Source organism: Halorubrum rutilum (assembly GCF_042665015.1).
GTDB classification, from domain to species: domain Archaea; phylum Halobacteriota; class Halobacteria; order Halobacteriales; family Haloferacaceae; genus Halorubrum; species Halorubrum rutilum.
Window position 1 is genome coordinate 1 of the sequence record NZ_JBHTBL010000008.1, and the last position, 54,152, is coordinate 54,152.

The following is a 54,152-nucleotide window of genomic DNA, read 5'->3' on the forward strand; positions in this document are numbered from 1 at the left end:
GCGGCGCGGCCGGCCCCGGCGGTGCGGCCGGCGGGCCCGGCGGCGACGGCGACGACGAGGAGTACGTCGACGCCGACTTCGAGGACGTCGACGACGACGATCAGGAGTAACCCGGACCCCCGCGCCGTCGGACGCGCCGCTTAACACGACGCAGCCACGAACGACCCAACAACGAACGTAACGCATGAGCGAAGATTTCTACGACGTCCTCGGCGTGTCGCGGGACGCCAGCGAGGAGGAGATCAAGAAGGCGTACCGCAAGAAGGCCGCCAAACACCACCCGGACGTCAGCGACGACGAGAACGCCGAGGAGCGGTTCAAGAAGATCCAGAAGGCCAAGGAGGTGCTCACCGACGAACAGAAGCGCAAGCAGTACGACCAGCTCGGCCACGACCGCTTCACCGAGGCCGACAAGCGCGGCGCGACGGGGGGCGGCGGCCCCGGCGGGGCGGGCGGTCCCGGCGGTCCCTTCGGCGGGGCCGGCGGCGCGGGCGGCGCCGGCGGCTTCGAGGACATCTTCAACCAGTTCTTCGGCGGCGGGGGCGGCCGCGGCGGCGGCAACCGACCGCGACAGGGACAGGACCTCCGGACCGGCCTCCAGATCGACCTCGAAGAGGCGTTCGAGGGCGCGACCAAGGAGGTCACGCTCACCCGACCCACGACCTGTTCGACCTGCGACGGCGCGGGCCACCCGCCGGACGCCGACGTGCGGACCTGTCCCCAGTGTAACGGCCGCGGGCAGGTCCAGCAGGTCCAGCAGACGCCGCTCGGCCGCGTCCAGCAGACCTCGACGTGCCCGCGCTGCGAGGGCGAGGGCGAGCTGTACAGCGAGGACTGTCCCGACTGCGGCGGCGAGGGCATCGTCCGCGAGGAGGCGACGCTCTCCGTGGAGATCCCGCCGGGGATCCGCTCCGGCCAGAGCCTCCGGATGGAGCGCGAGGGCGCCCCCGGCGAGAACGGGGGTCCCAACGGCGACCTGCTGATCGAGGTCGACGTCGATGTCGGCGACCGGTACGAGCGCGACGGCGACGACCTCCGCGTGAAGGAGGCGATCTCCTTCCCGCAGGCCGTCTTCGGCGACACGATCGAGGTCGAGACGGTCGACGGCACCGTGGAGATGGACGTTCCCTCCGGCACCCAGAGCGGCGAGACGTTCCGACTGAGCGGGAAGGGGATGCCCCGGCTGCGGCGGCGCGGCCGCGGCGACCTCTACGTGCAGGTCGGCGTCGTGATCCCCGACTCGCTCAACCAGGAGCAGCGCGAGGCGCTGGAGGCGTTCGCCGAGGCCGGCGGCGAGGACATCGACGTCGGCGGCGGCTTCTTCGAGCGGCTGAAGAGCTCCTTCTGAGCGACGCGGCCGCGGGGACGGGAATCGGGGTTCCCCGATCCGTAGCTTTTCCGGCACGCGCCGCGTACCGGAGCGCATGGGCTACGACACCACCGCCTACGACGACGTCGAACCGCGCGCGCCGGGGATGTACTTCCTCCGGGAGGCGCTCGACTGCGAGAACCTCGGCGTGACCGTCGTGGAGGCCGACGACGGCTGGGAGGGGATGGAACACGACCACGCCGACGCCGACCACGAGGAGGTGTACGTGCTGCTCCACGGCGCGGCGACGCTGACGGTCGACGGCGACCCCGTCGAGCTCGGTCCCGGCGACGCGGTCCGGGTCGACGCCGGCTCCACGCGCGACCTGACGTTCTCCGCCGACGGCTCGCGGATGGTCATCGCCGGCGCGCCCTGAGCGCCGGTTCCGTCGCCGGCTCGTCGGCCGCGTCGACGGGGACGACCCGCGGCGAGGGCGACGCGACCGCCGCGCCACGCTTCCTTTTAAGCCTCGCCCGCTCCGACCCCCGGACATGGACGTCGTCGGCGATCTCCTCGCACGCGACCGGCGGAGCAGCGACATCGCGCTCGTCACCCCGGACGGCCGAGAGCGGACGTACCGCGACCTGATCACCAACGCGTACAAGGCGGCGAACGTGCTCCGCTACCTCGGCGCGCGCGAGGGGTCGACGGTCGCCGTCGAGCCGGCGCCGGGCTTCCACACGACGCTCGCCGTCCTCGGGGCGGCGGGACTGGGCGCTCCGGTCCGGTTCGACCCCGCGACGGGGATCGAGCGCGGCGACCGCGTCGTCCTCGTCGACGCGGCCGACGAGCCGGCGACCGAACCGGCGCCAGGCACGAGTCTCGCCGTCTTCGGCGGGCCGCCGGAGCGCCCCGAGACGACCCACTGGGAGCAGGAGCTGTGGAGCGAGAACCCCGGCATGCCGCCGAGTTCGGTCGGGCCGGACGACCCGGTCCTCCGCGGGACGGCAGGCGGTGGACCGGACGGGGGCGACGGTGCGTCGGGGGGGACCGGCGACGTCTCCCACCGCGCGCTGCTCGGCGCCGCCGCGTCGGTCGCGGACGAGCGGGGGCTCGAACCGGGCGACGAGGTCGTTCTCCGCGGCGACCTCTCGGATCCGCGGGCGTTGGCCGCGGGCGTCGTCGCCCCGCTCGCGGCGGGCGCGACGGCGGTCCTCGCCGGCGAGGGGGCGGGCGCCGACGCCCCGACGGTGACCGTGGTGAGGAACGGGGACGACGGCGGCTCGCGGCCGGTGACGCTCCCGACGGTCCGCGACCGCTAGCGGTCGGGGTCGGCGGGGACCGCCGGCTCAGTCGTCGGCGCGGTCCGCCGCGACCGCGTGCTCCGACCGGTGCCGGAGGCACGACGACTCGTGGCCCTCGGAGTGAACGGTCCGCTCCGGGGCGGTCGCCGCGCACGGCGTGGTGAACCGCTCCGCGAGCAGCGTCGCCGCCCCCTCCTCGTCGCCGGCGAGGAGCCGATCGATCGCCTCCTGCAGGGCGTCCTCGACCTCGGGATCGTCGATCTCGTCCGCGATGTCGAACTCCGCGCGGAGCCGGTCCCGGACGTCGTCGTCGCTCGCGGTCCCGGCGGCGCCGACCCTGACGCTCTCGACGTCGATCCGGCCGTCGGCGACCCGGTCGCGGAAGTTCAGTATCCCCCGCCAGTCGGACTGGTCGATATCCGTCCCGTCGGGCTGGATGACCCGGTGACACCGCGTGTGGAACCGGCAGCCGCTCGGGGGGTCCGTCGGGCTCGGCACCGTGCCGGTGAGCTCGATTCCGCCGAGGCTCGACCGCGGGTCCGGCGTCGGGATCGACGACAGCAGCGCCTCCGTGTACGGGTGTCGCGGGTCGGCGAACACCTCGTCGGTGGGGCCCACCTCGACGATCTCGCCGAGGTACATCACCGCGACGCGGTCGCTGATCCGGCGGATCACCGACATGTCGTGGCTGATGAACAGCAGCGAGAGGCCGAACTCCGCTTGCAGGTCGTCGACGAGCGAGAGAATTTCGGCCTGGATCGAGACGTCCAGCGCCGAGACGGGCTCGTCGGCGATGATCAGGTCCGGGTTCAACACGAGCGCCCGGGCCAGCGCGATCCGCTGTTTCTGGCCGCCGGAGAACTCGTGGGGGTACCGGTCGTAATCCTCGGCGGAGAGGCCGACGCGCTCCAGTAGGTCCTCGACGATCGCTCGCCTGCGGCCGCGGTCGGACATCCCGTGGACCTCCAGCGGCTCCGCGACCGCGCCGCCGACCGTCATCCGCGGGTCGAAGCTCGACGACGGGTCCTGGAAGATCATCTGGACCCCGCGGCGGAACTCCTTGAGCTCCGCGTCGGAGAAGCGGGTCACGTCGTTCGGGTGGCTCCCGTCCGGGTCCCGGCTCGCCCCGCCGCGGCCGTTCCCGTTGAACACGACCTCGCCGGCGGTCGGCTCCTCCAGCCGGACGATCGAGTTCGCGGCGGTCGACTTCCCGCAGCCGGACTCGCCCACGAGACCGAGCGTCTCCCCGCGCCCGATGTCGAAGCCGATCCCGTCGACGGCGCGGGCGACGCCGACCTGCCGGTTGAAGATCCCCTTCCGGATCGGGTAGTGTTTCTTCAGGCCTCGCACCGAGAGGACCGGCTCGTCAGTCATCCCCGGAGGTCACCTCGTTCGAGTCCGGCTCCGCTCCCGGCGGATCCTCGTCGAGCACCGACGGATCGCGACCGTCCCGGTAGTGGACGCAGGAGACGCGCTGCCCGGGGCGCACGTCGATCTCCTCCGGCTGTCCGTCGGTCCGACACGCCCGTTCCGCGTGCGCGCACCGCGGCGCGAACCGGCAGCCGTCCGGCGGGTCGCGGGGGTCCGGGAGCGTGCCGGGGATCCCGCCCCCGTCGCCGCCGAGCTCCGGGACGCAGTCTAAGAGCCGTCGGGTGTACGGGTGCGCCGGGCGGTCGAAGACGTCGAGCACGCCGCCGCGCTCCATCACCTTCCCCGCGTACATGACCACGACCCGGTCGGCGATCTGAGCGACGACGCCGAGGTCGTGGGTCACGAACAGCACGCCCATGCCGAACTCCGCCTGCAGCTCGTCGAGCAGCCTGAGGATCTGCGCCTGGACCGTCACGTCGAGCGCGGTCGTCGGCTCGTCGGCGATCAGGAGGTCGGGGTCGCCGACGAGCGCCATCGCGATCATCGCGCGCTGTTTCTGTCCGCCGGAGAGCTCGTGCGGGTAGTCGTCGAAGCGCGCGCTCGCGTTCGCGATGCCGACCCTGTCGAGCAGGTCGACGGCCCGCGCTCGCGCCTCGTCGTCCGAGACGTCGCGGTGGATCCGGAGCGCCTCGGCGATCTGCCACCCGACCGTGTAACAGTGGTTCATCGACTCCTGCGGGTTCTGGAAGACGTGCGCGATATCGTCGCCGCGGACCTCGCGGAGCTCGTCGTCGGGCATCGCCAGCAGGTCGCGACCCTTGAATCGGACCGTCCCCGCCACGCGGCCCGGCGGCTCCCTGACGAGCCGCGTGATCGACTCGGTCGCGACGGTCTTGCCGGAGCCCGACTCGCCGACGATACAGACCGTCTCGCCCTCGTCGACCGAGAAGTCGATCCCGTCGACCGCGGTGAGCGTCCCGCCGTCGGTGTCGAACGTCGTCGTGAGGCCCTCGACCTCGAGGAGCGGGGGAGACATTACGCGTTCTCTGCCTCCGCTTCGGGGTTCAGGGCGTCGAGCAGCGCGTCGCCGAGGAAGTTGAACGCCAGGATGGTCAAGAACAGCACGATGCCGGGCGCTAAGACGATCCACGGCGCGAACGAGAGGTCGCTCCGACCGGCGGAGATCAGCTGTCCCCACGAGGGGACCGCGGAGTCGCCGAGCCCGAGGAACGCGAGCTGCGCCTCGGCGAGCAGGAAGCCGGGGACGAGCAGCGTGAGCTGGGTGATGATGCTGCTGGCCGCGTTCGGCGCGACGTGACGCCGCACGACGCGGTAGGTGCTCGCGCCGCTGATCCGGTTCGCCTTGATGAACTCCGCCTCGGCGATCGACAGCGACTTGCTCCGGACGTACCGGGCGGTGCCGCCCCACGCGAACGCCGAGAAGACGAGGATGAACATCCCGAGCCCGGCGCCGTAGATGTACAGCACGAGCAGGAACATCAGCAGCGTCGGGAACGAGAGGACGACGTCGACGAACCGCATCATGACCTCGTCGACCCAGCCGCCGGCGTACGCGCTCACCGTGCCGAAGGTGATGCCGATCGAGGCCACGATCGTCGTCGTGATGAAGCCGATCTGCATGCTGATCGTCATCCCGTGGACGATCCCCGCGAAGACGTCTTTCCCGCCCGCCGTCGTGCCGAGCGGGTGCTGCCAGGTCCCCTGACACCGACCGGCGACGACCTCGCCGACGCACGTCGAGACGTACGACTCGTCGATCGAGAGGAACACCGGCGGCTGGTAGCCGGTGAGGATGCTCTGTTCGGGCGCGCTGACGAAGAACGGGCCGATCACGCCGCCGACGAACACGACCCCGAGCCAGCCGAGGCTCACGACCGCGGGCCGGTTGCGTCTGAACTCCCGCCAGTAGTACCGCGTCCGGCGGGGGTTCTGGAACAGCGGGAGGACGATGTAGAACGCGAACAGGGACAGCGTGAAGAGGAACAGGTAGTCGACGGTCCCGACGTCCCATCCGAGGCCGACGGGGTCGAGGGTCGGCGTCCGCTCGTCGAGGACCAGCCAGTCGTACAGCGCGACCAGCAGGAGCGGGAGCGCGGTGGCGAGCACGCCGATCCCGTTGATCGACGGGTCGAACCACCGCGACCGCGAGATCTCGTCCCAGTCGACTCGGTCGAAGCGGTCGGGTTCCTGTGTTGCCATGTGTGTCTCCTCCGGTCACCTGTCGTCGTAGCTGATCCGCGGGTCCAACACCGTGAACACGATGTCCTCCAGGAGGTTGCCGACGACGGCGACGAACGTGAACGCCAGCGTCGAACCCAGCACGAGGTTCGTGTCCTGCGCGATGAGCGCGTCGTACGTCAGCCGGCCGATGCCGGGGATCCCGAACACGACCTCCACGAGCAGCGACGACCCGAGGAACAGCGCCAGCAGCTGTCCGACGAGGGTCGTCGACAGCGGCACCAGGGTCGGCCGCATCACGTGGTAGGCGTACGCGCGGAACGGCGAGACCCCCTTCGCCTTCGCCGTCTTCATGAAGTCCGCGTTCTGGAACTCCGCAGACTCGTTGCGCGAGACGCGCATGATCGCGCCGATCGACCCGGTGACCAGGACGAACACCGGCACCGCGAGCTGGACCGCGTTCCGGACGCTGAACACCGGCACGTCGGTGTTGTACACGATCGGGATGGCCTCAAGCCAGACGCCGAAGATCAGGAGCAGGATGATCCCGAAGAAGAAGTTCGGGATGGCGTAGCCGAAGAAGGCGAACCCGGTCGCGACGTGGTCCTTCCAGGAGTACATGTTCGCCGCGGAGTAGACGCCGACAAGGGGGCCGATCAGGACCGTCAGGATCGTCCACGGGACGGAGTACTGGGCGGTGTAGTAGAGCCCCTGTGCCAGCGCCTCGGTCACCGGCTGGCTCCGGCTCTCGGCCCACCCCCAGTCGAGCGTGTACACGCCCCGGACGAAGTCGGCGTACCGGACGTACAGCGGCTCGTCGAGCCCCCGGAGCTCGCGTGCGCGCTCCGCGGCCTCGGCCGGGTCGCCCCCCTGTAGCGCGGCCTGCGTCGCCGCCTCCTGGACCTGCGGGTTCGGGGCCGCGGCGAGCAGGAGGAACGTGATCGTCGTGATGATGAGCGACACCACCGCTGCCCACAGGGTTCGAGCGACGACGTATCTTCCAAATCCCATGAGTGAGAGGTCGACCCTCGGCGCTTACCCGTCGTCCGGGTAGAACTCGGACCACCGGGGCTGCCAGGTGAAGTGCGGGTCCGCGAGGTCGCGATAGACGCCGCTGATGAGTTCGTCCTTGCTGATCGCCGCCGCGAGCGCCTGTCGGAAGGGGACGTGACGGAAGGGGTTCCCGGGGCCGGCGTTCCACCCGTTGTCGCGTTGGTTCACGGAGAGGATCGAGTTGTACGGCGTCGGGATCTGCCGCGTGGTCACGTCGTCGCTCTCGGTGTACGACTCGAACTGCTCGGGCGGGATACCGGCCGAGTCGGCCTCCCCGGTCTCCAGCGCGCCAAGCCGGGACGCCTGCTCCTCGACGACGCTGATCGTCGCCGCCTCGAACAGCGGGGCCTCGGAGAACAGGTCCGGCCCCTCGTCGATGTCGCGCAGGTAGTACTCGTCGTTGCGGGTGTACTCCACGCCCGATCCCCGCTCCCACTCGTCGAGCTCGAAGGCGCCGAGGTTGCCGGCGAACTGCAGCTCCAACAGCTCCTCGTCCTGTTGGAGCCCCTCGGCGTCCCGCTCTTCGACGTACGGCTCGACGAGCCCCCGCGGGATGGGGTAGAGGAGCGGATCGTACGACTCGGGCCACAGCAGGCTCGGCGTCGACAGGGTCGCCCGGAACTCGAACTCGCCGGTCTGTTCGACCTCGACGCCCTCCCAGTTGGTGGCGGCGTACGTGTTCGCCCAGTCGCTCTTGTGGAGCTCCCGGATCACGTAGACGAAGTCCTCCGCGGTGACCCGCCCGTAGGGCTCGCTGAACCGGAGGTTCTCGCGGATCTCGAACGTCCACACCTCGCCCTCCTCGGAGGACATGTCGTACAGGAGCGGGAAGAAGTCCTGGTTCTCGTCGAACGTGTACCCCTGGTCGAGCGCGCGACCGATCGCGTCGCCGGCGCCGCTCTCCGTGTTGTACAGCGGGTTGAGCGTGCTGAACCCGGAGGTCGTGACGGTGTCGTACGAGCCGGAGACCGTCGGTTCGTCGAAGTACCACCGCCCGAAGTCCCAGCCGTTGGAGAAGTTCTCGATGGGGCCGACGAGGGCGGGGTTGTACCCGACGAGGTCCGCGCTGAACAGCAGCATGATGTACGGCTGCTCCCTGGCGAGGTTCTCGAAGATCTCGACGAACGCCCGTCGCAGCCCGTCGCGGCTCGTCGCCCGTCGGGCCTCCTCGAACAGGCCGGTCGCGTCGAACTGCGGGTAGTACCCGACCGGGTTGTACTGGGCGTCCGCGCCGTCGAAGAACACCTCGTTCGTCAGCGGGTTGAGCGGGTACGTGTTCAGGCCGTACACGACCGACATATCCCAGGGCTCGCTGCTCGTCACCGACCGCGGCCCCGGGTTGTTCGGGTTCGGATTGGACCACTCGACCTCCTCGCCGTCGACCGTGTCCGTGCCCCCCTCGGTGCTCTCCCCGAGCCAGTAGTCGTTCCTGAACTGGGTCGGGTTCATCGCGTCGACGCTGACGCTCATTCCGAGGTTGTCGCCGAGCTCCTGCGCGATGAACTCGGCCGTGAGCTGGTTCGTCTCGGCGCCGGCGACGTGGATGATCCCGAGCTCCACCCGCTCGCCGTCAGGGGTTACCATGGCGTCGCCGTCGAAGCCGTAGTCGTACTCCGACCGGTCGAAGGCCCGCCGCGCGAGGTCCCTGGCGACGTCGCGTCCGTAGAGGTCGCCGACGCCGAACCGCGGGAAGTCGCCGATCTCGACGTCGCCCCCACCGCCGGAACCGCCCGACCCGCCGTCACCGCCGTCGTCCCCCGAACAGCCGGCGAGCGCGGTCGCGCCGCCGAGGCCGAGCATGGAGAGCCACTGCCGGCGTCCGAGTCGCCGACCGCCGTCGTCCGTACCGGTGCGCCGCCGTGACATACCACGACACAGCGATTGTACGCACTAAAACCTTCAGATGCGCGGGCCGAGCCGGCCGCTATCGACGGGGGCCGGTCGGAGACCGAGCGTGACCGTCGCGCGCGGGCTCGATGTACGCGCGGCGCGGCGCCGCGACGAGGCGGTCGGAAGGTCGAGCTCCGCGGCCGACGCTCGGATCCCAAAGCCCCTAACCCGGGGCGCCGAACGACGCGGTATGACGGACATCCACCCCGACCAGCGCGTCGCGGTGCTCGCCGACTCGCAGAACCTGTACCACTCCGCGCAGAGCTTCTACTCGCGGAACATCGACTACTCGGGGCTCCTAGAGGCCGCGGTCAGCGACCGCGCGCTCGTCCGCGCCATCGCGTACGTGATCCGCGCCGACTCCCCGGAGGAGGAGAGCTTCTTCGAGGCGCTCCGCGACATCGGCTTCGAGACGAAGATCAAGGAGATCAAGACGTTCGCCGACGGCTCCAAGAAGGCCGACTGGGACCTCGGGATGAGCCTCGACGCCGTCTCGCTCGCGAGCCACGTCGACACCGTCGTGCTCTGTACCGGCGACGGCGACTTCGCCCGGCTCTGCTCGCACCTCCGCCACGAGGGCGTCCGCGTCGAGGCGATGGGGTTCGGCGACTCCGCCGCCGACGAGCTGATCGAGGCCGCCGACGAGTTCGTCGACCTCGCCGAGGAAGAGGAGACGTTCCTGCTCTAGGCGGGGTCGCCTCCCGTCGAGCCCGGTCCGCCGAGCAGCCCCGCGATCGCCCGTTCGACCGCCGCCGCGGCCGCCGTCACCTCACTGACCCGGACGTACTCGCGCTCCGAGTGCGCGACCGCCCCCGCGTCGTCGGCGAGGTCGCCGGGGCCGAACACGACCGTCGGCGCCGGCGCGAAGTACGACGCCTCCGTCGCCGCGCCGAAGGGTCGCACGGACCCGCCGCGGTCGGCCGGGAGCCCGGTCGAGTCGGCCGCCGCCCGCGCCGCGCCAGCGACCGCCTCCACCAGCTCGTGGTCGGGATCCGTCGAGAACGCCTCGAAGAACGGCGACGCCCGGTCGGTCAGGGCGACCTCGACGCCGATATCGTCAGGGACGCGCGCCCGCACGGCGGCCGCGAGCGACGACCGGAACCCCTCGGCCGTCTCGGGCGGGACGCTCCGCCGGTCGACGGTGATCGCGCAGTCCGCGGGCACCTGGTTCGTCGCCCCGCCGCCCTCGATGACGGTCGGGGTGAGCTTCGGCGCGCCGAGCTGCGGGTGCTCGTCGGCGTCGGCGTCGAAGGTGCGGACCGCCGCGAGCGCGTCCTCGGCGGCCGCGACCGCGTTCGCGCCCGCGAACTCCGCGGCGTGGGCGGCGACGCCGGACAGCTCGACCGTCCCCTGGAACCGGCCCTTCGCGGCCGTGCAGGCGTCGAGCCCGGTCGGCTCGCCCACCAGGAAGCAGTCGGCGTCGAGCCGGTCCTCGGTCCCCGGCAGCCGCCCCGTCAGCGCCGCCGCGCCGAGCGACAGCGACTCCTCGTCCGGGGTGAGCGCGAGCGTGAGCCGGCCGCGCTCCGGGTCGGCCGCGAGGAACCCGGACAGGAGCGCCGCGAGCGGGCCCTTCGCGTCGCAGGCGCCGCGCCCGCGGATCACTTCGATCGGAGGGTCCCCCGACGCGGCTCCGCCCCGCTCGTCCTCGCGGGCCTCCCCGCGCTCGACGGGGACGTGCGGCGTCACCGTGTCGAGGTGCGTGTTCGCTACGAGGTGCGGCCCCGCGTCCGGCGCCGGCGACCGCCTCTCTGCGACTACGCAGCCGCCGGCGACGACCTCGCTCTCGACGCCGAACCGGTCGAGGGTCTCGACGACCAGCTCGCGGGTCTCGTCGACGGACTCGTGCGACGGCGTCCGGACCGCGCGTTCGAGGAAGGAGACGGGGTCGAACGACGGCGCGCTCATCGCGGGTCGACCGGCAGCGCGCCGGAGAACTCGTGGGCGACGGGGCCGGTCAGCGTCGCGTGGCCCGCGTCGGGCACCGCGATCTCCAGGTCGCCGCCCGGGGGGCGGCTCACGGCCGCCTCGCCCTCGATCAGGCCGAGCCGGCGCGCGGCGGCGACGACCGCGACCGCGCCGGTGCCGCAGGAGCGGGTCTCGCCCTCGACGCCGCGCTCGAAGGTGCGCTGGTCGAGGACCGCGGGCCGTCCGCCGCTCCCGTCGTCGACGACCGCCGCGAGGTTCACGTTCGCGCCCTCGGGGAAGACGTCGGCGTGGCGGACCGGCGGCGCGACGGCGTCGAGGTCGACCGCGTCGATCCCGTCCGGGTCGTCGCGGCCGCCGTCGACGAACGCGACCGCGTGCGGGACGCCGGTGTTCACGGCCGTGACGGTCAGTCCCGCGACCGGCTCGTCGACCAGGGGCTCGTCGCGGGCGACGGGGACCCGTCGGGGGTCGAACGTCGGCTCGCCCATCTCGATGGTCGCGGCGGTCGCGTCCGCGGTCACCGAGGCGCGCCGCGTCCCCGCCTGCGTGTCGATCATGAACTCGCGGTCGCCGGTCCGGTCGTGGGCCCACCGGGCGACGACGCGCGCGCCGTTGCCGCACATCGTCGCCGTCGAGCCGTCGGGCTGGACGAGCGTCATCACGACGCGGGTCGGATCGAACCGCTCCTCGATGCTGAGAAAGAGGACGCCGTCGGCGCCGCGGCGGCCGGCGTCGCCGTCGCGGTCCGCGGCGTCGCCCTCGGTGCCGTCCGCGCCGAACGCCGCCCCGTCGACGCCCGTCTCGCGGTCGCAGTGGGCGCGCGCGAACGCCGCGCGGTCGCCGACGCTCTGCGCGCTCGCGTCGACGACGAGGAAGTCGTTGCCCGTGCCGTGGTACTTCTCGACCGGGACGGCGTGGGTGCTCATCGGCCCCCCTCCGTCGCCGGCTCGGTCGCCGTCTCCGCCCGCTCGGTCGACGTCACGTCGGCGAGGCGCTCCCGCCGTCGGGCGACCGTCGCGGTTCCGTCGTCGAGCGCGACCTCCGCCGGCCGCGGTCGTGAGTTGTATTGGCTCGCCATCTCGTATCCGTAGGCGCCCGCGACCCCGACCGCGAGGAGGTCCCCGCGGACTGGGTCGGCGAGCGCTCGGTCCCTACAGAGGGTATCGCCGGTCTCACAGATAGGTCCGGCGACCGTGACAGCCGTTGCCCCCCGTTCCTCGGGCGCCGGGGCGTCGCCCCCGTCGCTCCCTCGCCCGCCGCCGAGGTTTCGGATCGGGTGGTACGCGTCGTACATCGCCGGGCGCAGCAGGTCGGTCATCCCGGCGTCGACGCCGACGACGCGCTCGTCGGGCGTCGGCTTCACCGTGTTCACGCGCGTCAGCAGGACGCCCGCGTCGGCGACGACGTACCGGCCGGGCTCGACCGCGAGGTCGACCCCCGCGGGCAGCGGCGCGACGGCCTCGCGGGTCGCCTCGGCGACCGCCGGGAGGTCGAGCGGGGGCTCGTCCTCCTCGTACGGGACGCCGAACCCGCCGCCGACGTCGACGTAGTCGAGGTCGAGGGGGGCGGGTGCGTCGCCGACTCCGGCTGCGCCGCCGGCGGGATCCGGATCGGTCAGCTCCCGCGCCAGCTCGCCCATCCGCGCGACCAGCTCCCGGTGGCTGTCGAGCTGGTCGGGGTCGATGCCGGAGCCCGCGTGGGCGTGGATCCCGACCACGTCGAAGCGCTCGGCGGCCGCGCGGGCCGCGTCGGCGGCGCGGTCGTAGGGGATCCCGAACTTCGCCGCGCCGCCGGTCCGGACCTTCTCGTGGTGGCCCGCGCCGACGCCGGGGTTCACCCGGACGCAGACGCGCCCGTCGTAGCCGCGCTCGGCGAGGCGGTCGAGGGTGTCGACCGCGCCGGCGGTGACCGTGAGGTCGGGCTCCGCCTCGGCGACGCCGACGACGTAGTCGAGGTCGCGCGCCGGCGGGTTGACCGCGGTGTAGTGGAGCCGGTCGCCGCCGAAGCCGGCCGCGAGCGCGCGGTCGACCTCGCCCGCCGAGGCGCACTCGGCGTCGAGGCCGGCGTCGCGGACCGCTTCGAGGACCCGCCGTCCCGTGTGCGCCTTGACGGCGTACCGCACGTCCGCCCCGGGGAACGCCGCGAGCAGGCGCTCGCAGTTCTCGCGCACCCGGTCGAGGTCCTGGACGTACAGGGGCGTGCCGTGCTCGGCCGCGAGGTCGGCGAGGCGGTCGGCGTCCCAGTCGCCCACGCGTCGGACCGAAGGGCTCTCTCCCGCGTCCGGTGCGGCCGCGTCTGCGCCGGTCATTCCCGGAGCGCGTCCTCGCGCCGCGTCGCCTCCAGCGTCTCCTCCTCGACGTGGGTCGCGACGACCGCGGGCTTGTACGCGCCGCCCTCGAACAGCTCGTGGTCGCCGACCGACGACGCCACCATCCGGGTGAACGCCCGGCGGTCGGCCGGCAGGTGGCCGTAGACGACCTCCTCCTCGACGAGGTCGTAGACCGGAATCCTGGGAGTGAGGAGGGTGTTCTCGCCGACGATCGAGTTCTCGCCGACGCGGAACCCCGAGGTGACCCGGCAGCCCGCGCCGAGCGAGACGCCGTCCTCGATCACGACCGGCGCGTCCTCGACCGGTTCGAGGACGCCGCCGATCAGCGTGTTGGCGCCGAGCTTGACGTTCTCGCCGAGCTGCGCGCAGGAGCCCACGGTGTCACAGGAGTCGACGAGGGTGCCGTCGCCGACGTGCGCGCCCATGTTGACGAACGAGGGGCTCATCATGATGCAGTCGCTGCCGAGGTACGCGCCGCGGCGGATGACGGTGCCGTCGGGCGTGTTGCGGGTGCCGCGCTCGCCGAGGTCGGCGGTGTCGCGCAGCGGGAGCACGTCGTAGTAGGTGACGCCGCCGTGCTCGCGGGGCTCCGTCTCGCGCAGGCCGAAGTTCAGCAGGATGCCCCGCTTGACCCACTCGTTGGCCTCCCAGGTGGTCACGTCGTCGCCGGTCTTCTCGGCGGCGCGGACCTCGCCGGCCTCCAGCGCGGCGAGGAACTCGTCGATCACCGCCGCGTCCGCGTCGGTCGCGTCGGCGGCGGTCAGCCCCTCCTGATAGCGGTTCCACAGGTCGGATACGTCGGATTCGAGCGTCATTTGGTAGCGTATGGGCGACTGTCGGTATTTATGCGTCGATGTGGAGGCGCTCCGAGGTCACTCGCTCCCCGCGTCCAGCACGTCGTCGAACCCGTACCAGCCGGGGTCGCGGCCGGTGAGCCAGGCGGCGGCGTCGAGTGCGCCCTCCGCGAACACCCCGCGGTCGCCGGCGCGGTGCGTGAGTTCGAGCGTCTCGCGGTTCCCGGCCACGAGCACCTCGTGCTCGCCGGTGACGTCGCCCGCGCGACGAGCGTGGACCCCGATCTCGCCGGCCTCGCGCGGCGCGTCGCCCTCGCGGCCGTGGACGCGCCGGTCGAGGTCGCCGCGGACCGACTCCACGTCGTCGAGGATCGACTTCGCGGTGCCCGAGGGGGCGTCGCGCTTCCCGTTGTGGTGCGTCTCGGTCAGCTCCACGTCGTAGCCGGGAAGCACGGCCGCGGCCTCCCGGACCGCGCGGCGGAGCGCGGCGACGCCGCGGGCGAAGTTCGACGCCTTGAGCACCGGAACGGCGTCGCTCGCGGCCCGCAGGCTATCGAGCTGCCCGCCCGCGAACCCCGTCGTGCCGGTGACCATCGGGACGCCGGCGTCGGCGCAGGCCTCGGCGTACGCGACGGCCGAGGCCGGCCCCGTGAAGTCGACGAGAACGTCGGGGGACTCGGCCGCGAGGAGCCCTCCCAGCCGGTCGGCGTCGTCGACCTCGACGCCCGCGACGGGGTCTGTCGCGGTGCGGTTGACCGCGACGGCGACGGCGACGCCCTCGCGGTCGACCGCGGCCTCGATCACCTCGCGGCCCATCCGGCCGCCGGCGCCGGTGACGGCGAGCCGGCGGTCCGCGCCGGCGCCTCCGCCGCTCATTCCGCGTCCCCCGCGGCGGGCTCGACGGTCCTCGGATCGACCGTCTCCGGGTCGACGGTCCCGGGCGCGTTCTCGTCGTACTCGGCGAGCAGCTCGCGGAGGGCCTCGCGGCGCTCCGCGGAGAGCCGCGAGAGCGGCGAGCGCACGTGCGGACCGCCGCGCCCGCGGATGTGCATCGCCTCCTTCACCGGGATCGGGTTCGTCTCGGCGAACAGCTCGCGGACGAGCGGCGAGAGCTCGTGGTGGAGCGCGCGGGCGCGGTCGTAGTCGCCCGAGAGCGCGGCGCCGACCATCGCGCAGGACCGCTCCGGCTCGACGTTGGCGACGACGCTGATGGTGCCGGTGCCCCCGATGGAGAGGACGGGCAGGGTGAGCCCGTCGTCGCCGGAGAGCACGGAGAAGGCCTCGTCGCGGGTGCGCTCGATCACCTCGCTGATGAGGTTCAGGTCGCCCGAGGCGGCCTTGTACCCCCGGATGTTCGGGTGTTCGGCGAGCTCGACCGTGACGTCGACCGGGATCGACTGGCCGGTCCGGCTCGGGACGTTGTAGACGATCTGCGGGAGGTCGACCGCGTCCGCGATCGTCCGGTAGTGCTCCAGGAAGCCGGCGGGCTCGGGCTTGTTGTAGTACGGGGAGATGAGGAGGAGCCCGTCGGCCCCCGCGTCGGCCGCGCGCCGGGAGAGCGAGAGCGCCTCGGCGGTGTTGTTCGAGCCGGTGCCGGCGATGACCGGGATGTCGTCGAGGGCGTCCCGGACCGTCTCGATCACGTCGACGTGCTCGTCGTGGGTCATCGTCGCCGACTCGCCGGTGGAGCCGACGGGGACGACCCCGTCGACGCCCGCGCGTTCAAGGGAGCGGGCGTTGTCGGCGAGCTGCGCGTGGTCGACCTCGTCGTCGTCGGTGAACGGGGTCGTCATCGCGGGGTAGACCCCCTCGAAGGGCTCGTCGGTCGACTCTCGGTCCGTCTCGGTCTGTGCGCCGTACGGCGTCGTTGTGGTCGCGTCTGTCATGGGTGCGCTGTGGGTGTCTGCGGTCGGTCGGGAAACGAACGGTGCGCGCGGGCCGGGGGTCGTCCGGGACGGGGTCGCCACTCCCGCCGGCGGACGGCTCACGCGCGTTTCTTCGAGAAGAGCCGCGTCGCTGACGGCGTCGGCGGGCCGCGTCCGGACGCGGGCGAGTTCACACCCGTACTGTGAGCCTCCGCCGCTTATAGATTTTGTCTCGGGTCGAAACTGCCGTCGAGGGGGGACGCGGGTGGGTCTGACCGTTCGCGGTGCGGAGTCCGGACCGGCCCGACCGTTCGCGGAGCGGGACCCGGACCGCGCCGGCGGCCGCGAGCCGAGCACGCACACCTTTTACCCCGGCGGCTCGTCTGCACCGATCTCATGACCGATCCCAGCGACCCCGCGATCGACCCGGACGAGCCCGGGCCGGCGAGCGAGGGCGACGCGGCCGACCCGGAACTCGACGCCGACACAGACGCCGACCGTCACGAGTACGACCCCGAGGCCGACCACGCCTTCCCAGACGACCGCCTCAACGAGGTGCTCGACCGGATCGCCGCGGACGCGGAGATCACGGCGTGCCTGGAGGCGCAGAACGTCAACCCCGTCGACCGGAAGGGGTACAACGACCACGGCGCGAAACACGTGGAGATCGTCCGGGACCGCGCGCTCCGGCTGTACGACCTGCTGAAGGCCGGCGGGGTCGAGTTCAACGGCGCCCGCCAGCAGGGGCTCGACGAGGCGGACGAGGCGGTGATCATCGCGCTCGCGGCGACGCTCCACGACATCGGCCACGTCGTCCACCGCCACGACCACCCGTACTACTCGATCCCGCTCGCGGCCGACCTGCTCGACGACCTCCTCCCCTCCTTCTACGGCGTGGCCGAGCGGGTGCGCGTGAAGGCCGAGGTGCTCCACGCCATCCTCTGTCACCACACCGAGGAGCAGCCGCTGACGCTGGAGGCCGGCGTCGTCCGGATCGCCGACGGCCTCGACATGGAGCGCGGGCGCTCGCGGGTCCCCTACGAGGAGGGCGGCCGCGGGATCAACACCGTCTCCTCGCAGGCGATCGAGCGCGTCTCGCTGCGGGAGGGCGAGGAGACGCCCGTGCAGGTCGTGATCCGGATGAACAACGCCGCGGGCGTCTACCAGGTGGACTCGCTGCTGAAGGCGAAGATGGAGGGGTCGCTGCTGGAAGACCGGATCCAGACGATCGCGATCAACACCCACAGCGACGAGGACGGGACGACGTCAATCGTCGACCGGATCGAGCTGTAGACGTGCCCCCGCGTGCCGTACGCTCCGACCCGTCCCGTGTCGTAACGGCTTTGCGCGTGGCCGGGACAGTGCGGGTATGACCGACGCCGACGCGCTCGCGGACCTCCGGACCGGCGCCGACTACCAGTTCGGCGCCGGCGCGGGCCGCGCCCTCTTCCCCCCAGAGGAGCCGCTGACGGTCCGCCGGTCGAGCGGCGGCCGCCCGCGGCAGGTGATCGTCGGCGACGTCGACGACACGCCCGGGAGCTCCGAGGGCGACCGGCTCGTCTCGTACGGCACCGACGGGCGCTTCACGCTCGGGGTCGCCGGCGGCCGGCGGCTGCGCGAGGCGTTCGCCCCGCCGCGGCACCGGGTGGTCGTCGGCGAGGAGAGCGAGCCGTTCGTCCGCGAGGGGCGCAACGCCTTCGCGAAGTTCGTGACCGCGGCCGACGGCGGGATCCGCCCCGGCGACGAGGTGCTCGTCGTCGACGACGCGGACGCGCTGTTCGCGGTCGGACGCGCGGAGCTCTCCGGCGCGGAGGCCGAGGCGTTCGCGAGCGGCGTCGCGGTGAAGGTGCGGAACGGGGTCGGCGACGCGGAGTAGCCGGAGTCGGCGACGCGGAGGTTCGACCGAAACGACCATTCCCCGTCCCCGACACGCACGCGTATGCACGTCGTCGTCAACGCCGCCCAGAGCGTCGACGGGAAGCTCGCGACGCGGCGCCGGGAGCAGCTCCGCATCTCCGGCCCCGAGGACTTCGACCGGGTCGACCGCGTCAGGGCCGCCGCGGACGCGGTGCTCGTCGGCGTCGGGACGGTGCTCGCCGACGACCCGCACCTCACGCTCGACGAGGAGGACCGCCGCGTCCAGCGCCTGCGGAACGGCCGCCCCGGCCACCCCGCCCGCGTCGTCGTCGACTCGGAGGGACGCACGCCGACCGACGCCCGGATCCTCGACGACGCGGCGACGACGTACCTCCTCGTCTCGGCGGCGGCGACCGAGGGGCGCCGCGAGGCGCTGACCGCGGCCGGCGCGGAGGTGATCGTCGCCGGGGAGGAACGCGTCGACCTCGCGGCCGGGCTCGACGAACTGGCCGACCGCGGCGTCGACCGGCTGATGGTCGAGGGGGGCGGCGAGGTGATCTACTCCTGTTTCGCGGCGGGGATCGTCGACGAGCTCCACGTCTACGTCGGATCGATGGTGATCGGCGGCCGCGACGCGCCGACGCTCGCCGACGGCGAGGGGTTCACCGGGGGGTTCCCCGACCTGACGCTCACCGACGCGGAGCGGTTCGACGACGGGATCGTCCTCTCGTACGAGGTCGGCGGGGACGGCGGGTCGGGGGCGGCGTAGCCGCGCGGCCCGAATCGGGGCCGACGGGCCGTAGAGAACCGAGGGGTCGTGTGAACCGTAACCACGGAAATCGCGGGGTACACGCGCCGTGACACCGATACACACGAAAATCACCGAAGTATTTATGTGTCATCCGGGGGTAGTCGCAGGTACCAGAACGCCTCTGGCGCTGGTGGAACCGCACGCTGAAATGAACGGGAGTTCTTGTCGACGGCCCGACGCATCACAGCGAGCGTCTGCTATCGCCGGAGCGGTGATGGAGTGATTAAAAAATGGTAACGAAAGAAGAAGTCATCGAACAGTACGACATCGAACCGATGGACGAGGCGGACAACGTGGACCTTTCTGAAGACGACTTGGAGAACGGCTCCAAGGGACAGCTCATCAAGCGCGCCGGACAGCTGCGAGACCGGCGCAACGAGCTGAACCAGATGGCCTCCGAGCGCGCCTCCAAGCGCGACGACCTCAACGCGAAGACGCGCGAGAAGGTCGACGAGGCCCAGGAACACCGCGAGAAGCGCGACGAGCTCAACGAGCAGGTTCAAGAGCACAAGGACAAGCGCAACGAGCTCAACGCCGAGGCCAACGAGCTGTTCGACGAGGTCGAGGAGCTCAAACAGGAGATGGAGCTCGGCTCCGGCAAGTCCATCGAGGAGCTCAAAGAGGAGATCGAGGACCTGGAGTTCCGGCAGCAGACCGAAGTCCTCGACGCGGAGGACGAGCGCGAGCTCATCGAGAAGATCGACGAGAAGCGCGAGAAGCTCGCCGAGAAGAAGGAGAAGGTCGACGACACGAGCGAGCTCGACGAGCTCGTCGAGGAGGCCGAGGAGGTCCGCTCCGAGGCGTCCCAGCACCACCAGAAGGTGACGGAGCTCGCGGACAAGGCCCAGGAGCACCACAACCAGATGATAGAGGCCTACCGCGAGGCCGACGACATCCGCGACGAGGCCGACGAGATGCACGAGCTGTTCGTGGAGGCCCAGGAGGCCGCCGACCGCCACCACGAGGACTTCGTGCGCGTCCAGAAGCGCCTGCGCGAGCTCGACAAGGAGGAGGAGCGCGAGCGCAAGGACGAGCGCGCGGAGAAGCGCGAGGAGGAGAAGGAGGAGGCCGAGGAGATCTATCAGAAGTTCAAGGAGGGCGAGACGCTCGACACCGAGGACCTGATGAAGCTCCAGAAGACCGGCCTGCTGTAGCTCGGTCGAACCGACGTTTCTGCGGTTTTCCCGCGACGCGCCGAGCCCCGCCGCAACGCGCGTCGCACCTCGATACGCCGGTCACGCCTCGATACGCCGGTCACGCCTCGATACGCCGGTCGCGCCCCGCGAGCGGTCGCGTCGGCTCCCGTCCGAATCGGTCCCGCTTCGAGGCCGCTCAGTCGTTGCGGGTCGTCTGTTCCTCGGAGACGAAGCGGTCGTACGCGGACGTGAACTCCACGTCCGCCTCGGTCGCGTCCTCCCACGCGGTGAGCCCGCGCTCCGCGGCCGTCCCCGCGACCGAGTTGTCGAGCAGGAAGGCGACGAGCCCCCCGACGGCCATCCCCGTCGACCCGATGACGTAGATCGTGTTCGCGACGACGTCGGCCCCGAGGAGGGGACCGAGCAGGAAGCTCTCGGCCAGCCCCTGCTGGAGGGCGTCCGCGCTCCCGACGCTCCGCAGGTACTCCGGGACGGCCATCCCGGAGAAGAGCGCGATCCCGATGATGAAGATGTTGCGCGACGAGTCGAGGTCGACGTACTTGAGGTTCGAGAGGCCGACGCCGACGATCTGGGCGAACATGGCGACGTAGAGGCCGCCGACGATCGGGCTCGGGATGGTGGCGACGAGCTGGCCGAAGTAGCCGACGAACCCGACGAGGATCATCAGCGCCGCCCCGATCTGGACGACGTACCGCGAGGCCACGCCGGTGAGGCCGATGGCGCCGACGTTCTCGGAGTACGAGGTCGACCCGCCGGTGCCCATCACCCCGGAGAAGACGTTCATGAGCCCCTCCATGCCGATGCCGTGCGTCATCCGTTCGCTGCCGGGAGCGCCCATGCCGGAGAGGCGGGCGACGGCGTGGTAGTCGCCGATGGACTCGACGATCGAGGCGGCGACGCCCGCGAGCATGCCGATGACGAACGCCGGCGTCACGCTCGGAACGCCCCACTGGAGCGGATAGATAAGGTGGACCGGGTCGGCCGCGGCGACGCTCGCCAGGTCGACGTAGCCGGGCGTGCCAGACCCGAAGACGCCGGAGAGCGACAGGCCCGCCGCGACCGCCCACGCGACGACGATACCGAGGAGGACCGGGAACAGCTGGAAGATCTGCGACCGCCCGCCGAGGTACTGCGAGAACAGGACGATCGCGGCGAGCGTCAGTCCGAGGAGCCACCAGTTCTGCTCGGTCGCGGTGATCTCGGGCGCGTTGAACAGCGACAGGCCGATGAGGACGATGACCGGCACGATGACGACCGGCGAGAGGTGCCTTCGCAGCCGGCCGACGAGCCCGAGGTAGCCGACCGCGACCTCGGCGAGCGCGGCGACGATGATCGCGCCCTGAAGCTGGAGCAGCGCCGCCCGCCAGGCGACGATGCCCTCAGGCGGATTCGCCGTCACGACGCCGATGACCGCGAGCGCGGGCGCGAGCATCGAGAACGGCGCGCCCTGCACGATCGGGTAGCGGTTGCCGAACGTCGTCTGCGCGAGCGTCGCGATGCCGGACACGACGAAGAACGTGCCGACGAAGCGCGGGACGACCGCGTCGGGCATCCCCATCGCGCCGGCGAGGATGAGGGGCACGGCGATGTTCGCGCCCACCATCGTGAGGTAGTGTTGCGCGCCCAGCAGGAGCGACTTCCCGAGCGGGGGTCTGTCGTCGACACCGTACCGAACGAACGCCTCCTCGTCTTCGTTCCCTGCCATCCCTGTCGCGTTCATCAGCACAGGGCTACAAAAATTCGGCCTTTGCGGAGCCGTCGACGGCGGACGTCGGTCTCGCCGTTCCGGACGGGGTCCGGTTCCGGGGGGACGACGGCCGACCGTATATATAAACGGCCACGCCCCCAACCGACGGTATGGCAAGCGACGCGCGTTCCGACGGACGGGCCCTCCTCGCGGCGGCCGTGGTCGGCGCGACGGCGACGGTGGCCGGCGGGCGGATCGTGGCCCGACTCACCCGCGGGCGGTTCGGCGACGCCGACGAGTACAACGCGGCGAAGGTGACGGTCTCCGGGCCGATCACCCGCAAGAGCGGGCGGCCCTCCCCGCTGTCGGGGCCGGGCGGCACGACGGCCGACGACGTGGTCGAGCAGATCGAGGCGGCCGACGAGGACGGGGACGTCGAGGCGCTCGTCGTCGAGCTCAACACGCCCGGTGGCGAGGTGCTCCCGAGCGACGACATCCGGCGCGCCGCGGCCGACTTCGACGGGCCCACGGTCGCGTACGCCACCGACACCTGCGCCTCCGGCGGCTACTGGATCGCGAGCGGCTGCGACGAGCTGTGGGCGCGCGACGCGAGCCTCGTCGGCTCGATCGGCGTCGTCGGCTCCCGCCCGAACGCGGCCGGCCTCGCCGACAAGCTCGGCATCTCCTACGAGCAGTTCACCGCCGGCGAGTACAAGGACGCCGGCGTCCCGCTCCGCGAGATCGAGGAGGACGAGCGCGAGTACCTCCAGGGGATCATCGACGGCTACTACGAGCAGTTCGTCGAGACCGTCAGCGAGGGGCGCGACATGGACGCCGAGGCGATCCGCGAGACCGAGGCGCGGGTGTACCTCGGTACCGACGCCTTGGAGATCGGCCTCGTCGACGAGCTCGGCACCGAGGACGACGTCGAGGACCGGCTCGCGGAGCTGATCGACGCGGAGCCCGAGGTCCGCGAGTTCACGCCCGACCGGGGGCTCGCGGAGCGGCTCGGCATCGGCGCGGAGCGCGTCGCGTTCGCGGCCGGCAGCGGGGTCGCGAGCGTCTTCGCGAGCGAGGGCGGCGAGGTCGACGTCGAGCTCCGGTGAGCGGGGCGTGAGCCGGGGGAAGCCGCGAGCCGATCCCCCGGACCGACGGGGAGCTTTTTATCCGGGCGGATCGAGAGTCGAGGCGTGACGACGCTGGTCATCTGCATCGACCGGTCCGGGGCGATCGGGCGGGCCACGAACGTCCCGATGCCGGTCGCCGGCTGGGAGGCGGTCCGCTCGCTCGTCACGGACGCCGGGCTCAGCGACCCGGAGGACGCCAGCGTCAACTGTCTGCTGGAGTCGCTGCGGGTCGCCCGCGACCTCCGCGACGAGCGCGAGGAGGCGGTCGTCGCGGTCGTGTCTGCCGAGAGCGACACCGCCGTCGGCGCCGACCGCTCGATCGCCGCCCAGCTCGACGACCTCGTGGACCGGTACGACCCCCGGGCCGCGGTCGTCGTCGTCGACTCGGCGGAGGACGAGCGGGTGCTCCCGATCGTCGAGTCGCGGATCCCGGTCGACTCGGTCGACCGCGTCGTCGTCCGCCAGGCCCGCGACATCGAGTCGACGTACTACCTCCTGAAGCAGTTCCTCGCCGACGAGCAGCTCCGCTCGACGGTCCTCGTCCCGTTCGGCGTCGCTCTCCTGCTGCTGCCGGCGCTGTTCTACTGGTTCTCCGCCGCCGAGGCGGTCGCCGGCGTCGCGGGGCTGCTCGGAGCCGCGCTGCTGTACAAGGGCCTCGCGATCGACCGGTTCGTCGCGGGGATGCCGGAGCGGGTCCGGGAGGCGCTGTACGCCGGCCAGGTGTCGATCGTGACCTACGTCGTCGCCGGCGGGCTCGCCTTGGTGGGCGGGTTCTTCGGCGTGCTGGCGGCCTCGGAGCTCGGGAGCGCCCCCCGGCTCGTGGAGGCGATGGAGTTCACCTACACCGCCATCCCGTGGTTCGCGGTCGCGGGCGTCACCGCGGCCGTCGGGCGGCTGCTCGACGAGCTGATCCGCGACGAGGGGATCCGGACCCCCTACCTCAACCTCCCGTTCGTCATCGGGGCCGTCTCGCTCGTCGTCCGCGGGTTCGCGGGCTACTTCCTCGCGCAGGAGGCGGTGATCGACCCGTTCGACCCGATCGGCGTCGGCGTGACTCCCGTCCAGCGGCTCGCGGGGTTCATCGTCGCGGGGATCGTCGTCTCGCTCGTCGGCGTCAAGCTCGCGAGCGACGTGGGCACGGAGACGCTGGAGGACGTCATCGACGCGGACCGGGAGACGGACGGGAACTGAGCGACGCGGGCGCGACCGCGCTCGTCGGCGGTCTCCCCGCCCCGACCGCGCCTATTCCCGCGGTCTCCCCACCCCGACCGCGCCCCTTTTGTCGGTCGCGGCCGCGTGAGCGCCCATGGACGTGTACGGACTGATCGGGAACCCGGTCGAGCACTCGCTGTCGCCGCCGCTCCACGAGGCCGGCTACGAGGCGCTCGGGATCGACGCGCGCTACGTCACCTTCGAGCCGGACGCCGACGCGGCGGCCGCGGCGGTCGCGGGCGCCGCCGACCTCGGCGTGGCCGGGCTCAACGTCACGGTGCCGTTCAAGCGCGACATCCTCGACGCGGTCGACGCCGCGCCCCTCGCCGAGCGCATCGGGGCGGTCAACACGGTCGACTTCGGCCCGGTGCGCGACGGCGACGCCGACCGCCCCCGCGGCCACAACACCGACGCGGCGGGCGTGCAGCGCGCCTTCGCGCGCCACGACGTGGAACTGGACGGGAGGGAAGCGCTCGTCGTCGGCGCCGGCGGCGCCGGACGCGCGGCGGCGTTCGCGCTGGCCGACGCGGGCGCGAGCGTCCGCGTGGCGAACCGCACCGCCGAGCGCGCCGTCTCGCTGGCGGAGGCGGTCCCCGGCGCGACCGGCGGCGGCCTCGGCGACCTCGGCGAGCGCGTCGCCGGCGCGGACGTGCTGGTCAACGCGACGAGCGTCGGGATGGAGGCCCCCGGGGAGACGCCGGTGCCCGCGGAACACCTCCACGGCGACCTCGCGGTGCTCGACGCGGTGTACGCGCCGATCGAGACGCGGCTCCTGCGGGAGGCCGCCGAGGCGGGCGCGACGACGGTCGACGGCGCGTGGATGCTGCTGTTCCAGGGCGTCGAGGCGTTCGAGATCTGGACCGGCCGGGAGGCGCCCGTCGACGCGATGAACGCGGCGCTGCGGGCGGAGCTGGAGTAGGGTCCGGAGCGGTCCGAGAGGCGCTAGACGAGTCCGGGCGTCGCCAGCAGCCCGGCGGTGACGACGAGGGCCGCGGAGAGCCCGGCGGCGCCGTAGAGGAACGGCTTCGCGTCGCGGGCGGGCTCGCGGAGCTTGCCGGCGTCGAGCCCGTCGGCCAGCTTCCCGCTCGCGACCTCGACGAGCCCGGTGATCAGGAACCAGAGCGCGATCATCGTCAGCACGAGGTGACCGCGACCGGTCCCGGTGAGCGACTCGAACGTGTACAGCGTCCCGGCCATGTGGCCGCCGGAGGCGAGGAACGCGAGGGCGGCGATCCGGGTGATCCACCGGAGGCGGCCGACGATCGACCCGAGGGCGTCGCCGTCGACGTCGCCGCGCAGCGCCGGCGGGAGCACCGCGAGGGCGACGAACAGGACGCTGCCGGTCCAGAGGACCGCGAAGCCGACGTGGACCGACCACATGACCGGGTTAACGAGATTCATACCCGTCGGATGGACCGACGTTACTTATAAACCGGCGAGACGGGCGCCCGGCGGAGCTCGGCGACCCACCGAACTCGGGGGCGGTCGGCGGCGAGGGTTTTTAAATATCCCACGGGCGTATGCCCCGTCGATGGCCCTACTGCAGAAGATCAAGGAGAAGCTCGGGTTCGGGACCGGTCGCGCCGAGCGCGACGAGACGGAGGCGGAAGTGACCGTCGAGAGCGACCCGACGGCCGAGGCGGACGCCGAGAGCGACCCCGGGGACGCGGAGTCCGCCGCCGCCGGGACCGAGGCGGCGGCCTCCACGGAGTCACTGGTCGACGGGGAGCCGGACGCGGGAGACGGCGAGAGCGAAGGCGGCGACGCGGACGGAGGCGACGCGGACAGCGCCGGGACCGACGACACCGCCGCCGAGCAGGCCGAGGCCGCCGACGCCGGGGCGGACGACGTCGCCGTCGACGCCGACGACGTCGGCACCGACGTCGAGGAGATCAAGGGGATCGGTCCGGCCTACGCCGAGCGGCTCGCCGAGATCGGGATCGACAGCGTCGAGGACCTCGCGGCCGCCGACCCGGAGGCGGTCGCCGAGGGCACGAGCGTCGGCGAGAGCCGCGCCGCGACGTGGATCGAGCGCGCGAGCGAGTTCTGAGGCCGACGGTCCCGACCGCCTCCGAGACCCCCGACCGCAACTGTTTCGTCGCGCCCGCCGAACCGACCCACATGCAGCGATCGGTACACACCGACCGGGACCGCTTCCGCGAGGTCGCCGCCGCGGCGCCCGCGGGGGCCCGGGTCCCGGTCGAGCGCCGGGTCGCCGTCGACGATCCCTTCGCGGCCTACCGCCGGGCCCGCGACGGTCCCGGCGGCTTCTGTTACGAGACCACCGGCGGGCAGGCCGGGTGGGGCTACTTCGGGGTCGACCCAATCGAGCGGCTGACCGCCTCGGGCGACGCGGCCGTCGCCGGGGCCGCCGAGGGGTCCGCGGGCGACTACCGGCGCCCGAGCCCGACGCTCGCGGCGCTCCAGGGGCTCCTCGACGGGGAGGCCCTCGCGCGCGGCGACTGCGAGGTCCCGTACCCCTGCGGCGCGTTCGGCTGGCTCTCCTACGACGTCGCCCGCGAGCTGGAGTCGCTCCCGGCGCCCGCGCCGGCGGGGCCGGGCGCGGTCGACGACCGGGGCCTCCCTCGGCTTCAGGTCGGCGTCTTCGACCGGGTCGCGGCGTGGGAGCGTCCGGTCGCCGATAATACCGAAGGGGGCACCGACGACCCCCCCGTCACGCTCCGCGTGACCGCCTGCCCCCGGGTTCCCGAGGGGCTCGGCGACTCGGACGCCGACCGCGACGCCCTCGACGCGCTGTTCGACGCGGGGGCGGCGCGGGCCGGCGACCTGATCAACCGGATCGAGACCGGGGACCCGGGCGTCGGCCCCGCCCCCGACCCCGACGCCGCGACGGCGACCTTCGAGAGCGACGTCGGCCGCGAGGGGTACGCCGAGGCGGTCCGCCGGGTGAAGGCGTACGTCCGCGACGGCGACACCTTCCAGGCGAACGTGTCGCAGCGCCTCCGGGCCCCGGCCGCGGTCCACCCGGTGGAGGCGTACGACGCGCTCCGGGCGGTGAACCCGGCGCCGTACTCCGGCCTGATCGAGTTCTCGCGGGAGGGGGAACCGGACGGGAGCAAGGGGGAACCGGACGGGAGCGAGGGCGGCGACGCCCCCGTCGGCGTCGACCTCGTGAGCGCGAGCCCGGAGCTCCTGTTGGAGCGCATTCCGACCGACGACTCCGAGCGCGGCGCTCGCCTCGTGACGGAGCCTATCGCCGGGACGCGACCGCGCGGGGCGACCCCCGACGAGGACGCGGCGCTGGAGGCCGAGCTGACCGGCGACGCGAAGGAGCGCGCGGAGCACGCGATGCTCGTCGACCTAGAGCGCAACGACCTCGGGAAGGTCTCGCGGTTCGGCACGGTCGACGTCGCGGAGTACCGCCGCGTCGACCGGTACAGCGAGGTGATGCACCTCGTGAGCCTGATCGAGGGCGAGGCGCGCCCGGACGTGGGGGTCGCCGACGCGGTCGCGGCGTGTTTCCCCGGCGGGACGATCACGGGCGCGCCCAAGCCGCGGACGATGGAGATCATCGACGAGCTGGAGGCGACGCGTCGGGGGCCGTACACCGGCTCGATGCTCGCCGCGGGGTTCGACGGCCGCGCGACGCTGAACATCGTCATCCGCACCTTGGTCCGGCACGCCGCGGAGTACCACCTGCGCGTCGGCGCCGGGATCGTCCACGACTCCGAACCCGACGCGGAGTACGAGGAGACGCTCGCGAAGGCGCGCGCGCTCGTGACCGCCATCGACGAGGCGCTCGCGGCGGGCGGGATTGCCGTCGGCGGGCCCGGGGCCGCGAGCGACCCGGAGGAGCCGGAGGCGAGCGATGACTGACGCGGCGGCCCCGGAGGGGAGGCGCGCCGACGGCGCCGGGGCGGACGCGGCCGGCGACGCCGCGGCCGGCTGGCGGGCCGGCGCCGGCGACGCCGAGGCCCGGGTGCTCGTCGTCGACAACTACGACTCGTTCGCGTACAACCTCGTCCAGTACGTGGGCGAGGTCGCCGGCGCGGTCGCGGTGCGGCGGAACGACGCGGTCGACCTCGACGGGATCCGCGCGCTCGACCCCGACGGCGTCGTCGTCTCGCCGGGGCCGGGCACCCCGGCCGAGGCGGGCGTCTCCACGGCCGTCTTCGACCTCGATCTCCCGGTGCTCGGCGTCTGTCTCGGCCACCAGGCGCTGTGTGCGAACCGCGGGAGCCGGGTCGGTCACGCCCCGGAGGTCGTCCACGGGAAGCCGTCGGCGATCACCCACGACGGGTCGGGCGTGTTCGCCGGGCTCCCCGACCGGCTCCGCGTCGGGCGGTACCACTCGCTGTGCGTCGAGCGCGACGACCTCCCCGACGAGCTCGTCGAGACGGCCCGCACGGACGAGGAGCGCGAGGTCGTGATGGGCGTGCGTCACCGCGAGCGACCCCATATCGGCGTGCAGTTCCACCCCGAGAGCATCCTCACGCCGCGGGGGAAGGCGATGGTGGCGAACTTCGCGGAGGTGTGCGAGGCGCATGAGTGAGGGATCGAGCGAGGGCGGCGCGGGCGACGAACCGCCCGGGAGCGACGCGGGCGAGGAGCTCCGGTACCACGTCGACGGCGAGCTCGCGCCCGCGAGCGAGGCGACCGTCTCGGTCGAGGACCGCGGGTTCGCCTACGGCGACGCCGCCTTCGAGACGATGCGCGCGTACGGCGGCGACGTCTTCCGATGGGACGCCCACGCCGCGCGGCTCGCCGACACCTGCGACGCCCTCGGGCTCGACCACGGTCTCGCCGACGCCGACCTGAGGGCCCGGGTCGACGAGACGCTCGCCGCGAACGGCCTCGCGGACGCCTACCTGAAACTCTCGGTCACCCGCGGGGTCCAGCCCGGCACGCTCGACCCGACGCCCGAGGTGGACCCGACCGTCGTCGTGATCGCGAAGCCGCTCCCCCGCGGCGGCGTCGACTCGGAGCCGGTCCACGGCGGGCCGGCCGCGCTCCAGACGACGAAGACCCGCAAGCCGTCCCCGCGGGCGCTCCCGGCCGGCGCGAAGACGCACAACTACCTCAACGGGATCTTGGCCCGGCTGGAGCTCCGGGTGACCGGCGCCGACGAGGCGCTCATGCTCGACCCCGACGGCAACGTCGCCGAGGGGGCGACCGCGAACCTCTTCTTCGCCGACGGTGCGGCCCTCAAGACGCCCTCCCTCGACGGTCCGATCCTCCCCGGCGTCACCCGGCGCACCGTGATCGAGATCGCCGAGGAAGAGGGGATCCCGGTGGAGGAGGGGACGTACGCGCCCGACGCGGTCCGCGGGGCCGACGAGGTCTTCCTCACCAACTCGACGTGGGAGATCCGCCCGGTCGAGACGGTCGACGGCCTCGCGGTCGACGGGGAGGGGGACGGCGTCGAAGGCCCCCTGACCACCCTGCTCTCGCGGCTGTTCGACCGACGGATAGAGGAGCGGTACTACGACGGCGAGCGGCTGTGAGTCGACGAGGGTTATTTATAAATGAACGTGCGGTGGCGCGTGCCTGCGAGGCCGCCCCGCGGCCGAGCAGCACCGCGCGAGGGAGTCGGTGGTCCGGAGCGAAGCGGAGGACCACCGACGAGGCTGGGGAGGCGTGAGGTGCGGTGCGGTCGCGGTCGGGTGGGACTCAAAGGGGCAGTCGCGAGGACGGCGCAGGCGACGCAAGCACCGTAAGGAGCGAACGAAGTGAGCGACTGAGGAGCGCAGCGAGCGTGCGCCGTCCTCGCGGCTGGGGCTTTGGAGGTGTTCACCAATGATCCGGGATCAACTGCCTATAGGCGAACGGCTGGGGCTTTGGAGGTGTTAACCGCCGTTCTTCAGTCAATCACTTATAAACGAGCGACTGAGATCGTGGCCGCCCTCACCGACTCGCCGATACCGACCCAACCGATCAAAAATCGAACGGAAACGACGTACTACCGCCACTCGTCGCGCGTCACGCAGTCCGCCTCTCGGACCGTGATCCAGCGCGTCGTCCGCTCGTCGGGATCGCGGTCCCGCTCGAAGAACGTCACCTCACCCTCACCCGAGCCGCCGTCGGTCCGCTTACAGACGAGCTCCGGGCGCTCGGCACGGACGCGCGTCGGTGACGTGGACATACGTCGCGATTCGTTTCCGATCGAATAATAAGTATTGGTTTTCGGTCGCGATCGGCGGAACAACCGTCATCGATACCGGAAATTAACCGATCCCCGAGTGAATCCACGGACCCGACTCGGGCCCCTATGACAAAAGCGGCACGGCCGGGCTCACAGCCGGACGGGAACGCCGCGCTCGTCGAGGTACGCCTTCGTCTCCTCGATGGAGTAGTCGCCGAAGTGGAAGATCGAGGCGGCGAGCCCCGCGTCGGCGTTCGCCTCGGTGAACACCTCGTACATGTCCTCGGGCGCGCCGCAGCCGGAGGAGGCGATGACGGGCGTCGAGACGGCGTCGCACACCGCCGTCATCAGCGGAATGTCGTAGCCGTCCTTCGTCCCGTCCTTGTCGATGGAGTTGACGAACAGCTCGCCCGCGCCGCGCGCCTCGGCCTCCTGCGCCCACGAGACGGCGTCGATCCCGGTACCCTCGCGGCCGCCCTTCTTCGTGCACTCGAACCACACCGTCTCGCCGTCCTCGTCCTCGTAGAAGTGGTCGCCCGCGTCGTCGTACCGGCGGCGCGCGTCGACCGAGATGACGATGCACTGGCTGCCGAACGCCGCGGCGCCCTCCTCGATGAGCTCGGGGCGTTCGAGGGCGCCGGTCGTGATCGACACCTTGTCCGCGCCGGCGCGGAGCGTCTCCTTGATGTCGGCCTTTGTGCGGATGCCGCCGCCGACGGTGAGGGGGATGAAACACTCGTCGGCGACCGCGTTGACGACGTCGAGCATCGTCTCGCGGCCCTCCGCGCTCGCGGTGATGTCGAGGAAGACGAACTCGTCTGCGCCGGCGGCGTTGTACTTCTTCGCCAGCTCGACGGGATCGCCGGTGTACTCCAGGTTCTCGAAGTTGACGCCCGTGTACACCGCCGCGTCCCCGTCGTCGTCGAGGTCGACGTCGATACAGGGGATGATCCGCTTCGTGAGTCCCATTCGTTACCGGCCGTAGGCGACCCCGGTGGTTAAAGGACGCGGGGACGGGCGGACGGCCCGGGCCGCCCGCCCGTCACTCCTCCCGCTCCCGTCGGTCGTACTTCGCGACGGCGCGGTCGGCGCGCTTCGAGAGCCCGTTCGGGTTCCGGGCCGGGCTCCGGTCGCGGCCGCGGGCGACGAGGCCGTCCGAGCTCCCGCCGGCGAGCCCGACGAGCACGTCGCGGCCGGTCGCGACCCACCGCGAGGGCGTCGACTCGCCGCGGACCACGTCGGCGGCCGCACCGAGCGCGTCCGTCGCGGCGTGCGAGCCGACCCGCGCCGCCACCGTCGGCCGGACCCCGTAGTTCTTCAGCAGTCGGTACGCGAGCGCCCGGTACTTCCAGCCCCACTCGCGGGCGCTGCGCCCGCCGTCGGCGGCGGCCGGGGTCGGCAGCTCCTTTGTCGCGGCGAGGTCGTCGCGCCACGCGACCTCGCGGTCCATCCGCGCGAGCCGGTGGGCCGCGTCGCGCGCGCCGCCGGTCCGGAGGTACTCGTCGAAGCCGTCGAGGTCCCGGAGCGTCTCCCGCCTGAAGGCGACGTTCCCGCCCGCGAAGTAGGTGACGTCGCGGCCCGCGATCGTTCGGCGTTCGGGGCCCGAGTCGCCCTCGGCGGCGTCGCCCTCGGCGGCGTCGCCCTCGGCGGCGGCGTCGACCGCCTCACCGTCGGCGGCGTCCCCGGCCGCGCGGGACGGTTCGATCGGCGTCACCGGTCCCGTCACCGCGTCGGCGGCGGCGAGCCCGGACCGGACCGCGTCGAGCCACCCCTCGCCGATCCGGTTGTCGTAGTCGACCAGGGCGACCGCGTCGCCGGTCGCGACCTCGATGCCGGCGTTGCGGGCGACGTTGACCGTGCGGTCCGAGACCTCCACGAGCACGTCGACGTCGTCGCGGTCGCGCACCATCCCGGTCGTCCCGTCCGCGGAGGGGCCGTTGGCGACGATCACCTCAGACTCGGGGGCGTGCGTCGCCAGCGCGTCGAGACAGGCGGCCAGCCGGTCCCGCCCGTTGAGGGTCGGTACGACGACCGAGAGCTCCATACGTCCGGGTATCGGGGCGAGGGATTAAAAAGGGCTCCGTGCGGTTCGGTCGGCGTTCCGGTTACGTCGTCAGGTAGTAGACCTGCTTGCGGGCGTCCTTGAAGCTGTAGCGGGAGTCGACGAGCCCCTCCTCCTCCAGGCGGTTGAGCGCGTAGCGGACGGTGCGGTCGGGGAGGAGCGACTCCTCGGCGAGGCCGCCCTGCGAGAGGGGCGAGTCGCCCTCCAGTACCTTGGCGACGAGCTTGGCGCTCGGGGGGAGTTCGCGCAAGCGGTCGCGGTACTCGCTCTCAGAGAGGCGGTCCTGGTCGGCGGTCTCCGCTGGACTGGTACTCATAACGCGGTGAACTATTCGCTTATTGGTAAAGGTTAGCTACATATTGGGGAATCCGATTGGGATAATATAATGTGTTAATATCACGTCTCGGTCCGGGCGCTTCGTTCCGGTCCGGGCGTCTGGTTCCGCTCAGAACGCCTCGTCTCGATCGGTCGGCAAAGCGTCGACCGAGACCGGCCCGTCCGGAATCGACCCGATAAGGGGGCGACGACCCGGTCGAGTCGCGGGAGGGGGACGCGGCCGCGACCCTCGGATCGCGTCCCCGTCCCCGACCGCATCCAGTACGGTTTTGTCGGTCGGGCGTGCAGTACGGACAACGTGAAGGGACAGGACTGGTACCAGGCCGACGAGGTCGCGGAGGAGTACGAGGACGTCCGATTCTCGGGCGGCGGAGAGCTCATCGATCGGCGCGAGAAGGAGGCGGTCCTCTCGGCGCTCGGGCCGATCGAGGAGGGACACCGCGTGCTGGAAGTCGCCTGCGGCACCGGTCGGTTCACCACCATGTTGGCGGACCAGGGCGCCGACATCGTCGGGCTCGACATCTCCCGGGAGATGCTCGAACAGGGCCGCGAGAAGGCGGCCGAGGCGGGGCTGTCCGACACCGTCGAGTTCGTGCGCGGCGACGCCTCCCGGCTCCCGTTCCCGGACGACCACTTCGACACGGTGGTCGCGATGCGCTTCTTCCACCTGATGGACGACCCGGTCCCGTTCGCCCGCGAGCTGCGCCGCGTCAGCGCGAACCGGGTGTTCTTCGACACGTTCAACAGCCGCAGCCTCCGGACGCTGTACACCTGGCTGCTCCCGATGGGCTCCCGGCTCTACTCCGAGCGGCAGGTCGTCGACATGCTGCGCGCGGCGGACCTCACCCTCGCCGGCGAGGAGCACGACTTCGTCCTGCCGTACGGCTTCTACCGCGAGCTCCCCGGTCCCGTCGCGAAGCCCTTCCGCGTCCTCGACGAGCTCGTCGGCGACACGGTTCCGGGCGACTACGTCGCCTCCGTCTCCTACTGGGACGCCCGCGTCCCGGCCGACGGCGACGACTGAGCGACCGCCGGCGCCTCGGGCACCTCCGATTCGGACGCGCCCGCGCGCCTCAGTACGTGTGGACGACCTCGCCGCACCGCAGGCACTCGATCGTGTCGCTCCGGAACAGCCGCTCCTTCTTCTCCGTCGGGCCGTTACACTCCGGACAGACGCCGAGGTTCCGCCCGTCGGCGACGCGGGCCGAGAGGTCGAGGAACCGGCCCTCCAGCTTCTCGATCTGTTCGGACTGCTCCTCGACCACGGACTCCAGCTCCTCGATGGTCTCCTCGCGCTCCTCCAGCGCCGACGAGAGCTCCTCCACGCGGTCCTCGTACGCGTCGAGCGCCTCCATGTCGAGCGCCGTCGCCTCCGTCTCGGTCTCGCGCTCCGTCGTTTCCTCGGTCTCGTCCGTCGTTTCGGTCTCCGTCTCGGTCTCTTCGTTCGCCATACGGGCACTACGAACGCCAGGATGGTTTAGTTTCGGGTCACCAGTAAGGCACCGACCCCCCACCTGACGAGCGATCGACCCGAAACCCGCGCCGTACCGGGCCATCGAGCGCCGATCCCGCGTCTCGAACGCCGTCTCCGGGATCCGACCCGGGCCGGGAGTCGGCGGGTCGCCGCCGCGACGCGCGAGGCCATACCTTACTATGCTGTGTCGAAGTTGAATATACTATACCACAAACACAGATTTGCGTATGGATCCGACAGTACTACAGGCAGGGTTCGACGTCCTCGGGGACGGTCGGCCCGAAACGCTGTGGCTGGGTATCGGGACGCTATTCATGCTTATCGGGACCTTCTATTTCATCGTCAAGGGCTGGGGGGTCACCGATAAGGACGCTCGCGAGTACTACGCGATCACGATCCTCGTGCCGGGCATCGCGTCGGCCGCGTACCTGTCGATGTTCTTCGGCGTCGGGCTGACCGAGGTCGAAGTCGTCGGCCGCGGCACGCTCGAAATCTACTACGCCCGGTACGCCGACTGGCTGTTCACCACGCCGCTGCTCCTGCTCGACCTCGCGCTGCTCGCGAAGGTCGACCGGGTCAGCATCGGCACGCTCATCGGCGTCGACGCGCTGATGATCGTCACCGGCCTCATCGGTGCGCTGTCGAAGACGATGCTCGCGCGGTACTCCTGGTGGCTGTTCAGCACGATCTGCATGATTATCGTGCTGTACTACCTCGCCACGAGCCTCCGCAGTGCGGCGAAGGCGCGCGGGCCCGAGGTCGCGAGTACGTTCAACACGCTGACCGCGTTGGTCCTCGTCCTCTGGACGGCCTACCCGATCCTGTGGATCGTCGGCACCGAGGGCGCCGGCGTCGTCGGCCTCGGCATCGAGACCCTCCTGTTCATGGTTCTCGACGTGACGGCCAAGGTTGGCTTCGGGTTCGTCCTCCTGCGCAGCCGCGCCATCATGGGCGACGCCGAGGCGCCGGAGCCGTCCGCCGGCGAGGCGTCGGCCGCCGACTAAGCGCTCCCGACCTCTCGCGTCGGCTGTCGAATAGCGGTTCATTTTTTACACTCATACACAATACATGTCCAACGAACCAACCGAAACCGTCGCCGTACTGAACATCACGTCGGTCATCGGGATCGTCGTCTGTTTCGCCGCCGCCGCCGCCGCGCTGTTCGCGCTGCCGACGCTGGAACGTCAGGGGATCAGCTTCGAAACCGCGTTCTGGATGGTCTCGGCGGTCGAACTGGTCACGGTGCTCGGGATCATCTACTTCATTCTTAACCTCCACGAGGAGCGCGGGTAGGTAGATCTCGGATCGCCGCCGTCGGCTCCCCGCTCAGTCCTGCGGCGTCGCCGTCCGCTCGCCGGGCTCGTCGACCGAGGGCGCGGTCTCGGCGAGCGCGCGCTCGAAGTGGTCGACGTCGACCGCGATCGCCTCGCTCGGCCCGTCGGCGCCGCCGCTTTCGTCGACGATCGTCTCCTCGATGGCGAGCATCGCGGCCTCGCGGACCAGGGCGGCGAGGTCGCCGCCGCTGTACCCCGCGGTCCGCGCCGCCAGCGCGTCGAGGTCGACCGCGGCGGTCGTCGGCGTGTTCCGGGTGTGAATCGCGAGGATCTCGCGGCGCGCCGCCTCGTCGGGTAAGGGAGTCTCGACGGCCTTCTCGATCCGTCCCGGCCGCAGGAGCGCCTCGTCGATCGAATCGGGGCGGTTGGTCGCCGCGACGACGACGACGTCCGTCAGGGGTTCGAGCCCGTCGAGCTCCGTCAGCAGCTGGGAGACGACGCGCTCGCCGGCGCCGGTGTCGTCGCCGCGCCGCTTCGGGGAGATGGCGTCGACCTCGTCGAAGAAGACGACCGCCGGCGCGTTCTCCCGCGCCGTCGCGAACAGGTCGCGCACCGCCTGCTCGCTCGCCCCGACGTACCGGTTCAGCAGCTCCGGCCCGTTCACCGAGATGAAGTTCGCGTCGCTGAGGCTGGCGGCGGCCCGCGCGAGCAGCGTCTTGCCGGTGCCGGGCGGCCCGTACAGCAGCACGCCGGAGGGCGGCTCGATGCCGGCGCGCTCGAAGCGGTCGGCGTACTCCAGCGGCCAGTACACCGCGCGGACGATCTCGCGTTTCGCGGCCTCCAGCCCGCCGACCTCGTCCCACGAGACCGACGGGACGTCGACGGCGACGTCCCGGAGTCCCCCGGGCTCGATCGACTCCATCGCGGCGTCGAGGTCGGCCTGCCGGACCGCGGTCCGGCCGTCGCGGCGCACCGCCCGCTCCAGCGCGGCGTCGACGAGCACCGCGACGTCGGCGAGGACGAACCCGTTGATCCGGGCCGCCGTCGCCGCGAAGTCGACGTCCATCGCGAGCGGGACGTCGCGGGCGACGCTCTCGAGCGCCGCCTCCCGGTCCGCGACGCTCAGCGGGGCGAGCTCGACCTCGCGGTCGAACCGCCCGCCGCGCCGCAGCGACTCGGGGACGCGCTCGGCGTCCGTGGTCACGCCGACGACGACCGTCCCGTCCCCGTCCCGCAGCTCGTCGAGCGTCTCGCGGAGGCGGTCGCCGAGCGTCGCGGCAGCGCCGTCGTCGCCGAGGACCTCCAGGTCGTCGAGGAGGACCACCGCCCGGTCGGCGTCGCTCGCGGCGTCGACGACGCGGTCGAGCCGCCGGTCGCGGTCGCCCGCGCCCTCGCCGCGGAGCCGCGCGGCCGAGGCCCTGACGAGGGTCGCGTCGACCGCGGCCGCGACCCCCTCGACGAGCGTCGTCTTCCCGGCCCCGCGCGGCCCTTCGAGCAGGAGCCCGAGCGTCGTCGGCCGGCCGGCCGCCGCGAACGACTCGCGCCCGTCGAGCCGGGTCGCGGTCGCCTCGCGGAGCTCCCGGAACGTCGCCGCGGGGACGACGTCGCCCGCGTCGGGGAGGTCGGGATCGTCGACGACCGCCGCCGTCCCCTCGTCGGTCGTCACGTCGATCTCGGTCTCCTCGCCGACGATCCCGGGCGAGGACGGCGTCACCTCTCCGACGACGAACGTCAGCGTCAGCGCGCCGCCGAGCAGCGTCGCCTCGACCTCGTCGCCGACGGAGACGGCCGTCCCGCCCAGTCGACGCCGCAGGGCCGCCGCCGCGCGGGTGAGGTCCATCGACTCGTCGAGGCGAAGGGTGACCGTCGCGGCGGGCGCGGCGTCGACCGGTTCGACCGTCACCGTGTCGCCGACGTCGACCTCGGCGTTCCGGCGGATCGGCTCGGGGAGGCAGGCCCCGCCGGGGCCGTCGTCGACGCGCGCCGCGACCGCGGCGGTGGTCCGACCGCCGCGGACGCTCACGGTCTCGCCGGGCTCGACGCCGAGGTCCGAGAGCACCGACGCGGAGAGGCCGACGCGACGGTCGCCGACCGACGCGGGGGCGTCCGCGACCGGCAGTCGAACGCTCATGTGCGGCATGGTCGGTGGGGGCTCCGGTCCGCGGCGACGCTCGTCGACTCCATGCGATCGCGTACGCGCGGCTCGCACATAGAAGCCACGACGATTCGCGCGAGGCGCGGCGACCGCGGGTCGCGGACCGCCGCCGACGGCAGCGGCGGCAGCGTTCGCCCCGCCGCGGTCGCCTCCCCGCGCCGTCGGTCCCGGTTCTCGATTTCCCCAGACCTCAGACGGATTCCTCGACGACCTCGCCGACCGCGAAGTTTGACTTGACCTCCGTGACCTCGATCTTCACCCGTTCGCCGACCTCCGTGTCGGGGACGATGATCACGTAGCCGCGCTCGACGCGGGCGATCCCGTCGCCCTGCTTGCCCAGATCCTCGATCTCGACGTACCGCATCTCGCCCGGCTCGACCGGGGGCTGCGGCCCGTCGTCGGCGCGAGAGGCGGAGACGTCGGCGCCCCCGCCGGTCTCGTCGTCGACCTTGGCCCCCGACCGGGAGACGAGCGCGACCCGATACGTCTCGCCGGGCTCCAGCGATCCGGTCTCGATCTCGCGGCGCGGGACGTCGACGACGTACTCGCCGTCGACCTCGCGGACGTCGGCGCTGAACAGACAGAGGAGCTTCTCTGAGATCTCCATAGTAGACTCCACCCGTACGTGGCGACGGACCAGTATAGTTGTACCGCCGCCGGTGGGCAACGCCTTTCTCTCGGCCCGCCGAACCGGCGCCCATGAGCGACATCGACTTCCGCTACGGCGCCGTCTCGCCCCCGATCGTGACCCCCTTCGACGCCGACGGGGACGTCGACGCCGAGGCGCTGGCGAGCCACGTCTCGACCCTCGTCGACGCCGGCCTCGACGGGATGGTCCCCTGCGGGACCACCGGCGAGTTCGCCAGCCTCACCGACGCGGAGCGCCGGACCGTCGTCGAGACGGTGGTCGAGGCGGCCGACGGAGACGTCCCGGTGATCGCGGGCGCGGCGGACACGACCGTCTCCGGCGCCCTCGACCGGCTCCGCGCCGCCGACGCCGCCGGCGCGGACGCGGGGCTGATCACGCTCCCGTACTACCACACCTCGACGGCGCCGGCGGGCCAGCGGGCGTTCCTCGACGCGGTCGCCGACGGGACGCCCCTGCCGCTGTTCCTCTACGACATCCCGTCGACGGTCGGCGAGCCGATAGACCCCGACGTCCTCGCCGCGGTCGCCGAGCGCGAGTCGGTCGTCGGGCTGAAGGACACCAGCGGGGATATCTCCGCGGTGGACGCGGCCGTCGACCGGACCCCCGACGAGTTCACCGTCGTCCAGGGCGTCGACGCCCTGCTGTATCCGAGCGCGTCGCTCGGCGTCGACGGCGGGATCAACGCCCTCTCGCAGGTGATCCCGGAGGCCTTCGTCGCCCTCGGCGAGGCGCTCCGCGCCGGCGACGACGAGCGCGCGCTGACGCTCCACCGCCGGGCGATCGCCCCCCTCTTCGAGCGGTGCGGGGACCACGGGTTCGCGCCCGCGACGAAGGTCGCGGCCGCGCACCGCGGGTTCGTCCCGGATCCGAGGGTCCGGCCGCCGCTCACGCTCCCCGACGAGGCGGCGCGCGAGGCGATCGCCGCCGACGTCGACGCGGCGCTCGACGTCGTTCGGGAATAAGCGGGCGCAGTCCCGCGATCAGTCCCCGTCGACCGGCGTCCCGTCGGCCTCCTTCGGCCCCTCCGAGTCGAAGACGACGACGTCGCCGTCGGCGCGCTCGCTCGCCGCCGGGTCGTAGCTGTCGCGGACCCCGATCGCCTCCGCCAGCTCGCGGACCGCGCGCTCCTTCAGCGACGCGGCCAGCGCCTCGGCGTCCTCGCGGGAGACCTCGCGGCCGAGCCCCTCGCACTCGTGGGCGCGGACGATCCCGGCCTCGTCGACCGCCTCGCCCATGGGCTGGCTCGTCCCCTCCAAGGCGACGCTGAACGGGTAGGTTCGGCAGATGAGCGGCCGGGCGTCGTGAACCGTACAGGCGCCCTCCCCGTCCGCCTCCTCGTAGAAGGTGCAGTCGCCGCAGTCGTCGGTCGCGAGCGCCCACTCGAACGTCTCGCCCGTTGGCTCGCCGTCGTCGCCCTCGGAGAGCCCGAACGGCATTGGGCGGGCAACGTCGCGCCAGTCGTACGACTCGCCGAACCGGTCCTCGGCCGCGGCGGCGACCTCGCGGACCTCGTCCGGGAAGACGGTGGCCGTGTGGGGCTCGCGGTCGGGTGCCTCGGACCCTTCGCCGTGACAATCGTCCTCACCGCCCTCGTCGACCCCTTCCCCCGCCGGCGCGCCGCCGGGCTCGTCAGGGGCGTAGCCGGTACAGCAGCCGCCGCAGCGCGTGCACTCGAAGCCGATCGCCTCGATCGCGTCGGCGAGGTCGTCGACGGCGAGGTCGCGGGCGCGCGAGAGCTCGGCTTCGAGCGGTTCCATGCGCGTCGCTTGCGGCGCGGTCGGGTTAACCTCGTCCCTTCGCGGGGCGGGCGGGAGGTCTCCGAGGGCCGCGAGCCGCCCGCCCGCCGAAGGAGCGAAGTGCGACCGCTCCCTATCGGACGGGCGTGAAGGAGTACGAGCGGAAGGGCCTCCTCGAACGGGTGAACCGCGAGGCCGCGACGGTGGGCGCGGACATCCCCGAGGAGATCGAGGTGCAGGGGGAGCCGATCGAGCTGCAGTCGTTCGTCTTCGAGATCAAGCGGCGCGACTCGATCCCCCCCGGCGAGCGCGACCGCGTCGAGCGCGCGAAGCGGAACCTCCGCCGGGAGCGGTTGGACCGGCTCGAACCGATCGAGGAGAACGAGGTGAGCTACGAGCGCGGCGAGGAGCTCGCGGCGTCGATCATCGGTATCGACCGCGCGCTCGACGCCTTGGAGGGCCTCAACGCGCCCGACCCGGAGACCGAGGCGGAGCGGCAGGAGGCAGCCGACCAGAAGCGCTGGATGAGCTTCCTGAAGAAGGCCCTGGGCCGCGACGACGCCGGCGGGGCGAGCGGCCGCACGCGGTTCTGACGGGACGGCGCTGACGGACGCGGCTCAGGGCGACTCGAACAGGAGCTGGTAGTCGTAGTACCGGCCCTCGTAGCGGATCCGCTCCGACCCGGACTCGGTCCATCCCGCGTCCTTGCGGACGTTGCCGTCGAGGTACGGGCGCTCCCGGAGCGTCCGGAGGACTTCCGCGTACCCGTCCGAGTACGGGTGCGACTCCTCGTACCCGCCGCGTCTGGCGGCCTCGATCACCGCCCGCGCGTCGGTCGAAAGGTCCTCGCTCTCGATCCGCGCGCCGACCGTGCGCGCCCGGAGGATCGCCTCCATCCGCTCCGGCGACTCCGCGACCGGCTCGGCGACGGCGCGGTACACGGGCTCGTGGAACCGCTCGCGGGCGACTTCGGCGCGGTAGACGGTGTCCCGGTGCAAGACGCGGTCCGGTCCGTCCGCCGCGAGCAGCTCGCTCGCGTCGATCGCCTCCGCGTCGCGGTAGACGTAGCCGCCGCGCTCCACCAGCCCGACCGGCACGCCGCCCGGGTTCCCCCGCGCCCGCGCCGCGAAGTGCGCGATCCGGACGGCGCGGCGGTCGCCCGCCGGGAGCGCCTCGCTCTCGACGGCGTCGCCGTCCCCCGCGTCGCTTCCGTTACCGTCCCCGCCGTCCTCGTCGACCTCGAACAGGCGGAGGACGGGGCGGGTCGCCGCCGCCTCGTCGACGACGACGGAGTCGAGCCGGTAGTACGTGCCGTCGTGGACGGCGTACGTCGGGTCGTCGCCCGCGGGCGGGAGCGGCGTCCGGTACTGGGCGGTGTACCGTTCCCCGTTGCGGGCGGCCGCGAACGCGGCCTCGTCCCACCGCGGGTCGGTCTCTGCGGGGTCGACGACGCCGGTGTCTCGGAGCGTCTCGCCCGCGTCGTCGAGGGTGAGCACGAGGACCTGATCGGCGGGAGTCCCGTCCGCGGGGCCGGCCGTCACCGAACCGTCGAGACAGCCGGCGACCGCGGCCGCCGCCGCGGCGAGACCCCCGGCAAGCACCCGACGCCGGGAGGGGTTCGAATCGCTCATACGCGTCGTTGGTCGGGGTCGCATAAATGGGCGGGCGTGACACAAACAGCCGTTGTGGTCTCCGGAGGCGACGCGGCCGTCGGGGCCGCAGTGAACCGAGCGCCGCGAGAACAGAGCGGCGCGTCGCCGTTCAGTTCCCGGTGAAGTCGATCCGCGAGTCGCCGCTGTCGCCGTCGCGGGTCGCGTGGCCGAGCCGGACGAACTCGTAGGCGTCGTCGGCGAGGTAGACGCCGTCGCCGTCGACGGCCACCTCGACGCCCTCCAGGACGGCGCCCTCGCAGGGACCGAAGTTGCAGTAGCCGCCGTCGGCCTCGAAGGTGGCGCCGTGCTTCTGACAGAACACCTCGCCGTCCCGGACGAACGCCCCGTCGTCCTTGTCGAGGCGCACGTCGGTCCAGTGCTGGCAGTAGTTCCGGAAGGCGCGCACCTCGCCGGCCGCCCGAGTGAGGATCGCCTCGGCCTCGGGCGTCCCGTCCGCGGCCTCGCCCACGTCGCCCTCGCCGTCGTCGACGCTCTCGGGATCGACCGGCCGCAGCGTCACGAGCAGGGTGCTGTCCTCGGGAACCTCGTCGACGGCGGCGATCCGGCGGTCCGCGTCCATACGCGTTCGTGGCCTGCGCCGGGTTTGAACGCTGTGATAGCGGCGGAAGGTCGGATCGAGGGAGCGGTGGGGTCAAAATCCCTCGTATGCGATCAGGCGCTGATCGACGGTGAATCGATTGGTATTCTCCAATAGCTTATCTATAAATGATCGACCACGGATCGGCGGTGACTACCTCCAAAGCCCCAGCCGCTCGGCCGTACGTTGTTGAGCCCGGATCGGCGGTGACTACCTCCAAAGCCCCAGCCGCTCGGCCATACGTTGTTGAGCCCGGATCGGCGGTGACTACCTCCAAAGCCCCAGCCGCGAGGACGGCGTACGCTCGCTGCGCTCCGCAGTCGCTCGCGTTGCTCGCTCCTTGCGGTGCTTTCGTCGCCTACGCCGTCCTCGCGGCTGCCCCTTTGAGTCCCGCCCGCCCGTGACCGCACCGCAACCTCACGCCTCCCCAGCCTCGCGGCTCCCTTCGGTCGCCGCGTCCCTCGCGCGTGCGGCTCGCGCCGCGTTGCGGCGCTCACCGGCACGCGCCACCGCAGTTCTACTTATAAATCCGGTCATACCCGCTCGTCGGGTATAAATAGCGAGAAAGCGCAGCGCGTCGCGTCACTCCTCGGCCGCGGCCCGCTCGGGCGAGAGGAGCCCCTCGTCGTCCAGCAGCGCGACCGTCGCCAGCCGGATCGCGTGCGGCCAGCCGAGGGGGGTCGCGCTGTCCGGCGTCCCGTCGTCGAAGAACTGCTCCGGGAGGTAGCTCGTCGGCTCGCACAGCGTTCCGCCGGGCGAGACGTGCGCGAGGAGCTCGCGGGCGCGCGCCGCGAAGCGGTCGGCCCGCGGGTCGCCGCGGCTGCGGAGGAGGACCGCGAGCTCGGCGCAGGCGTTCGCGCCCCACGCGGTCGAGACGGTCCACACCTTCTCCGAGAGCTGCCCGGCCTGCCGCCACGCGTCGCCCTCGTAGCGGATCAGTCCCGATATCTCGTCGGTCTCGCGGGCGAGCCCGTCGACGACCGTCTGCACGTGCGAGACGAGCCGGTCGAGGCGCTCCTCGTCGACGGCGCCCGCCGCGGCGTCGCCTTCGCCGTTCGCCTCGTCCGTCGCCCCGAGCGCGTCGAACGACCGGTGCGCGCTCGCCAGCGCCAGCGTCGCGGAGTCGAGCCGGTCGTCGACCGCCCCCTCGGGCGTCTCGCGGAGCGCGTAACAGCCGCGCTCGGGGACCCAGAGGTCGTCGAGCGCCTCGTACACGCGCGTCGCCTGCTCCCGGGCGTGACCGACGAGGTCGTCGGGGAGGGCGTCCGTGTCGAGGGCGGCGCCGGGAGCGGTCGCGTCGGGGCCGTCACCCGCGTCGAGGTCGCCTGCGTCGATGTCGCTCACGTCGAGGTCGTCGGCGTCGAGCCCGGCCCCGTGGAGCGCGAGCTCGCTGTACGCCTCCAGGAACGTCGCCGCGGTGTGAGCGAACCGGCCGACGCCGTCCTCCCACGCGTTCTGACAGACGACGGGGCGACCGTCGGGCTCCAGCGTCTCGTTGAGGCCGGCGAGCGCGGCGACGAGGGTCGCGTCGAGGTCGTCGACGTCCGCGCCGGCGGCCCGCGCCCGCGCGAGGTAGGCGATGACGCTCCCCGTCTGGTCGGCCTGGTAGTCCACGTCGGGGCCGTCCTCGATCCGGGCGTTCGCCCAGCCGGGCGCGAGCGCGCCGTCCCGCGGCCACACGCGGTGCGGCCACGAGCCGTCGGGGCGTTGGGTAGCGACGTACATCTCGGCCGAGCGCGCGTGCCAGTCGCCGAGCCCGAGCCCGAGCCGGTCGTCGGCGCCGAGCAGGAACGCCGAGATCTCGGCGTCGTCGCGGAACCACGTGTAGCCGTAGCCGCCGGAGGTCGCGTAGTGGGGGTCGAAGTCGGGACCGGCGATCCGGAGCCCGGACTCGGCCGAGAGCAGCGAGAGCACGCGGAGGTCGGCCACGAGCGACTCGCGGGCCGGCGCGGAGGCGGGGACCGAGGGCGTCGTCCCGTCCGCGGCCGCGGCGAGCGCGTCGACCGAGTCGAGCTCGGCGAACAGTTCGTCGAGCCGGGCGCGGGCCGCCGCACGCGTCGTCTCGGCCCGGTCGGTCAGGAGCGACGCGACCGTCGCGGCGCCGTCCTCGAACGGGACGTCGGCGATCACCTCGCCGGAGAGCCGCTCCTCGTCGCGGCGGTCGCCGTCGCGGCCGCGGGGGAGGTCGGTCGGCGACTCGTCGAGGAGCTCGTGGAACGGCGTCGGGAGCTGTCCCCGGAGGTCGGAGAAGCCGGTGGCGCTCGCGAGGAAGTCGTGCTCGTCGGCGTGGTACGCCTCGACCGCGTCGTCGTACCGGAGCTGGCCGATCCGGTCGTCGCGGCCGTCCGGCGCGAACCGGGCGTAGACGACGAGCGAGAGGGCCTCGGGGTCGACGTTCGCGTGGCCGTCTTCGCCGACATCGACCGTCGCTCGCGTGACGTGCGCGCTCCCGACCGTCGCGTCGTGACGGGTCACGGTCGCGGCGTCCGCCTCGTGGACCGTCTCGATCAGGGTCGCGTCGCCGACGTACCGCTGCTCGGTGGGGACCTCGTCGAGCCAGGCGACGTCGCCGCCCACCGCGAGGCCGATCCGCGAGCGGACCAGCCCGGTCCGCCCGGTCAGCGGGTAGCCGAAGTCGCGGAGCTCGCCGCCCTCGCCGACGTGGACCAGCCGCCCGTCGCCGCCGGAGAACCGCCCGGTCACGGTCCGCCGCTCGCCGGGGAACCGGGTGGGGTGTCCGGCGTTGCGCTTGTAGTCGTCCAGCGCGTCGCGGAGTTGCATTACGCGGCCGGACGCCCCCGCAGCGTATGAGTTTTCGGTGTCGCGACCGCTCGCGCGTTCGGCGGACGGAAACCCTCAAGCCGGGGGACGCCCGGGTACCCCCATGCACGAGCCGGGCCCCCCGCGGACGACGAGCGTCGGCGAGTCGGTCGAACTGGCGCCGCGGTCCCCGGACCCGAGCGGGACCTACGAGTGGACGGTCCGCGACGCGCCGCCCGGGAGCGCCGTCGGTCGCGGCGACGGGCCCGGGGACGAGGCGGACGGACGGGGAGACGCGGTCCTCCGCCGCGGCGCGACGGGGCGGTCGGACGCGCCGGTCGTCCGCCTCCGGCCGGACGCGCCGGGGACCTACACCCTGACGCTCGACGCGCCCGACGGGACGCACCGCCAGCGCGTGCGCGCCTTCCCGGACGAGCGCCGGGGGGTCGAACTCCGCGTTCCCGCCGCGGAGCTCCCCGTCGACGACGCCGACCGCGTCTCGCTGCTGTGGGCGCACAACGATCGGCTCCTCGGCCGCGACCGCCCCGAGCGCGACGGCGACGACTGGGTCGTCGAGACCCGCGCCCCGCCCGGCCGCCACGGGTTCGGCTTCGTCGTCGACGACGACCGGAGCACCGAGCGCGGCGGCGTCGTCGAGGTCCCCGGACCCGGACGCCCCCGCCTCTCGCTCGACGCGCGCGTCGAGGAGGGGGAAGGCGGCGAGGGCGGGGCGGGCGGCGAGAGCGACGAAGCCAGCGAGGGCGGGACGGGCGACGAGCGCGGCGAGCCGGCGGTCGTCCTGACGGCCGCGGTCGACGCGCCGCCGGCGCTGGGCGACCGCGACGAGCCGGACGGGTCCCCCGTCGACGTCGAGTTCCTCGTCGACGACCGCGACGCGCCCCCGGAGGCGGTCGCGCGGATCGAGTCGCTGGCGGACGAGACCGCGCTCGCGATCCCGATCGGCGAGCTCCCCGCCGCCGCCCTCGACGGCGACGGGCTCCGGGTCCACGCGGTCCCGCACGCGGGACGGTACGGAGCGGCCGAGACGGTGCGGATCGAGCGCGACGGCGACGCAGAGGGCCGCCCGGCGGTCGCGGTCGGGGACCCGCACGCCCCGCCCGCGTGGGCCGACGCGCCGACGGTCTACGAGGTCTTCGTCAGGTCCTTCGCGGGCGACACCCTGCCGACCACGTTCCGCGAGATCGAGCGCCGGGTGCCGTACCTGGAGAGCCTGCGCGTGGACGCGCTCTGGCTGACGCCCGTGCTCGCCTCGCCGACGGAGCACGGCTACCACGTCACCGACTACTACGAGACGGCGAGCGACCTCGGCTCGCGCGAGGCGTTCGAGTCGCTCGTCGAGCGCTGCCACGAGGCGGGGATCCGGGTGATCTTCGACCTGGTCATCAACCACACCTCCCGCGACCACCCCGCCTTCCAGCTGCACGCCGCGGGCGTCGAGGAGTACGCCGACCACTACCGGCGGACCGACGGCGCCCGCGACGTGACCGGCATCGAGTGGGCGGCGCTCGACGACGGCGACGCGCCGGAGTACTACTTCGACTGGGGGCGGATCCCGAACCTCAACTTCGACAGCCCGACCGTCCGCGCGTGGCTGCTCGACGTGGTCGACGAGTGGGCCGGCGTCGTCGACGGCTTCCGCGCCGACGTCGCGTGGGGCGTCCCGCACGGCTTCTGGAAGGAGGTCGCCGACCGCGTCCCCGACGACGTCCTCCTGCTCGACGAGACGCTCCCGCACGACCCCTTCTACGGAGAGGGGGAGTTCGACCTCCACTACGACAGCTCCCTGTACGAGGTCCTCGGCGACGTCGGCGCCGGGAGGGCGTCCGCGGACGCGATCGCCGACGCGTTCGACCGCGCCGCGTGGCTCGGCTTCGACGACCCGCGCCGCCAGATGCGCTACGTCGAGAACCACGACGAGGAGCGGTACCTCGCCGAGCACGGCCGCGACGCGCTGAAGGCCGCCGCCGCGACCGTCTTCGCGCTCCCCGGCGCGCCGATGGTCTACGCCGGCCAGGAGCGCGGCAACGAGACGTACCGCGGACCCGTGCGCTGGCACGACGGCGACAACGACCTCACCGACTTCCACCGCGACCTCGCCGCGCTCCGGGAGCGCGAACCGCTCCTCCGCGAGGGCGCCGTCGCGTTCGACGCCGCCGACGTGCGCGTCGTCGACGGCGACCCCGAGCGGGTGACCGCGTGGGTCCGGGCGGCCGCGACCGACGGCGAAGGGTCGAGCGAGGACGAGCCGGGCGGCGAGGGTGAGCGGGGCGACGACGCGCCCGCCGACGGCGACGCCCTCCTCGTCGTCGTCAACTTCGCGAGCGAGCCCGCGACCGTCGCGGTGCCGGAGGGGTTCGGGACCGACCTGTTCGGCGGGGCGGTCGTCGGAGACGGGAACCGGATCGAGGTCGACGCCGTCGCCGTCCTCGAATGAGGGATCGGCTCACTCGCGGATCGGGGCGCTCGTCAGGCCGGCGAACTCCCCGCTAGAGGCGGTGTCGACGCCGAGCCGCCAGCCGTCCGCCGCGTCGGCGACGCGCACCGCCCGCGGGGGCGACCGGTCGCCGTGCCGGCACAGTTCGAGCGCGATCGGGAGCGTCGGGAACCGGCCGTCGCGCGGGGTCAGCGCGTACCCCGACACCCGGACCGCGACGGGGTTCGCCGGCCGTCCCGGACCGTCCGCGTCGGTCGCGTAGCTCCCGACGACGCCCGCTCCCGCGAGCCGTTCGAACGCCCCCGCGACCGGGTCGGCGTCGGGCACGGCGGGGAGCCGCGACGCGGCGTCGGCCAGCACCGCGGCCTGCGCCGCCGGGTTGAGGCCGCGGCGCAGCTCGGACGCCATCGCTTCGAGGAGGCGGAGACAGAGGTCGTCCGGGTCAGATCGCTCCTCCGCGAGCGCGAAGTAGGCGTCCATGACCGCCGACTCGACCGCGTCGCGGTCGCTCGCCGAGAGCGCCTCGAACACCGCGGCCGCCGCGTCGTGACAGAACCCGACGAGCTCGCGGCCCGGGGGGCGCCCCCGGCCCGGGTCTGAGGTCCCGTCCGAGACCGGGTCGCCGCTCCCGTTCACGACCGGATCGGAGAGCGACCACGCCGCCGCCTCGGCCGCCGAGAACCGGTGGCGGTCGGCGTCGTCGCCGGGGCGACGGGCCGCGGCGTCGGGTCGACGGGAGGCGGCGTCGACGTCGAGGCTCGCGTCGGCGGAGCCGGGACCGAGCGCGTCGTCGGTCGCGTACTCCTGGCGGACGATCACGTCGTAGTACGGGACCTGCGGGTCGTACCGACGGAGCGCGTCGCGGTACTGCTCGGTGGCGCGGGCCGCGGCGCGCGCGGCGGCGCGGCTCTCGAAGCGGAGCCCGGCCGCGGGGACCGGCCGGTCGCCGTAGCGGGCGCAGACGAGCGAGTAGTCGCCGTCGGCGTCCGCGAGCGCCTCGATGTGGTCGCTGATCTCGACCAGCGTCGTCCCGATCACGTCGCGGTCACGCTCCACATGCGGTCACTCCTCCAGGCTCGGGTGCGTCTCCTGCGGGTCGGGATGCGGTTCCGCGAACCGCTCGCGGGTCGCGTCCAGCGACGCGGCCTCGCGCTCGCGGCGCTCGTCGGCGTTGATCTCCTCGCAGCCCGGCGGCACCTCGCGGCCGCGGTCGGTGAAGTACCCCTCGGGCGCCACCCAGTCGTGGTAGAACGGCGCGTCGTCGTCCTCCAGCAGCGCGACCGCGACCTCGGCCCCGTGACCGGCGCACACCGCGGCCTGGTGTGGCTTCTCCGCGAGCCGCCCCGCCGCGTACAGGCCGTCGACGCCGGTCCGGCCGCGCTCGTCGACGTCGACGTGCGCCTTCCCGCGGTCGAGGACGCCGACCCCCTCGATCCCGTCGAGGTAGCCGACCTCGTTCTTCGTCGCCGCGACGACGTGCCGCGTCCGGACCCGGTCGCCGCCGTCGGTGGTGACCGCGAATCTGGCGTCGTCCGGATCGTCGCCGCCGGCGTCGCCGTCGCCGGAATCGACGACGGCGACCCGCGTCACCCGCGCGTCGAGCCGGTCCGCGCCGGCGGTCTCGGCCTGCTCGGCGAGGAGGTCGAGCAGTCGCCGGGCGTCGACGCCGAGCGGGAATCCGGGGAAGTTCTCCAGGTGAGCGTTCCGCCGGAGGATCGACTCGCCGGCGTCGACTACGAGCGTGTCGAGCCCCTGACGCGCCGTGAAGACGGCCGCCGAGAGCCCGGCGACGCCGCCGCCGACGACGACCGCGTCGCGGTCGGCGGTCGGGTCGCCGCTCATCGGTCGACCACCCGTCGGTTCCGTCGGGGACGGTCCGCCGTCCGCTCGTGAGTCGGATCCATACCCCTCGGCGCGGGCGAGGCGACGTAGGCGCTTCGGTCCCGGGGGTCGGTCGCGGTGCGCGGTCGAGCGACCGGGGACGCCCGGCTCATCGCCGCACCCGAACCGGGTCGGCGGCGGCGATGAACGGCTCGTCGCAGTCTGTCGCCGCGAACGCGAGACCGCCGCACGCGCCGCGTTCGACCCGCCACGTCGGCAGCGCCGGGACGCCGTAGTCGGTCGGGTCGCGGTAGGTCGCCGCGACGGCCCACTCCCGGGCGCGCATCTACGAGTCCCTCCCGACGGCGTCCGCGACGCGCTCGCCGTCGATCGGCCGCGCCTCCCCCGAGAGTACCGGGTACGGACCGGTCTCGTGCCGCGGTCTAGGCCTCGAACGCGCCGTGACTGATTCGTCCGCGTCTCGTCGCATACGATTTAGGCCAGCCTAAAAGAATAAATCGGTTTCGGATCGGAGGTTCGGCCGACCGATCGCGTCACGCGTGGATCCGGGTCCGCACCGGGTTCATACCGAGAACGGGACGGATCGAACGACTGAGACGTGAGGCGACCGGCGGCGACGGGGTAGGGTACGACCGGATATCGGACGATCTCAGATTTCGTATCGCGCTATGCGATTTACTCGGCCGTGAACGCCCGAACCGTCTCGAACGAGCCGTCGGCGATGGCGGCGGCGATCCCCTCGCGATCGACGTCTCGGGGGACCTCGTGGGGGTACTTCCGGCTGAAGTAGCGCAGGAGGTTCGCGACGTCGCGTTCGAGGAACTCGCGGGCGTTCTCGTGGTCGACCGGGACCGCCTGCGGCCAGTCGAAGATCGTGACGCCGCTCTCGGCGACCGCGACGTTGTGCTCGGACATGTCGGCGTGGACCCAGCCGAGGTCGTGCGCGGTGACCAGCTCGCGGAGGACCAGGTCGAGGACCGCGGAGGCCTGCTCTGGTTCGAGCGTCGCGCGCGCGAGTTCCGCCCCGTCGAACTTGTCCATCACGATGGCGTGACGGTTGTGATCGACCGGTCGCGGCACGCTCACGTCGGGGTAGATCGCCTCCATCGCCTCGTACTCGCGCTCGGCCGCCTTGCGCGCGGTGTACATCCAAGAGACGTGGTCGCGGTCCGCGGTGTACTCGCGCTCGCGGTTCACCTCGCGGAAGTTGGTGTACCCCTCGCGGTGGTACTTCAGGGCGAGCGGCTTAAACGACTGCGCCTCGTACACGTCTCCCTCCTTGCCGAACCCCAGGGGCGAGCCCACGCCGTCGATGGTCTCGCGCTCGGCGAACGTCCGGAGCGCCAGGGCGTCGTACCCCTCGAACGTGAGCTGGTACCCCTCGTACTGGATCGTCTTCCGCTGGATCAGCTCGCGGTCGAGACACCGGTCGATCCGGTAGTCGACCTCCTCGCGCGTCAGGTCGGCGTAGTCGGGGAGCTTGTCCCGGCGGACCCACTCCGAGAACCGCATCCCCTGCTCGACGCCCGAGAGGAGATAGAAGTCCTCGGGGTCGAGCTCCGCCATGTCGCCGGCGACGTTTCGAACCATACGCCCCCTACTCCGGCGATTCCTAAAAGGGACGCGCGTTCCGCGAACGGAGCGATAAACCGTCACGCACGATAGCAAATTCGAGCACGACCCGTTCTCCCGCCCGAGCGCAACCGCTTTCGGGGCGGCGGGCGGAGGGGAGAGCATGACCGCGCCGACGGGGAACTGGCGGCTGATCCGGGAGGAGGCCCGTCCGGGGCCGATGCAGATGGCGCTCGACGAGGTGGCCGCCGAGACAGCGGCGGCCGGCGGCCCGGCGACGATTCGGACGTACCGGTGGGAGCCGAGCTGTCTCACGCTCGGCTACCGGCAGGACCCGGAGACGGTCGACCGGGCGTTCTGCGAGCGCGAGGGGATCGACGTGACCCGCCGCCAGACCGGCGGCGGCGGGATCTACCACGACGCGCGCGGGGACGTCGCCTACTCCATCGCGGTGCCCGCGGCCGACGTGCCCGGCGAGCTGCTCGACTGCTATCACCTGCTCTGCGAGCCGGTGCTCGACGCGTTCGACCGCCTCGGGATCGACGCCGACTACGTCGACGAGTCGGTGCCGGAGCTGTACCACCCCGCCTGTTACCTCCGGGGGCTCCACCCGGCGCACGACGTGGTGGCGACCGATCCGGCGGGAAGCGACGCCGGCGGCGGCGCGGCGGGACCCCGAAAGATCGCGGGCAACGCGCAGTACCGCAAGCGCGACGCCGTGATCCAGCACGGGTCGCTGACGTTCTCGGTCGACGCGGAGCGCCACCTCGGCGTCTTCGACGACCCGGCGGTCGCGCCGGCCGAGTTCCGCGAGCGCGTCGTCGGGATGGCGGAGCTCGTCGACGTCGACCGGGAGGAGGCCGTGGCGGCCGTCGAGGCGGCGCTCGCCGCGTGGGTGGTCGGCGGGGCCGACGCCGAGCGCGACGGGGTCGAACTCGACCGCGATGGCTCGTGGTCGAGCGCGGAGCTCGCGCGGGCCGAGGAGCTCGTCGAGGCGAAGTACCGCGACGACGGGTGGGTCCGGACGCGACCCGGCGACGGGTCGTAGCCGGGTCGACGGCTGGAGTCGACTCGTTCCCCGGCGATTCAGGAGCCGAACCCGAACGAGTCCGGCTCCTCGGTGTCGACGCGGTCGCGGATCGCCTCGTGGATCTCGCCGACCGGCGGGACGTCGCGGGTCGGGTCGAGCCAGTGCTGGCTGAGCCACCGGTACCGGACGGTCCGGTCGGCGTCGAGGAGGAAGCAGGACCGGCGCGACCGCTTCGCGAGCCCGAGCACGCGGTACACCACGTCGAAGGCGTCGGCGATCGCCAGGTCGGCGTCGGAGAAGATCGGGAACGTGAGGTCGAGCCGGTCGATGAACCGGCGGTGGAGCCGCGTGCCGGACTTGCTCGCGCCGACGACCTGCACGGCGTCGCCGGAGGCGAACCAGTCGAAGTCGCGGAACGCGCACCACTGCTCGATGCAGTCGGGGCTGAAGTCGGCGGTGTAGAAGCACAACAGCACGGGGCCGTCGGCCAGCAGGTCGTCGAGCGCGACGGTCTCGACCCCGCCGCCGGGAGCGACGAGCTCCCCGGCGACGTTCGGGGCGCGCGCCCCCACGGCGAGACCGAAGTCGTCGGTCATGGCGGACGCACACCGTCGGCGGTGAAAAGTCGCGCGGTCCGCCCCGCCCGACGTTCCGAAGGGGCTTTTTCAGTCGCCCCCCTCGTAGCGGTATGAGTCTCAAGGTCGGCGCGCACGTCTCGATCTCCGGTTCGAAAGCGTCCAACGATCCCGAAACCCCGCCGTACGGGAACATCGCGAACGCGGTGTTCAGGCAGAAGCAGTTCGGCGGCAACTGCGGACAGATATTCACGCACTCCCCGCAGGTGTGGCAGGACCCGGACATCGGCGACGAGGAGGCGGAACAGTTCCGCGAGGGGACCGAGCGCGACCTGGAGGGACCGTGGGTGATCCACACGTCGTACCTCGTCAACCTCTGCACGCCGAAGGAGGGCCTGCGCGAGAAGTCGCTCGACTCGATGCAGAAGGAGGTCGACGCGGCCGCGACGCTCGGGATCCCGTACGTCAACGTCCACCTCGGCGCGCACACGGGCGCGGGCGTCGAGGGCGGGCTCGACAACGCCGCGAGCGTCATCGACGAGATCGACGTGCCGGACGGCGTGACGATCCTGATCGAGAGCGACGCGGGCGCCGGGACGAAGCTCGGCGACGAGTTCGAACACCTCGCCGGGATCATCGACCGCACCGAGACGGACGTCGACGTCTGCGTCGACACCGCCCACGCGTTCGCGGCGGGTTACGACCTCTCGACGCCCGAGGCGGTCGACGAGACGGTCACCGAGTTCGACGACGTGGTCGGACTGGACCACCTGAAGTACATCCACCTCAACGACTCGAAGCACGCCTGCGGCACCAACAAGGACGAGCACGCCCACATCGGCGAGGGCCACATCGGCGAGGCCGGGATGGAGCGGATCGTCAACCACCCGGACCTCCTCGACGTCCCGCTGGCGCTGGAGACGCCGACGGAGGACGGCAAGAGCTTCGCGTGGAACATCCAGCGCGTCCGCGACCTGCGCGCGGAGTGAGCCGTCGCGGGGGCGAACGCGGCCGATCCCGGACGGACCGGTGAGCCGTCCGACGCGCCTTTATGTACCCGGGGCCGCGATCCACGGATATGACCACCACCGAGGCGCTCCTCCTCGGGCGCCGACGGCGGTTGGCCGTCACAATGGTCGGCGGGTTCGCCGGCCTCGTGGCGCTCTCGCTGGCGGTCGCGGTCGTCGCCGACCGGGCCGACGTCCCGACCGCGGCGGCGCTGACCGACCGGCTCGTACCCCTCTTGGTGTTCTACGCCCCGGCGCCGATCGCGGCCGTCGGCGGGTACGCGCGCTGCGGCGGGCCGGCGTGTCTCGCGGTGGGCGCGGTGCCGGCGGTCGTCTTCGCCGGGCTCGCCGTCGCCGGGACGGTCTTCGGCGTCCCGGGCGTGGGCGGCGACGCCCCGCTGGGGGGAGTGGCGGCGGCGTTCGCGGCGGTCGGGGTGAGCGGCGCCTTCGTCGGCTACTGCGCCGGCGTCACCGCCGCGCTCCTCGGTGACCTCGTCGGGATCGGGAGCGGCGGCGGAGACGACGAGGAGTAGGGACTGGCCCTCGGCCGCCCGGCTTCCCCACGTTTAATTCGGCCCGCGCCGAACGCGGGGTCGTGCGACGCTTCTCCGCGGAGTACCTCGAACACACCCGACGGGGGATGTGGGTCGACGACCGGGAGGCCCTCGCGGACCTGGAGCTGTCGAGCCGCCGCCGCGTCCTCGACGTCGGCTGCGGCACCGGCGAGCTGACCCGCGTCCTCGCCGCGGAGGCGGGGCCGGACGCGACCGTGATCGGCGTCGACGCCGACCCCGACCTCCTGGCGGTCGCCCGCGAGGAGACCGGGCTGCCGTACGTCGCCAGCGACGCGACCCGGCTCCCGCTCCCGGACGACGCCGTCGACCTCGCCGTCTGTCAGGCCCTCCTCGTCAACCTCCCCGACCCGGCCGCCGCGGTCCGGGAGCTCGCGCGCGTCTCCTCCGAGCTCGTCGCCGCGATCGA

The 54,152-nt window shown here is 72.5% G+C and carries 55 protein-coding genes (1 of these 55 running past the window's edge); 25 read left to right on the forward strand and 30 right to left on the reverse strand.

The window, feature by feature from the left end:
* Positions 1-184 precede the first annotated feature (184 nt).
* The 3 genes from dnaJ to ACFQMF_RS09225 all read left to right on the forward strand — a co-directional run bounded on the left by dnaJ (position 185) and on the right by ACFQMF_RS09225 (position 2,631).
* Entirely contained in the window at positions 185-1,348 is a 1,164-nt protein-coding gene (dnaJ, locus tag ACFQMF_RS09215) for a molecular chaperone DnaJ (RefSeq protein WP_256408799.1), read from the forward strand.
* Between the two features lie 76 nt (positions 1,349-1,424).
* A complete protein-coding gene (locus tag ACFQMF_RS09220) occupies positions 1,425-1,745 on the forward strand; it encodes a cupin domain-containing protein (protein WP_256408800.1) in 321 nt (106 codons plus the stop codon).
* A 115-nt stretch (positions 1,746-1,860) separates the two neighbouring features.
* Complete coding sequence (locus tag ACFQMF_RS09225) at positions 1,861-2,631, forward strand: long-chain fatty acid--CoA ligase (RefSeq protein WP_256408801.1); 771 nt, start codon at positions 1,861-1,863, stop codon at positions 2,629-2,631.
* Between the two features lie 27 nt (positions 2,632-2,658).
* Here ACFQMF_RS09225 and ACFQMF_RS09230 read toward each other — a convergent pair whose 3' ends face one another.
* From ACFQMF_RS09230 to ACFQMF_RS09250, 5 genes are read right to left on the reverse strand one after another with little or no spacing between them, the layout of a single operon-like run.
* Positions 2,659-3,987, reverse strand: coding sequence for an ABC transporter ATP-binding protein (locus ACFQMF_RS09230; RefSeq protein WP_256408802.1), 1,329 nt, complete (start codon positions 3,985-3,987; stop codon positions 2,659-2,661).
* Positions 3,980-5,020 carry an ABC transporter ATP-binding protein gene (locus tag ACFQMF_RS09235; RefSeq protein WP_256408803.1) on the reverse strand — a complete coding sequence of 347 codons (1,041 nt, stop codon included), beginning with the start codon at positions 5,018-5,020 and terminating at the stop codon, positions 3,980-3,982. The genes ACFQMF_RS09230 and ACFQMF_RS09235 overlap by 8 nt, the downstream gene beginning before the upstream one ends.
* Complete coding sequence (locus ACFQMF_RS09240; protein WP_256408804.1) at positions 5,020-6,204, reverse strand: ABC transporter permease; 1,185 nt, start codon at positions 6,202-6,204, stop codon at positions 5,020-5,022. The genes ACFQMF_RS09235 and ACFQMF_RS09240 overlap by 1 nt, the downstream gene beginning before the upstream one ends.
* Positions 6,205-6,219: 15 nt before the next feature.
* Entirely contained in the window at positions 6,220-7,194 is a 975-nt protein-coding gene (locus ACFQMF_RS09245; protein ID WP_256408805.1) for an ABC transporter permease, read from the reverse strand.
* A gap of 24 nt (positions 7,195-7,218) precedes the next feature.
* A complete protein-coding gene (locus ACFQMF_RS09250; protein WP_256408806.1) occupies positions 7,219-9,102 on the reverse strand; it encodes an ABC transporter substrate-binding protein in 1,884 nt (627 codons plus the stop codon).
* 214 nt (positions 9,103-9,316) lie between these two features.
* On the opposite strand from ACFQMF_RS09250, the gene ACFQMF_RS09255 reads away from it, so the two are divergent.
* Positions 9,317-9,814 carry a LabA-like NYN domain-containing protein gene (locus ACFQMF_RS09255; protein ID WP_256408807.1) on the forward strand — a complete coding sequence of 166 codons (498 nt, stop codon included), beginning with the start codon at positions 9,317-9,319 and terminating at the stop codon, positions 9,812-9,814.
* On the opposite strand, the gene ACFQMF_RS09260 is transcribed toward ACFQMF_RS09255, so the two are convergent.
* The 6 genes from ACFQMF_RS09260 to dapA are packed head-to-tail and all read right to left on the reverse strand — an operon-like array spanning position 9,811 to position 16,061.
* Positions 9,811-11,031 carry a M20/M25/M40 family metallo-hydrolase gene (locus ACFQMF_RS09260; RefSeq protein ID WP_256408808.1) on the reverse strand — a complete coding sequence of 407 codons (1,221 nt, stop codon included), beginning with the start codon at positions 11,029-11,031 and terminating at the stop codon, positions 9,811-9,813. The genes ACFQMF_RS09255 and ACFQMF_RS09260 overlap by 4 nt on opposite strands.
* On the reverse strand, positions 11,028-11,978 hold the full coding sequence (gene dapF, locus ACFQMF_RS09265) for a diaminopimelate epimerase (protein ID WP_256408809.1): 951 nt from the start codon (positions 11,976-11,978) through the stop codon (positions 11,028-11,030). The genes ACFQMF_RS09260 and dapF overlap by 4 nt, the downstream gene beginning before the upstream one ends.
* The gene (lysA, locus tag ACFQMF_RS09270; RefSeq protein WP_256408810.1) at positions 11,975-13,360 is read right to left on the reverse strand and encodes a diaminopimelate decarboxylase; all 1,386 of its coding nucleotides are present in this window, start codon (positions 13,358-13,360) and stop codon (positions 11,975-11,977) included. Before lysA ends, dapF begins: the two co-directional genes overlap by 4 nt.
* Complete coding sequence (locus tag ACFQMF_RS09275) at positions 13,357-14,196, reverse strand: 2,3,4,5-tetrahydropyridine-2,6-dicarboxylate N-succinyltransferase (RefSeq protein ID WP_256408811.1); 840 nt, start codon at positions 14,194-14,196, stop codon at positions 13,357-13,359. The genes lysA and ACFQMF_RS09275 overlap by 4 nt, the downstream gene beginning before the upstream one ends.
* A gap of 57 nt (positions 14,197-14,253) precedes the next feature.
* The gene (dapB, locus tag ACFQMF_RS09280; protein ID WP_256408812.1) at positions 14,254-15,051 is read right to left on the reverse strand and encodes a 4-hydroxy-tetrahydrodipicolinate reductase; all 798 of its coding nucleotides are present in this window, start codon (positions 15,049-15,051) and stop codon (positions 14,254-14,256) included.
* Positions 15,048-16,061 (reverse strand): 4-hydroxy-tetrahydrodipicolinate synthase, encoded by a 1,014-nt coding sequence (gene dapA / locus ACFQMF_RS09285; RefSeq protein WP_256408813.1) that lies wholly within the window; start codon positions 16,059-16,061, stop codon positions 15,048-15,050. The genes dapB and dapA overlap by 4 nt, the downstream gene beginning before the upstream one ends.
* Positions 16,062-16,436: 375 nt before the next feature.
* On the opposite strand from dapA, the gene ACFQMF_RS09290 reads away from it, so the two are divergent.
* The 4 genes from ACFQMF_RS09290 to ACFQMF_RS09305 all read left to right on the forward strand — a co-directional run bounded on the left by ACFQMF_RS09290 (position 16,437) and on the right by ACFQMF_RS09305 (position 19,862).
* Positions 16,437-17,333: an HD domain-containing protein gene (locus ACFQMF_RS09290; protein ID WP_256408814.1), complete on the forward strand. Its 897-nt coding sequence runs from the start codon at positions 16,437-16,439 to the stop codon at positions 17,331-17,333.
* A gap of 76 nt (positions 17,334-17,409) precedes the next feature.
* Positions 17,410-17,916: a PUA domain-containing protein gene (locus ACFQMF_RS09295; protein WP_256408815.1), complete on the forward strand. Its 507-nt coding sequence runs from the start codon at positions 17,410-17,412 to the stop codon at positions 17,914-17,916.
* A 63-nt stretch (positions 17,917-17,979) separates the two neighbouring features.
* Positions 17,980-18,666, forward strand: coding sequence for a 2,5-diamino-6-(ribosylamino)-4(3H)-pyrimidinone 5'-phosphate reductase (locus tag ACFQMF_RS09300; protein ID WP_256408816.1), 687 nt, complete (start codon positions 17,980-17,982; stop codon positions 18,664-18,666).
* A 272-nt stretch (positions 18,667-18,938) separates the two neighbouring features.
* Positions 18,939-19,862 carry a coiled-coil protein gene (locus ACFQMF_RS09305; RefSeq protein ID WP_256408817.1) on the forward strand — a complete coding sequence of 308 codons (924 nt, stop codon included), beginning with the start codon at positions 18,939-18,941 and terminating at the stop codon, positions 19,860-19,862.
* Positions 19,863-20,040: 178 nt separating this feature from the next.
* Here the strand turns inward: ACFQMF_RS09305 and ACFQMF_RS09310 are convergent, their stop codons facing one another.
* The gene (locus ACFQMF_RS09310) at positions 20,041-21,570 is read right to left on the reverse strand and encodes a uracil-xanthine permease family protein (RefSeq protein ID WP_256408818.1); all 1,530 of its coding nucleotides are present in this window, start codon (positions 21,568-21,570) and stop codon (positions 20,041-20,043) included.
* Between the two features lie 152 nt (positions 21,571-21,722).
* Between ACFQMF_RS09310 and sppA the strand changes: the two genes are divergently transcribed.
* The 3 genes from sppA (at position 21,723) to ACFQMF_RS09325 (ending at position 24,810) form a co-directional block, all read left to right on the forward strand.
* Positions 21,723-22,658: a signal peptide peptidase SppA gene (gene sppA, locus ACFQMF_RS09315; RefSeq protein ID WP_256408819.1), complete on the forward strand. Its 936-nt coding sequence runs from the start codon at positions 21,723-21,725 to the stop codon at positions 22,656-22,658.
* 84 nt (positions 22,659-22,742) lie between these two features.
* On the forward strand, positions 22,743-23,870 hold the full coding sequence (locus tag ACFQMF_RS09320) for a DUF373 family protein (protein WP_256408820.1): 1,128 nt from the start codon (positions 22,743-22,745) through the stop codon (positions 23,868-23,870).
* Positions 23,871-23,985: 115 nt separating this feature from the next.
* Positions 23,986-24,810, forward strand: a complete 825-nt coding sequence (locus ACFQMF_RS09325) for a shikimate dehydrogenase (protein ID WP_256408821.1) — start codon at positions 23,986-23,988, stop codon at positions 24,808-24,810.
* Positions 24,811-24,833: 23 nt separating this feature from the next.
* Here the strand turns inward: ACFQMF_RS09325 and ACFQMF_RS09330 are convergent, their stop codons facing one another.
* On the reverse strand, positions 24,834-25,292 hold the full coding sequence (locus ACFQMF_RS09330; protein WP_256408822.1) for a transporter: 459 nt from the start codon (positions 25,290-25,292) through the stop codon (positions 24,834-24,836).
* Positions 25,293-25,422: 130 nt separating this feature from the next.
* On the opposite strand from ACFQMF_RS09330, the gene ACFQMF_RS09335 reads away from it, so the two are divergent.
* The 4 genes from ACFQMF_RS09335 (at position 25,423) to ACFQMF_RS09350 (ending at position 29,356) form a co-directional block, all read left to right on the forward strand.
* Complete coding sequence (locus tag ACFQMF_RS09335) at positions 25,423-25,941, forward strand: helix-hairpin-helix domain-containing protein (protein WP_256408823.1); 519 nt, start codon at positions 25,423-25,425, stop codon at positions 25,939-25,941.
* A gap of 71 nt (positions 25,942-26,012) precedes the next feature.
* Positions 26,013-27,728: an anthranilate synthase component I family protein gene (locus tag ACFQMF_RS09340; protein WP_256408824.1), complete on the forward strand. Its 1,716-nt coding sequence runs from the start codon at positions 26,013-26,015 to the stop codon at positions 27,726-27,728.
* Positions 27,721-28,404 (forward strand): anthranilate synthase component II, encoded by a 684-nt coding sequence (locus ACFQMF_RS09345; protein ID WP_256408825.1) that lies wholly within the window; start codon positions 27,721-27,723, stop codon positions 28,402-28,404. Before ACFQMF_RS09340 ends, ACFQMF_RS09345 begins: the two co-directional genes overlap by 8 nt.
* On the forward strand, positions 28,397-29,356 hold the full coding sequence (locus ACFQMF_RS09350; protein WP_256408826.1) for an aminotransferase class IV: 960 nt from the start codon (positions 28,397-28,399) through the stop codon (positions 29,354-29,356). Before ACFQMF_RS09345 ends, ACFQMF_RS09350 begins: the two co-directional genes overlap by 8 nt.
* Positions 29,357-29,811: 455 nt before the next feature.
* Here ACFQMF_RS09350 and ACFQMF_RS09355 read toward each other — a convergent pair whose 3' ends face one another.
* From ACFQMF_RS09355 to ACFQMF_RS09370, 4 genes are all read right to left on the reverse strand, one after another.
* A complete protein-coding gene (locus ACFQMF_RS09355) occupies positions 29,812-29,994 on the reverse strand; it encodes a DUF7511 domain-containing protein (protein ID WP_256408827.1) in 183 nt (60 codons plus the stop codon).
* Between the two features lie 150 nt (positions 29,995-30,144).
* Positions 30,145-30,963: an imidazole glycerol phosphate synthase subunit HisF gene (gene hisF / locus ACFQMF_RS09360; protein ID WP_256408828.1), complete on the reverse strand. Its 819-nt coding sequence runs from the start codon at positions 30,961-30,963 to the stop codon at positions 30,145-30,147.
* Between the two features lie 73 nt (positions 30,964-31,036).
* Complete coding sequence (locus ACFQMF_RS09365; RefSeq protein WP_256408829.1) at positions 31,037-32,038, reverse strand: glycosyltransferase; 1,002 nt, start codon at positions 32,036-32,038, stop codon at positions 31,037-31,039.
* A gap of 61 nt (positions 32,039-32,099) precedes the next feature.
* Positions 32,100-32,372: a helix-turn-helix domain-containing protein gene (locus tag ACFQMF_RS09370; protein WP_092562049.1), complete on the reverse strand. Its 273-nt coding sequence runs from the start codon at positions 32,370-32,372 to the stop codon at positions 32,100-32,102.
* Positions 32,373-32,690: 318 nt separating this feature from the next.
* Here ACFQMF_RS09370 and ACFQMF_RS09375 point away from each other — a divergent pair, with 318 nt between their 5' ends.
* Positions 32,691-33,416: a class I SAM-dependent methyltransferase gene (locus ACFQMF_RS09375; protein WP_256408830.1), complete on the forward strand. Its 726-nt coding sequence runs from the start codon at positions 32,691-32,693 to the stop codon at positions 33,414-33,416.
* A gap of 49 nt (positions 33,417-33,465) precedes the next feature.
* Here ACFQMF_RS09375 and ACFQMF_RS09380 read toward each other — a convergent pair whose 3' ends face one another.
* Positions 33,466-33,843, reverse strand: a complete 378-nt coding sequence (locus ACFQMF_RS09380) for a hypothetical protein (protein WP_256408831.1) — start codon at positions 33,841-33,843, stop codon at positions 33,466-33,468.
* Between the two features lie 250 nt (positions 33,844-34,093).
* Here ACFQMF_RS09380 and ACFQMF_RS09385 point away from each other — a divergent pair, with 250 nt between their 5' ends.
* Both ACFQMF_RS09385 and ACFQMF_RS09390 read left to right on the forward strand, forming a co-directional pair.
* On the forward strand, positions 34,094-34,870 hold the full coding sequence (locus ACFQMF_RS09385; RefSeq protein ID WP_256408832.1) for a bacteriorhodopsin: 777 nt from the start codon (positions 34,094-34,096) through the stop codon (positions 34,868-34,870).
* 64 nt (positions 34,871-34,934) lie between these two features.
* The gene (locus tag ACFQMF_RS09390; RefSeq protein ID WP_256408833.1) at positions 34,935-35,159 is read left to right on the forward strand and encodes a hypothetical protein; all 225 of its coding nucleotides are present in this window, start codon (positions 34,935-34,937) and stop codon (positions 35,157-35,159) included.
* Positions 35,160-35,192: 33 nt separating this feature from the next.
* Here ACFQMF_RS09390 and ACFQMF_RS09395 read toward each other — a convergent pair whose 3' ends face one another.
* Complete coding sequence (locus tag ACFQMF_RS09395) at positions 35,193-37,271, reverse strand: AAA family ATPase (RefSeq protein WP_256408834.1); 2,079 nt, start codon at positions 37,269-37,271, stop codon at positions 35,193-35,195.
* 214 nt (positions 37,272-37,485) lie between these two features.
* Positions 37,486-37,902, reverse strand: coding sequence for a TRAM domain-containing protein (locus ACFQMF_RS09400; protein ID WP_256408835.1), 417 nt, complete (start codon positions 37,900-37,902; stop codon positions 37,486-37,488).
* A 92-nt stretch (positions 37,903-37,994) separates the two neighbouring features.
* Here ACFQMF_RS09400 and ACFQMF_RS09405 point away from each other — a divergent pair, with 92 nt between their 5' ends.
* Positions 37,995-38,906, forward strand: coding sequence for a dihydrodipicolinate synthase family protein (locus ACFQMF_RS09405; RefSeq protein WP_256408836.1), 912 nt, complete (start codon positions 37,995-37,997; stop codon positions 38,904-38,906).
* Between the two features lie 18 nt (positions 38,907-38,924).
* On the opposite strand, the gene ACFQMF_RS09410 is transcribed toward ACFQMF_RS09405, so the two are convergent.
* Positions 38,925-39,701 (reverse strand): YkgJ family cysteine cluster protein, encoded by a 777-nt coding sequence (locus ACFQMF_RS09410; RefSeq protein WP_256408837.1) that lies wholly within the window; start codon positions 39,699-39,701, stop codon positions 38,925-38,927.
* Between the two features lie 125 nt (positions 39,702-39,826).
* Here ACFQMF_RS09410 and ACFQMF_RS09415 point away from each other — a divergent pair, with 125 nt between their 5' ends.
* Positions 39,827-40,273, forward strand: coding sequence for a DUF5788 family protein (locus tag ACFQMF_RS09415; RefSeq protein WP_256408838.1), 447 nt, complete (start codon positions 39,827-39,829; stop codon positions 40,271-40,273).
* Positions 40,274-40,297: 24 nt separating this feature from the next.
* Here the strand turns inward: ACFQMF_RS09415 and ACFQMF_RS09420 are convergent, their stop codons facing one another.
* From ACFQMF_RS09420 to ACFQMF_RS09430, 3 genes are all read right to left on the reverse strand, one after another.
* On the reverse strand, positions 40,298-41,311 hold the full coding sequence (locus tag ACFQMF_RS09420; protein ID WP_256408839.1) for a hypothetical protein: 1,014 nt from the start codon (positions 41,309-41,311) through the stop codon (positions 40,298-40,300).
* A gap of 130 nt (positions 41,312-41,441) precedes the next feature.
* Entirely contained in the window at positions 41,442-41,912 is a 471-nt protein-coding gene (locus ACFQMF_RS09425; protein ID WP_256408840.1) for a Rieske (2Fe-2S) protein, read from the reverse strand.
* Positions 41,913-42,512: 600 nt separating this feature from the next.
* Entirely contained in the window at positions 42,513-44,711 is a 2,199-nt protein-coding gene (locus ACFQMF_RS09430; RefSeq protein ID WP_256408841.1) for a DUF7997 domain-containing protein, read from the reverse strand.
* Positions 44,712-44,814: 103 nt separating this feature from the next.
* Here ACFQMF_RS09430 and ACFQMF_RS09435 point away from each other — a divergent pair, with 103 nt between their 5' ends.
* Entirely contained in the window at positions 44,815-47,145 is a 2,331-nt protein-coding gene (locus ACFQMF_RS09435) for an alpha-amylase family glycosyl hydrolase (protein WP_256408842.1), read from the forward strand.
* A 9-nt stretch (positions 47,146-47,154) separates the two neighbouring features.
* Here ACFQMF_RS09435 and ACFQMF_RS09440 read toward each other — a convergent pair whose 3' ends face one another.
* From ACFQMF_RS09440 to ACFQMF_RS09460, 5 genes are all read right to left on the reverse strand, one after another.
* Positions 47,155-48,183, reverse strand: coding sequence for a DUF7551 domain-containing protein (locus ACFQMF_RS09440; RefSeq protein ID WP_256408912.1), 1,029 nt, complete (start codon positions 48,181-48,183; stop codon positions 47,155-47,157).
* Between the two features lie 24 nt (positions 48,184-48,207).
* Positions 48,208-48,987 (reverse strand): FAD-binding protein, encoded by a 780-nt coding sequence (locus tag ACFQMF_RS09445; protein ID WP_256408843.1) that lies wholly within the window; start codon positions 48,985-48,987, stop codon positions 48,208-48,210.
* 148 nt (positions 48,988-49,135) lie between these two features.
* Positions 49,136-49,312: a hypothetical protein gene (locus tag ACFQMF_RS09450; RefSeq protein ID WP_256408845.1), complete on the reverse strand. Its 177-nt coding sequence runs from the start codon at positions 49,310-49,312 to the stop codon at positions 49,136-49,138.
* Entirely contained in the window at positions 49,313-49,456 is a 144-nt protein-coding gene (locus tag ACFQMF_RS09455) for a hypothetical protein (RefSeq protein WP_256408846.1), read from the reverse strand. It abuts the gene before it with no gap.
* Between the two features lie 206 nt (positions 49,457-49,662).
* Positions 49,663-50,577, reverse strand: a complete 915-nt coding sequence (locus ACFQMF_RS09460) for a serine/threonine-protein kinase RIO2 (RefSeq protein WP_256408847.1) — start codon at positions 50,575-50,577, stop codon at positions 49,663-49,665.
* A gap of 145 nt (positions 50,578-50,722) precedes the next feature.
* On the opposite strand from ACFQMF_RS09460, the gene ACFQMF_RS09465 reads away from it, so the two are divergent.
* Positions 50,723-51,607, forward strand: a complete 885-nt coding sequence (locus tag ACFQMF_RS09465; protein ID WP_256408848.1) for a lipoate--protein ligase family protein — start codon at positions 50,723-50,725, stop codon at positions 51,605-51,607.
* Positions 51,608-51,645: 38 nt separating this feature from the next.
* Here ACFQMF_RS09465 and ACFQMF_RS09470 read toward each other — a convergent pair whose 3' ends face one another.
* Complete coding sequence (locus ACFQMF_RS09470; RefSeq protein ID WP_256408849.1) at positions 51,646-52,185, reverse strand: redoxin domain-containing protein; 540 nt, start codon at positions 52,183-52,185, stop codon at positions 51,646-51,648.
* Between the two features lie 92 nt (positions 52,186-52,277).
* On the opposite strand from ACFQMF_RS09470, the gene ACFQMF_RS09475 reads away from it, so the two are divergent.
* The 3 genes from ACFQMF_RS09475 to ACFQMF_RS09485 form a co-directional block, all read left to right on the forward strand.
* Positions 52,278-53,153: a deoxyribonuclease IV gene (locus ACFQMF_RS09475; RefSeq protein WP_256408850.1), complete on the forward strand. Its 876-nt coding sequence runs from the start codon at positions 52,278-52,280 to the stop codon at positions 53,151-53,153.
* A gap of 89 nt (positions 53,154-53,242) precedes the next feature.
* Positions 53,243-53,704, forward strand: a complete 462-nt coding sequence (locus tag ACFQMF_RS09480) for a hypothetical protein (protein ID WP_256408851.1) — start codon at positions 53,243-53,245, stop codon at positions 53,702-53,704.
* 62 nt (positions 53,705-53,766) lie between these two features.
* On the forward strand, positions 53,767-54,152 hold the start of the coding sequence (locus tag ACFQMF_RS09485; protein ID WP_256408852.1) for a class I SAM-dependent methyltransferase. The gene runs 421 nt beyond the window's last position; the window shows 386 of its 807 coding nt (coding positions 1-386); it begins with the start codon at positions 53,767-53,769; its stop codon lies off the right edge, out of view.

Coding starts and splice junctions, on each gene's coding strand:
- dnaJ (WP_256408799.1), top strand. CDS start 185: ATGAGCGAAGATTTCTACGACGTCCTCGGCGTGTCGCGGGACGCCAGC.
- ACFQMF_RS09220 (WP_256408800.1), top strand. CDS start 1,425: ATGGGCTACGACACCACCGCCTACGACGACGTCGAACCGCGCGCGCCG.
- ACFQMF_RS09225 (WP_256408801.1), top strand. CDS start 1,861: ATGGACGTCGTCGGCGATCTCCTCGCACGCGACCGGCGGAGCAGCGAC.
- ACFQMF_RS09230 (WP_256408802.1), bottom strand. CDS start 3,987: ATGACTGACGAGCCGGTCCTCTCGGTGCGAGGCCTGAAGAAACACTAC.
- ACFQMF_RS09235 (WP_256408803.1), bottom strand. CDS start 5,020: ATGTCTCCCCCGCTCCTCGAGGTCGAGGGCCTCACGACGACGTTCGAC.
- ACFQMF_RS09240 (WP_256408804.1), bottom strand. CDS start 6,204: ATGGCAACACAGGAACCCGACCGCTTCGACCGAGTCGACTGGGACGAG.
- ACFQMF_RS09245 (WP_256408805.1), bottom strand. CDS start 7,194: ATGGGATTTGGAAGATACGTCGTCGCTCGAACCCTGTGGGCAGCGGTG.
- ACFQMF_RS09250 (WP_256408806.1), bottom strand. CDS start 9,102: ATGTCACGGCGGCGCACCGGTACGGACGACGGCGGTCGGCGACTCGGA.
- ACFQMF_RS09255 (WP_256408807.1), top strand. CDS start 9,317: ATGACGGACATCCACCCCGACCAGCGCGTCGCGGTGCTCGCCGACTCG.
- ACFQMF_RS09260 (WP_256408808.1), bottom strand. CDS start 11,031: ATGAGCGCGCCGTCGTTCGACCCCGTCTCCTTCCTCGAACGCGCGGTC.
- dapF (WP_256408809.1), bottom strand. CDS start 11,978: ATGAGCACCCACGCCGTCCCGGTCGAGAAGTACCACGGCACGGGCAAC.
- lysA (WP_256408810.1), bottom strand. CDS start 13,360: ATGACCGGCGCAGACGCGGCCGCACCGGACGCGGGAGAGAGCCCTTCG.
- ACFQMF_RS09275 (WP_256408811.1), bottom strand. CDS start 14,196: ATGACGCTCGAATCCGACGTATCCGACCTGTGGAACCGCTATCAGGAG.
- dapB (WP_256408812.1), bottom strand. CDS start 15,051: ATGAGCGGCGGAGGCGCCGGCGCGGACCGCCGGCTCGCCGTCACCGGC.
- dapA (WP_256408813.1), bottom strand. CDS start 16,061: ATGACAGACGCGACCACAACGACGCCGTACGGCGCACAGACCGAGACG.
- ACFQMF_RS09290 (WP_256408814.1), top strand. CDS start 16,437: ATGACCGATCCCAGCGACCCCGCGATCGACCCGGACGAGCCCGGGCCG.
- ACFQMF_RS09295 (WP_256408815.1), top strand. CDS start 17,410: ATGACCGACGCCGACGCGCTCGCGGACCTCCGGACCGGCGCCGACTAC.
- ACFQMF_RS09300 (WP_256408816.1), top strand. CDS start 17,980: ATGCACGTCGTCGTCAACGCCGCCCAGAGCGTCGACGGGAAGCTCGCG.
- ACFQMF_RS09305 (WP_256408817.1), top strand. CDS start 18,939: ATGGTAACGAAAGAAGAAGTCATCGAACAGTACGACATCGAACCGATG.
- ACFQMF_RS09310 (WP_256408818.1), bottom strand. CDS start 21,570: ATGGCAGGGAACGAAGACGAGGAGGCGTTCGTTCGGTACGGTGTCGAC.
- sppA (WP_256408819.1), top strand. CDS start 21,723: ATGGCAAGCGACGCGCGTTCCGACGGACGGGCCCTCCTCGCGGCGGCC.
- ACFQMF_RS09325 (WP_256408821.1), top strand. CDS start 23,986: ATGGACGTGTACGGACTGATCGGGAACCCGGTCGAGCACTCGCTGTCG.
- ACFQMF_RS09330 (WP_256408822.1), bottom strand. CDS start 25,292: ATGAATCTCGTTAACCCGGTCATGTGGTCGGTCCACGTCGGCTTCGCG.
- ACFQMF_RS09335 (WP_256408823.1), top strand. CDS start 25,423: ATGGCCCTACTGCAGAAGATCAAGGAGAAGCTCGGGTTCGGGACCGGT.
- ACFQMF_RS09340 (WP_256408824.1), top strand. CDS start 26,013: ATGCAGCGATCGGTACACACCGACCGGGACCGCTTCCGCGAGGTCGCC.
- ACFQMF_RS09345 (WP_256408825.1), top strand. CDS start 27,721: ATGACTGACGCGGCGGCCCCGGAGGGGAGGCGCGCCGACGGCGCCGGG.
- ACFQMF_RS09350 (WP_256408826.1), top strand. CDS start 28,397: ATGAGTGAGGGATCGAGCGAGGGCGGCGCGGGCGACGAACCGCCCGGG.
- ACFQMF_RS09355 (WP_256408827.1), bottom strand. CDS start 29,994: ATGTCCACGTCACCGACGCGCGTCCGTGCCGAGCGCCCGGAGCTCGTC.
- hisF (WP_256408828.1), bottom strand. CDS start 30,963: ATGGGACTCACGAAGCGGATCATCCCCTGTATCGACGTCGACCTCGAC.
- ACFQMF_RS09365 (WP_256408829.1), bottom strand. CDS start 32,038: ATGGAGCTCTCGGTCGTCGTACCGACCCTCAACGGGCGGGACCGGCTG.
- ACFQMF_RS09370 (WP_092562049.1), bottom strand. CDS start 32,372: ATGAGTACCAGTCCAGCGGAGACCGCCGACCAGGACCGCCTCTCTGAG.
- ACFQMF_RS09380 (WP_256408831.1), bottom strand. CDS start 33,843: ATGGCGAACGAAGAGACCGAGACGGAGACCGAAACGACGGACGAGACC.
- ACFQMF_RS09385 (WP_256408832.1), top strand. CDS start 34,094: ATGGATCCGACAGTACTACAGGCAGGGTTCGACGTCCTCGGGGACGGT.
- ACFQMF_RS09390 (WP_256408833.1), top strand. CDS start 34,935: ATGTCCAACGAACCAACCGAAACCGTCGCCGTACTGAACATCACGTCG.
- ACFQMF_RS09395 (WP_256408834.1), bottom strand. CDS start 37,271: ATGAGCGTTCGACTGCCGGTCGCGGACGCCCCCGCGTCGGTCGGCGAC.
- ACFQMF_RS09400 (WP_256408835.1), bottom strand. CDS start 37,902: ATGGAGATCTCAGAGAAGCTCCTCTGTCTGTTCAGCGCCGACGTCCGC.
- ACFQMF_RS09405 (WP_256408836.1), top strand. CDS start 37,995: ATGAGCGACATCGACTTCCGCTACGGCGCCGTCTCGCCCCCGATCGTG.
- ACFQMF_RS09410 (WP_256408837.1), bottom strand. CDS start 39,701: ATGGAACCGCTCGAAGCCGAGCTCTCGCGCGCCCGCGACCTCGCCGTC.
- ACFQMF_RS09420 (WP_256408839.1), bottom strand. CDS start 41,311: ATGAGCGATTCGAACCCCTCCCGGCGTCGGGTGCTTGCCGGGGGTCTC.
- ACFQMF_RS09425 (WP_256408840.1), bottom strand. CDS start 41,912: ATGGACGCGGACCGCCGGATCGCCGCCGTCGACGAGGTTCCCGAGGAC.
- ACFQMF_RS09430 (WP_256408841.1), bottom strand. CDS start 44,711: ATGCAACTCCGCGACGCGCTGGACGACTACAAGCGCAACGCCGGACAC.
- ACFQMF_RS09435 (WP_256408842.1), top strand. CDS start 44,815: ATGCACGAGCCGGGCCCCCCGCGGACGACGAGCGTCGGCGAGTCGGTC.
- ACFQMF_RS09445 (WP_256408843.1), bottom strand. CDS start 48,987: ATGAGCGGCGACCCGACCGCCGACCGCGACGCGGTCGTCGTCGGCGGC.
- ACFQMF_RS09450 (WP_256408845.1), bottom strand. CDS start 49,312: ATGCGCGCCCGGGAGTGGGCCGTCGCGGCGACCTACCGCGACCCGACC.
- ACFQMF_RS09455 (WP_256408846.1), bottom strand. CDS start 49,456: ATGCGACGAGACGCGGACGAATCAGTCACGGCGCGTTCGAGGCCTAGA.
- ACFQMF_RS09460 (WP_256408847.1), bottom strand. CDS start 50,577: ATGGTTCGAAACGTCGCCGGCGACATGGCGGAGCTCGACCCCGAGGAC.
- ACFQMF_RS09465 (WP_256408848.1), top strand. CDS start 50,723: ATGACCGCGCCGACGGGGAACTGGCGGCTGATCCGGGAGGAGGCCCGT.
- ACFQMF_RS09470 (WP_256408849.1), bottom strand. CDS start 52,185: ATGACCGACGACTTCGGTCTCGCCGTGGGGGCGCGCGCCCCGAACGTC.
- ACFQMF_RS09475 (WP_256408850.1), top strand. CDS start 52,278: ATGAGTCTCAAGGTCGGCGCGCACGTCTCGATCTCCGGTTCGAAAGCG.
- ACFQMF_RS09480 (WP_256408851.1), top strand. CDS start 53,243: ATGACCACCACCGAGGCGCTCCTCCTCGGGCGCCGACGGCGGTTGGCC.